At 67.0% G+C, this 57,671-nt stretch carries 51 protein-coding genes (2 of these 51 cut by a window edge); 24 read left to right on the top strand and 27 right to left on the bottom strand.

The features are described 5' to 3' along the window. Positions 1 to 179, bottom strand: partial view of an ABC transporter ATP-binding protein gene (locus tag AC1KAT_RS12245; RefSeq protein ID WP_480326221.1) — the start only. The gene continues 655 nt to the left of window position 1, outside the view; only the first 179 of its 834 coding nucleotides appear in the window; the start codon lies at positions 177 to 179; its stop codon lies off the left edge, out of view. Between the two features lie 179 nt (positions 180 to 358). Here AC1KAT_RS12245 and AC1KAT_RS12250 point away from each other — a divergent pair, with 179 nt between their 5' ends. From AC1KAT_RS12250 to AC1KAT_RS12280, 7 genes are all read left to right on the top strand, one after another. Next, a complete protein-coding gene (locus AC1KAT_RS12250; protein ID WP_480326223.1) occupies positions 359 to 814 on the top strand; it encodes a type IV pilin protein in 456 nt (151 codons plus the stop codon). Then, positions 811 to 1,410, top strand: coding sequence for a GspH/FimT family pseudopilin (locus AC1KAT_RS12255; protein WP_480326225.1), 600 nt, complete (start codon positions 811 to 813; stop codon positions 1,408 to 1,410). Before AC1KAT_RS12250 ends, AC1KAT_RS12255 begins: the two co-directional genes overlap by 4 nt. Continuing rightward, a complete protein-coding gene (gene pilV, locus AC1KAT_RS12260; RefSeq protein ID WP_480326226.1) occupies positions 1,407 to 1,841 on the top strand; it encodes a type IV pilus modification protein PilV in 435 nt (144 codons plus the stop codon). The genes AC1KAT_RS12255 and pilV overlap by 4 nt, the downstream gene beginning before the upstream one ends. Positions 1,842 to 1,919: 78 nt before the next feature. Next, positions 1,920 to 2,960, top strand: coding sequence for a PilW family protein (locus AC1KAT_RS12265; RefSeq protein ID WP_480326228.1), 1,041 nt, complete (start codon positions 1,920 to 1,922; stop codon positions 2,958 to 2,960). A gap of 36 nt (positions 2,961 to 2,996) precedes the next feature. Next, positions 2,997 to 3,578, top strand: coding sequence for a pilus assembly PilX family protein (locus AC1KAT_RS12270; RefSeq protein ID WP_480326230.1), 582 nt, complete (start codon positions 2,997 to 2,999; stop codon positions 3,576 to 3,578). An 86-nt stretch (positions 3,579 to 3,664) separates the two neighbouring features. After that, on the top strand, positions 3,665 to 7,543 hold the full coding sequence (locus AC1KAT_RS12275) for a pilus assembly protein (protein ID WP_480326232.1): 3,879 nt from the start codon (positions 3,665 to 3,667) through the stop codon (positions 7,541 to 7,543). A gap of 7 nt (positions 7,544 to 7,550) precedes the next feature. Then, entirely contained in the window at positions 7,551 to 8,195 is a 645-nt protein-coding gene (locus AC1KAT_RS12280) for an energy transducer TonB (protein WP_480326234.1), read from the top strand. A gap of 135 nt (positions 8,196 to 8,330) precedes the next feature. Here AC1KAT_RS12280 and AC1KAT_RS12285 read toward each other — a convergent pair whose 3' ends face one another. From AC1KAT_RS12285 to AC1KAT_RS12340, 12 genes are all read right to left on the bottom strand, one after another. Beyond that, entirely contained in the window at positions 8,331 to 9,809 is a 1,479-nt protein-coding gene (locus AC1KAT_RS12285; RefSeq protein ID WP_480326236.1) for a glutamate synthase subunit beta, read from the bottom strand. 114 nt (positions 9,810 to 9,923) lie between these two features. Beyond that, a complete protein-coding gene (locus tag AC1KAT_RS12290) occupies positions 9,924 to 14,684 on the bottom strand; it encodes a glutamate synthase-related protein (protein WP_480326238.1) in 4,761 nt (1,586 codons plus the stop codon). A 115-nt stretch (positions 14,685 to 14,799) separates the two neighbouring features. Further along, positions 14,800 to 15,423, bottom strand: coding sequence for a transposase (locus tag AC1KAT_RS12295; protein WP_480326240.1), 624 nt, complete (start codon positions 15,421 to 15,423; stop codon positions 14,800 to 14,802). A gap of 84 nt (positions 15,424 to 15,507) precedes the next feature. Beyond that, the gene (locus AC1KAT_RS12300; protein WP_480326242.1) at positions 15,508 to 16,650 is read right to left on the bottom strand and encodes a deoxyguanosinetriphosphate triphosphohydrolase; all 1,143 of its coding nucleotides are present in this window, start codon (positions 16,648 to 16,650) and stop codon (positions 15,508 to 15,510) included. A 14-nt stretch (positions 16,651 to 16,664) separates the two neighbouring features. Then, on the bottom strand, positions 16,665 to 17,789 hold the full coding sequence (aroB, locus tag AC1KAT_RS12305; RefSeq protein ID WP_480326244.1) for a 3-dehydroquinate synthase: 1,125 nt from the start codon (positions 17,787 to 17,789) through the stop codon (positions 16,665 to 16,667). Further along, a complete protein-coding gene (locus tag AC1KAT_RS12310; RefSeq protein ID WP_480326246.1) occupies positions 17,764 to 19,482 on the bottom strand; it encodes a YfaP family protein in 1,719 nt (572 codons plus the stop codon). The genes aroB and AC1KAT_RS12310 overlap by 26 nt, the downstream gene beginning before the upstream one ends. Then, positions 19,445 to 20,008, bottom strand: a complete 564-nt coding sequence (locus AC1KAT_RS12315) for a shikimate kinase (RefSeq protein WP_480326248.1) — start codon at positions 20,006 to 20,008, stop codon at positions 19,445 to 19,447. Before AC1KAT_RS12315 ends, AC1KAT_RS12310 begins: the two co-directional genes overlap by 38 nt. A gap of 37 nt (positions 20,009 to 20,045) precedes the next feature. Next, entirely contained in the window at positions 20,046 to 22,217 is a 2,172-nt protein-coding gene (locus AC1KAT_RS12320; protein ID WP_480326250.1) for a type IV pilus secretin PilQ, read from the bottom strand. Continuing rightward, a complete protein-coding gene (locus tag AC1KAT_RS12325) occupies positions 22,214 to 22,762 on the bottom strand; it encodes a pilus assembly protein PilP (RefSeq protein ID WP_480326252.1) in 549 nt (182 codons plus the stop codon). The genes AC1KAT_RS12320 and AC1KAT_RS12325 overlap by 4 nt, the downstream gene beginning before the upstream one ends. Beyond that, positions 22,759 to 23,460, bottom strand: a complete 702-nt coding sequence (locus AC1KAT_RS12330) for a type IV pilus inner membrane component PilO (protein WP_480326254.1) — start codon at positions 23,458 to 23,460, stop codon at positions 22,759 to 22,761. The genes AC1KAT_RS12325 and AC1KAT_RS12330 overlap by 4 nt, the downstream gene beginning before the upstream one ends. Positions 23,461 to 23,473: 13 nt before the next feature. Next, the gene (locus AC1KAT_RS12335; protein WP_480326256.1) at positions 23,474 to 24,118 is read right to left on the bottom strand and encodes a PilN domain-containing protein; all 645 of its coding nucleotides are present in this window, start codon (positions 24,116 to 24,118) and stop codon (positions 23,474 to 23,476) included. Then, positions 24,115 to 25,152, bottom strand: a complete 1,038-nt coding sequence (locus tag AC1KAT_RS12340; RefSeq protein WP_480326258.1) for a pilus assembly protein PilM — start codon at positions 25,150 to 25,152, stop codon at positions 24,115 to 24,117. The genes AC1KAT_RS12335 and AC1KAT_RS12340 overlap by 4 nt, the downstream gene beginning before the upstream one ends. 303 nt (positions 25,153 to 25,455) lie before the next feature. Between AC1KAT_RS12340 and AC1KAT_RS12345 the strand changes: the two genes are divergently transcribed. Beyond that, a complete protein-coding gene (locus AC1KAT_RS12345; RefSeq protein WP_480326260.1) occupies positions 25,456 to 27,819 on the top strand; it encodes a penicillin-binding protein 1A in 2,364 nt (787 codons plus the stop codon). Between the two features lie 164 nt (positions 27,820 to 27,983). On the opposite strand, the gene cyaY is transcribed toward AC1KAT_RS12345, so the two are convergent. Further along, positions 27,984 to 28,346, bottom strand: a complete 363-nt coding sequence (gene cyaY / locus AC1KAT_RS12350) for an iron donor protein CyaY (protein WP_480326262.1) — start codon at positions 28,344 to 28,346, stop codon at positions 27,984 to 27,986. A 19-nt stretch (positions 28,347 to 28,365) separates the two neighbouring features. On the opposite strand from cyaY, the gene lptM reads away from it, so the two are divergent. Together lptM and lysA are read left to right on the top strand one after the other, a co-directional pair. Beyond that, entirely contained in the window at positions 28,366 to 28,608 is a 243-nt protein-coding gene (gene lptM / locus AC1KAT_RS12355) for an LPS translocon maturation chaperone LptM (protein WP_480326264.1), read from the top strand. Between the two features lie 3 nt (positions 28,609 to 28,611). Continuing rightward, positions 28,612 to 29,883 (top strand): diaminopimelate decarboxylase, encoded by a 1,272-nt coding sequence (gene lysA, locus AC1KAT_RS12360; RefSeq protein ID WP_480326266.1) that lies wholly within the window; start codon positions 28,612 to 28,614, stop codon positions 29,881 to 29,883. A 47-nt stretch (positions 29,884 to 29,930) separates the two neighbouring features. Here lysA and AC1KAT_RS12365 read toward each other — a convergent pair whose 3' ends face one another. From AC1KAT_RS12365 to AC1KAT_RS12390, 6 genes are all read right to left on the bottom strand, one after another. Further along, entirely contained in the window at positions 29,931 to 30,965 is a 1,035-nt protein-coding gene (locus tag AC1KAT_RS12365; RefSeq protein ID WP_480326268.1) for an ABC transporter ATP-binding protein, read from the bottom strand. Further along, complete coding sequence (locus tag AC1KAT_RS12370) at positions 30,952 to 31,944, bottom strand: ABC transporter ATP-binding protein (protein ID WP_480326270.1); 993 nt, start codon at positions 31,942 to 31,944, stop codon at positions 30,952 to 30,954. Before AC1KAT_RS12370 ends, AC1KAT_RS12365 begins: the two co-directional genes overlap by 14 nt. A gap of 15 nt (positions 31,945 to 31,959) precedes the next feature. Then, positions 31,960 to 32,868 carry an ABC transporter permease gene (locus AC1KAT_RS12375; protein ID WP_480326272.1) on the bottom strand — a complete coding sequence of 303 codons (909 nt, stop codon included), beginning with the start codon at positions 32,866 to 32,868 and terminating at the stop codon, positions 31,960 to 31,962. After that, the gene (locus tag AC1KAT_RS12380) at positions 32,865 to 33,836 is read right to left on the bottom strand and encodes an ABC transporter permease (protein ID WP_480326274.1); all 972 of its coding nucleotides are present in this window, start codon (positions 33,834 to 33,836) and stop codon (positions 32,865 to 32,867) included. The genes AC1KAT_RS12375 and AC1KAT_RS12380 overlap by 4 nt, the downstream gene beginning before the upstream one ends. Before the next feature lie 37 nt (positions 33,837 to 33,873). After that, on the bottom strand, positions 33,874 to 34,584 hold the full coding sequence (locus AC1KAT_RS12385; protein ID WP_480326276.1) for a DUF3047 domain-containing protein: 711 nt from the start codon (positions 34,582 to 34,584) through the stop codon (positions 33,874 to 33,876). Between the two features lie 111 nt (positions 34,585 to 34,695). Continuing rightward, entirely contained in the window at positions 34,696 to 35,646 is a 951-nt protein-coding gene (locus AC1KAT_RS12390; protein ID WP_480326278.1) for a porin, read from the bottom strand. 277 nt (positions 35,647 to 35,923) lie between these two features. Here AC1KAT_RS12390 and coq7 point away from each other — a divergent pair, with 277 nt between their 5' ends. Next, positions 35,924 to 36,580 (top strand): 2-polyprenyl-3-methyl-6-methoxy-1,4-benzoquinone monooxygenase, encoded by a 657-nt coding sequence (gene coq7 / locus AC1KAT_RS12395; protein WP_480326280.1) that lies wholly within the window; start codon positions 35,924 to 35,926, stop codon positions 36,578 to 36,580. A gap of 9 nt (positions 36,581 to 36,589) precedes the next feature. Here the strand turns inward: coq7 and AC1KAT_RS12400 are convergent, their stop codons facing one another. After that, positions 36,590 to 37,012 (bottom strand): OsmC family protein, encoded by a 423-nt coding sequence (locus tag AC1KAT_RS12400; protein WP_480326282.1) that lies wholly within the window; start codon positions 37,010 to 37,012, stop codon positions 36,590 to 36,592. Between the two features lie 326 nt (positions 37,013 to 37,338). Between AC1KAT_RS12400 and ilvA the strand changes: the two genes are divergently transcribed. Together ilvA and AC1KAT_RS12410 are read left to right on the top strand one after the other, a co-directional pair. Further along, a complete protein-coding gene (ilvA, locus tag AC1KAT_RS12405) occupies positions 37,339 to 38,898 on the top strand; it encodes a threonine ammonia-lyase, biosynthetic (protein WP_480326284.1) in 1,560 nt (519 codons plus the stop codon). A gap of 83 nt (positions 38,899 to 38,981) precedes the next feature. Further along, positions 38,982 to 40,067: a nicotinate-nucleotide--dimethylbenzimidazole phosphoribosyltransferase gene (locus tag AC1KAT_RS12410; RefSeq protein WP_480326286.1), complete on the top strand. Its 1,086-nt coding sequence runs from the start codon at positions 38,982 to 38,984 to the stop codon at positions 40,065 to 40,067. Positions 40,068 to 40,089: 22 nt separating this feature from the next. On the opposite strand, the gene AC1KAT_RS12415 is transcribed toward AC1KAT_RS12410, so the two are convergent. Further along, entirely contained in the window at positions 40,090 to 40,680 is a 591-nt protein-coding gene (locus tag AC1KAT_RS12415) for a type II secretion system protein N (RefSeq protein WP_480326288.1), read from the bottom strand. 128 nt (positions 40,681 to 40,808) lie between these two features. Between AC1KAT_RS12415 and gspG the strand changes: the two genes are divergently transcribed. The 11 genes from gspG to gspF all read left to right on the top strand — a co-directional run bounded on the left by gspG (position 40,809) and on the right by gspF (position 51,815). Further along, a complete protein-coding gene (gspG, locus tag AC1KAT_RS12420) occupies positions 40,809 to 41,252 on the top strand; it encodes a type II secretion system major pseudopilin GspG (protein WP_480326290.1) in 444 nt (147 codons plus the stop codon). 16 nt (positions 41,253 to 41,268) lie between these two features. Beyond that, positions 41,269 to 41,724: a prepilin-type N-terminal cleavage/methylation domain-containing protein gene (locus tag AC1KAT_RS12425; RefSeq protein ID WP_480326292.1), complete on the top strand. Its 456-nt coding sequence runs from the start codon at positions 41,269 to 41,271 to the stop codon at positions 41,722 to 41,724. Continuing rightward, complete coding sequence (gspI, locus tag AC1KAT_RS12430; protein ID WP_480326294.1) at positions 41,721 to 42,095, top strand: type II secretion system minor pseudopilin GspI; 375 nt, start codon at positions 41,721 to 41,723, stop codon at positions 42,093 to 42,095. Before AC1KAT_RS12425 ends, gspI begins: the two co-directional genes overlap by 4 nt. Further along, entirely contained in the window at positions 42,092 to 42,706 is a 615-nt protein-coding gene (locus AC1KAT_RS12435) for a PulJ/GspJ family protein (protein WP_480326296.1), read from the top strand. The genes gspI and AC1KAT_RS12435 overlap by 4 nt, the downstream gene beginning before the upstream one ends. Beyond that, the gene (gene gspK / locus AC1KAT_RS12440) at positions 42,703 to 43,734 is read left to right on the top strand and encodes a type II secretion system minor pseudopilin GspK (protein ID WP_480326298.1); all 1,032 of its coding nucleotides are present in this window, start codon (positions 42,703 to 42,705) and stop codon (positions 43,732 to 43,734) included. The genes AC1KAT_RS12435 and gspK overlap by 4 nt, the downstream gene beginning before the upstream one ends. A gap of 108 nt (positions 43,735 to 43,842) precedes the next feature. After that, positions 43,843 to 45,105 (top strand): type II secretion system protein GspL, encoded by a 1,263-nt coding sequence (gspL, locus tag AC1KAT_RS12445; RefSeq protein ID WP_480326300.1) that lies wholly within the window; start codon positions 43,843 to 43,845, stop codon positions 45,103 to 45,105. Further along, a complete protein-coding gene (gspM, locus tag AC1KAT_RS12450) occupies positions 45,102 to 45,623 on the top strand; it encodes a type II secretion system protein GspM (RefSeq protein WP_480326302.1) in 522 nt (173 codons plus the stop codon). The genes gspL and gspM overlap by 4 nt, the downstream gene beginning before the upstream one ends. Next, a complete protein-coding gene (gene gspN, locus AC1KAT_RS12455; RefSeq protein WP_480326304.1) occupies positions 45,623 to 46,531 on the top strand; it encodes a type II secretion system protein N in 909 nt (302 codons plus the stop codon). Before gspM ends, gspN begins: the two co-directional genes overlap by 1 nt. After that, complete coding sequence (gspD, locus tag AC1KAT_RS12460) at positions 46,528 to 48,852, top strand: type II secretion system secretin GspD (RefSeq protein WP_480326306.1); 2,325 nt, start codon at positions 46,528 to 46,530, stop codon at positions 48,850 to 48,852. Before gspN ends, gspD begins: the two co-directional genes overlap by 4 nt. A gap of 103 nt (positions 48,853 to 48,955) precedes the next feature. Beyond that, on the top strand, positions 48,956 to 50,443 hold the full coding sequence (gspE, locus tag AC1KAT_RS12465; protein ID WP_480326308.1) for a type II secretion system ATPase GspE: 1,488 nt from the start codon (positions 48,956 to 48,958) through the stop codon (positions 50,441 to 50,443). Between the two features lie 157 nt (positions 50,444 to 50,600). Next, a complete protein-coding gene (gene gspF, locus AC1KAT_RS12470) occupies positions 50,601 to 51,815 on the top strand; it encodes a type II secretion system inner membrane protein GspF (protein ID WP_480326310.1) in 1,215 nt (404 codons plus the stop codon). Between the two features lie 166 nt (positions 51,816 to 51,981). Here gspF and fahA read toward each other — a convergent pair whose 3' ends face one another. From fahA to AC1KAT_RS12495, 5 genes are all read right to left on the bottom strand, one after another. Continuing rightward, positions 51,982 to 53,301 (bottom strand): fumarylacetoacetase, encoded by a 1,320-nt coding sequence (fahA, locus tag AC1KAT_RS12475; RefSeq protein WP_480326312.1) that lies wholly within the window; start codon positions 53,299 to 53,301, stop codon positions 51,982 to 51,984. Positions 53,302 to 53,305: 4 nt separating this feature from the next. Then, complete coding sequence (gene hmgA, locus AC1KAT_RS12480; RefSeq protein WP_480326314.1) at positions 53,306 to 54,643, bottom strand: homogentisate 1,2-dioxygenase; 1,338 nt, start codon at positions 54,641 to 54,643, stop codon at positions 53,306 to 53,308. Positions 54,644 to 54,706: 63 nt separating this feature from the next. After that, entirely contained in the window at positions 54,707 to 55,351 is a 645-nt protein-coding gene (locus tag AC1KAT_RS12485) for a MarR family winged helix-turn-helix transcriptional regulator (protein ID WP_480326316.1), read from the bottom strand. Then, on the bottom strand, positions 55,348 to 56,109 hold the full coding sequence (locus tag AC1KAT_RS12490; protein ID WP_480326318.1) for an ABC transporter ATP-binding protein: 762 nt from the start codon (positions 56,107 to 56,109) through the stop codon (positions 55,348 to 55,350). The genes AC1KAT_RS12485 and AC1KAT_RS12490 overlap by 4 nt, the downstream gene beginning before the upstream one ends. Further along, positions 56,106 to 57,671, bottom strand: the 3' portion of a protein-coding gene (locus tag AC1KAT_RS12495) for a branched-chain amino acid ABC transporter ATP-binding protein/permease (RefSeq protein ID WP_480326320.1). Its footprint extends 297 nt past the window's final position; only the last 1,566 of its 1,863 coding nucleotides appear in the window; its start codon lies beyond the right edge, outside the window; the stop codon is at positions 56,106 to 56,108. Before AC1KAT_RS12495 ends, AC1KAT_RS12490 begins: the two co-directional genes overlap by 4 nt.

Raw genomic sequence — 57,671 nt, forward strand, 5'->3', positions numbered from 1 at the left:
ATCAGGCGCAGCACCGTCGTCTTGCCGCCGCCCGAGGTGCCCATCAAGGCCATCACCTTGCCGCGAGGAACGACCAGATCGATGTTTTCGAGGATCACACGGTCACCGTAACCGCACGTGACTTGGCGCAGTTCGATGAGATTCTCTGGCGTGGCGGGGGAAGGGGTGGGGACGGACATGGGTGCGGGAGCCGGGCGCCGCAAAGGGGTAACCCGAAATCATAAGGGCTGGCACAAGCCCCTGCGCCGCCCCACCGACACCCCCGATGGGGCGACGGGCGGCGACCCACCCCGGACGAGCGGCGGCGAATTCCAACCGGGCTTCACGAAAATTCCCCCCAACGGAAAAGGAACCGCCCATGAACCGACTGCCCACCCCCTGGAAGTTCACGCCCCGGCCCAAGAGCGCCGCCGGCTTCACGCTGATCGAAGTGATGATCACGGTGGCGATCGTGGGCATTCTTGCGGCGGTGGCGATACCGGCGTACAGCGACTACGTCATTCGGGGAAACATTCCGCAGGCCACGAGTCGGCTGGCGACGATACAGGTGCGGATGGAGCAGTTTTTCCTGGACAACCGCACCTACGTCGGGGGCCCCGCGTGCGCCGCCGACACCACCAACCGGTACTTCGATTTTGCGTGCGTGACCACCGCAACGGCTTTCACTGCAACGGCAACGGGCAAAGGCTCGATGACGGGATTCGGGTACACCATCACCCAGGCCAACGCAAAAGCGACTAGTGCGGTGCCATCAGGTTGGACCGCCCCCAGCCCGAACAACTGCTGGGTGATCAAAAAGGGAGGTGTATGTTGAACACGCCTCACGCGCGCGGGTTCAACATCATCGAATTGATGGTGGCGCTGGTGATTCTGTCCGTCCTGCTGATGGTGGGTGCCCCCAACCTGGGAACGTGGATCCAGAACACCCGCGTCAGAAACGCCGCCGAAGCCGTGCAGAACGGCTTGCAGATCGCCCGGGCAGAAGCCGTTCGGCGCAACACAACCGTGCGGTTCCAATTGGTGACCAGTTTGGCCAGCGGCTGCACGCTGTCCACCAGCGGCACGAACTGGGTCGTCAGCCTCGACGACGCCACCGGGAGTTGCGGCGCCACGCCTGGCGCCCAGGCCTCGGACCCTGCACCTCGCATCATCCAGGCCCGTGCCGGCGCCGATGGCTCCTCCGGTGTTCAGGTCACCGCCGGACAAAGCGCCATCACGTTCAACAGCCTCGGCGCGGCCACCCCCGCCCCGACCAACATCGCCATCAGCAACTCGACCGGCACCTGCGTGGCCGATGGCGGCGAAATTCGCTGCCTGCGCATCGAGGTCACCCCTGCCGGCCAGGTCCGCATGTGCGACCCGCGCATTGCCGTGACCGATCCGCCCGATCCCCAAGGATGCATGCAATGAACCCCACCCGTCTTCGCACGCGCCCGGCACGGCTGCGCGGCTTCACCATCCTGGAGGCCCTCGTCGCATTGCTGATCTTTTCGATCGGCGTGCTGGCCCTCGTCGGCTTGCAGGCGGCGTCGATTCAACAGACCAGCGTCTCGAAGTACCGGTCCGAAGCCAGCCTGTTCGCAGAAGAACTCATCGGTCAAATGTGGGCCAGCGAGCGCGTGGTCACGACCTTGCAGACCAACTTCAACACCGGTGGGGCGAACTACAACACCTGGGCTGCCCGGGTGCAGGCGGCGCTGCCCGGGGCCACGGCCGCCAACGCGCCCACGGTCGTGGTCGGCGCAGACTCGCTCGTCACGATCACCCTCTTCTGGAAGGCCCCCAGCGAGCCTGCGGCCGAACCGGCCCACCGCTACACGGTCGTCACCCAGATTCGCTGAGCAGCACAGGAGCACAGCTTGAATTCGAACCGAGTCACAAGAGCCCGACGAGGCGCAGGCTTCAGCCTGGTCGAGGTCATGATCGGCCTCCTGATCGGCATGATCGCCGTCGTCGTGATGATGCAGGTCTTCTCGACCTCAGAGGGGTTCAAACGCACCACGACCGGCGGCGCCGACGCGCAAACCGCCGGCGCCATCGCCCTGTACGGCCTTCAGCGCGACTTGCGACAAAGCGGCCACGGCATGAATGCACTGCCCATCATTGGTTGCAATCTGCAGTTGCGTGGTGGCGTGACGCTGAACCAGATGGCGCCCGTCACCATCAACCACGCCGACATCCCCCCGGGCGACGCCAACACCGACACGTTGTTGATCACGTACAGCAACACCAACGGTGCGCCCGAAGGCGATCGGGTGTCTGCCCAGCCCGCCGCCAACGTCTTCACGATGACCACGCCGGGGGCATTCCGCGTCAATGACCATGTGGTGGTCATCCCTACCCCTCGGCCGGCGACTTGCACCCTCACCCTGACCACAGTCTCCGCAATCACCGGCCTCAACGTACAGGTCGTGAGCGGCACCGCTGGCGTCGTCGGCGGCCAGTTGTACAGCCTGGGCACGCAGCCCCGCGTGATTGCCTACGCCATTCGCAACGGAGACCTCACCCGTTGCGATTTCATGGCGCAGGACTGCCGTGCGACCGCCAGCGTGGCCGATCGCGCCATCTGGGTGCCTGTCTCCAGCAACATCGTCAGCCTCCGAGCCCAGTACGGCCACGACCAGACGCCCACGGTGAATGGCTCGGCAGACTACTTCGACACCGCCACACCCACGAATCGCTGCGGTTGGGCGCGCGTGAATTCGCTGCGGTTGGCCCTTACGGCGCGCAGCAGCCAGTTCGAGAAAGAGGCAGTTACCACCGCGGCGCCTCAGTGGGCCAGTTCGGCGAGTGCCGCCAATGCCGACTTGCGAACCATCGACGTGTCCGGCGACGCGAACTGGCAGAGGTACCGCTACCGGGTGTTCGAGACCACATCGCCGCTCAAGAACATGTCGTGGCTCAACACGTCCAGTGATGTGCAGTCGACGTGCACGTCCTGGCCGGCCGCAGCGGTTTAACGGAGTCGGCTCATGCATCTGAGAAAAAAATCCGTCATGCACGCCCGCGACAACCGACACCAGCGCGGTGTGGTGCTGCTGCTGGCCCTCATTCTTCTCGTGGTGCTGACCCTGGCCGGGTTGGCCCTCGTCCGCTCGGTCTCTACCAACACGATGATTGCGGGCAACCTGTCCTTCAAACAATCGGCCACCCACGCGGGAGACGTTGGCATTGAAGACGCCATCACCTGGCTGATGTCGGTTGACCCGACGGTGCTCAACGACAACGTGACATCAGGGACGCGCAAGTACCTGGCAACCCGCTCTGACCCGGCATCGAACCAAAGCTGGGCTGCGTACTGGGACACGCTGCCTGCCACCGCCATCAACGCCCTCCCGCAAAACGCCTCGACCGGCAACACCGTGTCATACGTGATCCAGCGGCTGTGTGCGTCGGCGGGTGAGCCGGCCAGCTCCGGTTGCTCGGTCTCGCCCGTCGAAGCCGAGAACGTCGGTAACAGCAAGGGTGGCGGCACTCCAAAAATCACACCCGACCCGCAGGTGTACTACCGCATCACCGCACGCATCACAGGCCCGAGAGACACGATCAGCTTCGTTCAAGCGGTGATCTCACTGTAGTCGGCAACGCATCCAGCCACGTCACCCCGGACATCTTCTACACGTCACGCGTGCAACAGCGCGTGGCTTCATACCGAGAGGTAGCCATGACTTCCTATACCAGTCGCCACCTTGTGTTGGCCCTGACGCTGCTGGGGATCGTCATCCCGAGCGGCCGCGCGGCAGAAACCGAACTGGCGCCATCGCCCTTGGTGACCTCGGCGCCGCTGTCGGTGTTGCCCAATCTGATGTTCATCCTGGACGACTCCGGGTCCATGGCGTGGTCGCACATGCCCGACACGGTCACCAACTTTGCCGGCAGTTCCTCTTCGCCTCGCTATGGCTACAGAAGCTCGCAGTGCAACGGCGTCTACTACAACCCTCAGATCACTTACTTGCCACCGCTGAATGCCAGCGGGGTCGCCTATCCCGATTCGAGCTTCACCGCGGCCTGGAAGAACGGCTACAACCAGAGCGCCGGAACGGTCAATCTGAGCACCAGTTTCTACGCCTATGGCAACGGCGAGGATGGCACGGACGACACCACGCAGTACAGCGGCCTGAACGGCAACCGCGACACCCTGCAAGCGGCCTACTACTTCACATACTCGGGTTCCCAGACGACGTCGCGCCAGCAGAACTACCTCAGCTCTTCGAGCACGTTCTACCAAGAGTGCGCCAGCACCATCGGCTCCGCGCCTGGATCTGCGGTCTTCACGCGAGTCACCGTGAACGGCACCAGCGGGCCCAGCACCCGTCCTGACGAGCGAACAAACTTCGCCAACTGGTTCAGCTACTACCGCACGCGTATGCTGATGATGAAGACGGCCACCGGCCGGGCCTTCAGCACGGTGGGCGACCGCTACCGCGTCGGCTTCATGTCCCTGCACAGCAATGTCACGGGCAGCGGCATTCCCCAGGCCATTTCGGTCAGTGACTTCGGGTCTACGCAGAAGACGACCTGGTACAGCCGGCTCTATGCTTCGTACCCGAGCGGCGGCACGCCGATCCGGTATGCGCTGTCACGCGCGGGACGGATGTACGCCGGCACGTCGATTGCGTCCGGCAACGTCACCCTGAGTGACCCCGTTCAGTACTCGTGCCAGAAGAACTTCACCCTGCTGTCCACCGACGGCTACTGGAACGGATCGGGCGGCGAGCGCATCGACGGCACAGCCATCGGCAACGAGGACGCCGACGACCCTCGCCCCTTCTACGACGGCGGCACGGTGACGCCGTACTACCGCGCCACGGTGCAAATCTCGGGCAACAACACCACGAGCATCACCGGCATCACGGTGGACGGTCGGCAGATCATGTCGGGCCCCACCAGCAACTCGAACAACCGCGACACGGTGGCAAACCGCGTCACCGCCGCCATCAACAACTGCACGACCACGCAGCAGGGCAACTGCACGATCACGGGTTATTCCGCGGTGCGCTCGGGCAGCACGGTGACCATCACAGCGCCCAGCGCCAGCTCGGCAACGCCATCTGTCACGCGAACGGGCAGCATGACGACCACCGTCACCGCGTTCACCTACGTGCCCATCTCCGCCGGGGGCGCGACGGGATCTCTGGCAGACGTGGCGGCCTATTACTACGAGACGGACCTGAGAACCGGCACGTCGAACGCCTTGGCTCCGAACAACGTCCTGCCCAGCGGGGATGACGACGCCACTTGGCAGCACATGACGACTTTCACCCTCGGCCTGGGTGCTCGCGGGCGCATGGTCTTCTCGCCCACGTACAAGACCGACACCACCGGAGATTTCGTGGCGGTCAAGGAAGGGCTGACGGCCAGCAGCACGCAGTGCACCTGGGAAACCAGTGGCAACCTCTGCAATTGGCCGGTGCCGACCGAAGACAACCCCGAAACCATCGACGACCTGTGGCACGCCGCGGTCAACGGGCGCGGCTCGTTCTTCAGCGCCACCGACCCAGCCTCGCTCACCACGGGCCTGCAAGCCGCACTGCAAGGCATCAACGCGATGACCAGCGACTCGGCAGCTGCCACGACCAGCAACCCGAACATCACCGCGAACGACAACTACATGTTCAGCTCCACGTTCCGCTCGGAAGAGTGGTCCGGACAGCTCGAACGCCGCCAAATCGACCCGGTCACCGGGGAAGAGGCCGCCACCCATGACTGGTTGGCCCGCGAGTTGTTGGATGCCCGTCCCTACACCGGCCGGCGCATCGTGACCTTCAGTGCGGCGGCGGCCAACAAGCTGCGCGACTTCACTTGGGGCAACCTGACGACCGCCGAGCAGGCCTACTTCACCACGCCCTACATCTCTTCGACGGCCAGCCCACCCCTGGCCCAGTTCTGTGCCGCCGGTGAGATTTGCCTCACCGCTGCGAACCAGACCGCGGCCAGCGGCGAACCGCTGGTTAACTTCGTGCGCGGCGACCGCACGAACGAAGGCTCTACCGCCCAGTTGAGCCGGTACTTCCGGGCTCGGGCCCACGTGCTGGGGGACATCGTCAATTCGGAAGCCGTCTACGTGAAGGCCCCGCGCTTTGACTACACCGACACCGGCTACGCCGACTACAAGGCCGACGAAGCCGATCGCACCGCCATGGTCTATGTGGGCGGCAACGACGGCATGCTGCATGCGTTCGATGCAACCACGGGCGCAGAGGCCTGGGCCTACATCCCGTCGATGCTGATTCCCAACCTGTACAAGCTGGCCGACAAGTACTACTCGACACGTCACCAGTTCTTCGTCGATGGCTCGCCGACCCAGGGTGACATCTACGCCGGTGGGGCTTGGCGCACCATCCTCGTCGGGGGCTTGAACAAGGGTGGCCGCGGCTACTACGCTCTCGACGTGACCGACCCGGCCAATCCCGCGGCCCTGTGGGAGTTCACCAACGACAACCTCGGCTTCTCGTTCGGCCGCCCAGAAATCACCAAGCTCAAGGACGGCACCTGGGTGGTGCTCGTGACCTCGGGCTACAACAACGTGAACCCGGGTGACGGCGCCGGCCGCCTCTTCGTGCTCGACGCTTACACCGGCGCCTTGATCCGTTCCATCAGCACCGGCGTCGGCAGCCACGACACCGCGATCACGGGTGTGTGCGCCACGGCGCCATGCCCGAGTGGTCTGGGCCAGATCCGCACCTGGGTGGACAACACGCGCTTCGACAACACGGTGCAACGCGTCTACGGCGGCGACCTGTACGGCAACCTCTGGCGTTTTGACGTCAACAACGACATCGGCGCTTCGGGTTACGAGGCCACGCTGCTCGCCACACTGCAAGATGTCGACGGCAACCGCCAGCCCATGATGGCCAAGCCCGAGCTGGGCGAGGTGGGCGCGCACGCCGTGGTCTATGTCGGCACCGGCCGTTACCTGGGCGCCGCCGACCTGTCGAACACGAGCGCCCAGTCGCTGTACGCGATCAAAGACTCGCTGACCAGCACCGGCGTAGGCAACCCCCGCGCCAGCTCGACCTTCGTGCGTCAGACCCTCGCCACCGGCACCTGCGGTGCGAACCAACTCAGCTGCGCGGCCGGAGAGACCATTCGGACTTCGTCGAGCAATCCGGTCAACTTCGCCCTCGACAACGGCTGGTACGTGGACCTGCCCGGCATCCCCGCCGCGGGCTCCACACCGGCCCGCCTCGGCGAGCGCGCAACCACCGACCCGCAACTGGCCCTTGGCACGCTGGTCTTCACCACCAACGTGCTCGACCCCTCAGCCTGCACGGTGGGCGGCAGCAGCTTCATCAATTTCTTCGACTACCGCACCGGCTCTGCCGTGTCTTCTGCCAACGGCATGGTCAGCGTGTCCTTGGGCAACGCCTTGGCCACGCGCCCCGAGGTGATCCGCACCCAACGCGGGGCCAGCGGTGCGGGCGGCAACATGCGAAGCCTGATCCGCATGTCCAACAACACCTGGGAAAACCGAATCACCCCACGGGGTGCCAGCCCGGCCGGGGTTCGACGGACCGCTTGGCGCGAGCTTGTCACTGACTGAGGACGCGGTGGGGCCTCGCCTCACCCCGCCCCAGGCCACCTGGCCGCTCGTGGCCAGCATGGTCCTGGCGGGCGGCCTGCACCTCAGCCTGGTGACCCTGATGTCCTCGGCGCTGGCGCCCTCACCGGTGCATGCGTCGCCCGCCCGGTCGGTGCTGGTGCGAACGATCAGCCCAGACAACCCGGGTGCCGCCAACCTCAGGGTCAAGCCACCCACGCCTGCGGTGGATGAAGTCGATCCGTCCACCAGCAGCGCCGAGCTTGGCGCCCTGCCCCCCGATTCGGCGGCTTCCGCCTTGACCGGCCCGATGCCACTGCGTCTGGGCGCCCCGGTCGAATACATCCCTGCCTCTCAGCTGACGGACCGCCCCCAGCCGCTGGAGGACATCGTCGTGCCCTACCCCGGCGACGTCCCTTCGGTGAACCCGGTGGTCGAGGTGCTGGTCACGCTGCAGCTCGACGAACAGGGGCGTGTCGAAGCGGTGCTGGTGGAAGACGCCGACATCCCCGTGGCTTTCGCCGCCGCGGCGCGTGCCGCGTTTGCCCAGGCCCGGTTCACCCCGGGGCTGCTGAACGGCCAGCCCGTGAAGACACGGCTTCGGGTGGCCGTCGAGTTTCAGGCCGAAGAAGAACGGCTCGAACTGCGCCGCTGACGCAAGGCCTCAACCCTCGCCAAAAACGATTCGGCCGCGTGGAACAGGGCGTTCCACGCGGCCGAACTTTCAACAGAACTGCGAGGCCGAGGCTTCACAGGCCCGGCACAACGGGCACCCGGCCGGCCTCGGTGATCAGCGCGGCAGGTCGCTCACGCCCATCAGGAACTCATCGACCGCCCGCGCGGCCTGGCGGCCTTCGCGGATGGCCCAGACCACGAGCGACTGGCCACGGCGGATGTCGCCGGCGGCGAACACCTTGGGCACGTTGGTCGCGTAGCCGCCGGTGAAATCGGTGGTGGCGACGGCGTTGCCGCGGTTGTCTTTCTCGACACCGAAGGCTTCGATCACGGTGGCCACCGGGCTCACGAAGCCCATCGCCAGCAGCACGAGGTCGGCCGGGATGGTTTGCTCGCTGCCGGCCACTTCGACCATCTTGCCGCCCTGCCATTCGACGCGAACGGACTTGAGCGCCTTGACCTTGCCCTTGTCCTTGCCTTCGCCGCCGATGAACTCTTTCGTGGCGATGGCGAACTCGCGGGTGCAGCCTTCTTCGTGGCTCGAACTCGTGCGCAGCTTGATGGGCCAATAGGGCCACACCAGCGGCTTGTTCTCTTCTTCGGGCGGCATGGGCATCAGCTCGAACTGCGTGACGCTGGCGGCGCCGTGGCGGTTGCTGGTGCCCACGCAGTCGCTGCCGGTGTCGCCGCCGCCGATCACGACGACGTGCTTGCCATCGGCGCGCAGTTGGTCTTTCAGCTTGTCGCCGGCGTTGACCTTGTTCTGCTGCGGCAGGAACTCCATCGCGAAGTGCACGCCATCGAGCTCACGGCCGGGCACGGGCAGGTCGCGCGACTGCTCGGCGCCGCCGGCCAGCACGACGGCATCGAAGTCTTTGTTCAGCTGCTCGGCCGAGATCGTCTCTTTGGCCCAGTTGGTGACCTTGCTGCCTTCGGGCAGCTTGCCGATCAACACGCCGGTCCGGAAGGTCACGCCTTCCTTCTTCATCTGTTCGACGCGGCGATCGATGTGCGTCTTCTCCATCTTGAAGTCGGGGATGCCGTAGCGCAGCAGGCCGCCCACGCGATCGTTCTTCTCGAAGACAGTGACGTCGTGGCCGGCACGGGCCAGTTGCTGTGCCGCAGCCAGGCCGGCGGGGCCAGAGCCAACGACGGCAACCTTCTTGCCGGTCTTGACCTTGGCCACGCGCGGCGTGACCCAGCCTTCGGCCCAGGCGCGGTCGATGATCGCGTGCTCGATGCTCTTGATGCCGACGGCGTCGTCGTTCACGTTCAGCGTGCAGGCCGCCTCGCAGGGGGCGGGGCAGATGCGGCCGGTGAACTCGGGGAAGTTGTTGGTCGAGTCGAGCGTGGCCCAGGCGTTCTTCCAGTCGCCCCGGTACACGAGGTCGTTGAAGTCCGGGATGATGTTGTTGACCGGGCAACCGCTGTTGCAGAAGGGCGTGCCGCAGTCCATGCAACGCGCGCTCTGCACCTTGGCTTCGTCATCCTTCAGGCCGATGACGAATTCCTTGTAGTTCTTCAGGCGGGTCGGAACGGGCTCGTAGCCCTCTTCCAGACGCTCGTATTCCATGAAGCCGGTGACTTTTCCCATGATGGTGCTTCCTTCTTTCTTGGCACCTTCCCCTCACCGGGGAAGATCGAGGCGAGGGCCGCAGCCCTCACCCCTGCCCTCTCGCTGACGAGAGGTGGACGTCGTGTGTGAACCTCAGGCCTTCGCGCGGCTTTTGCCGCCCGCGGGCTTGTCGGTTGCCTTGGCCTTGGCGATGGTGTCACCGGCCTGCTTGGCGGCGTTCATCTCGCTCAGCGCGCGCTTGTATTCGTTCGGGAAGACCTTCACGAACTTGGCGCGGGCTTCGGCCCAGTGGTCGAGGATCTCGCGGGCGCGCAGGCTGCCGGTCCAGCGGTGGTGGTCGTCGAGCATCTTCTTGAGCAGCCCTTCGTCGGACTGGCCCAGGTGCCAGCTCGACTTGTCGCTGTTCGCTTCTTGCTCGGCGGTGGTCAGCACCTTGTCGAGCGACACCATCGCGGTGTTGCAGCGCTTGGCGAACTGGCCATCCTCGTCGTACACGTAGGCAATGCCACCGCTCATGCCGGCGGCGAAGTTGCGGCCGGTCTTACCGAGAACGACCACCGTGCCGCCGGTCATGTATTCGCAACCGTGGTCGCCCGTGCCTTCAACGACCGCGCTCGCACCCGACAGGCGCACCGCGAAGCGTTCGCCGCCCACGCCGCGGAAGAAGGCCTCGCCACTGGTCGCGCCGTACAGCACCGTGTTGCCGACGATGATGTTGCGCGTGGCGTCACCGCGGAAGTCGATGCTCGGGCGCACGACCACGCGGCCACCCGACAGGCCCTTGCCGGTGTAGTCGTTGGCGTCCCCGATCAGGTACAGCGTGATGCCCTTGGCCAGGAACGCACCAAACGACTGGCCACCCGTGCCTTCGAGCTGCATGAAGATCGTGTGGTCGGGGAGTCCCTCGGGATGACGACGCACCAACTCGCCCGACAACATCGCGCCGACCGTGCGGTTGACGTTGCGCGTCTCGGCGATGAACTGCACCTTCTCGCCGCGCTCGAGCGCGGGCATGCACTTCTCGATCAACTTCATGTCCAGGGCCTTGTCCAGGCCGTGGTCTTGCGTGTCGACCTGGCGGCGGGCCACGTCGGCCGGCACGTTGGGCAGGTGGAAGATGCGGCTGAAGTCGAGGCCGCGCGCCTTCCAGTGCTCGATGCCCTTCTTGGTGTCGAGCAGGTCGGCGCGGCCGACCAGGTCGTCGAACTTGCGGATGCCCAGCTGCGCCATGATCTGACGCGCCTCTTCGGCGACGAAGAAGAAGTAGTTCACCACGTGCTCGGGGCGGCCCTGGAATTTCTTGCGCAGCACCGGGTCTTGCGTGGCCACGCCCACCGGGCAGGTGTTGAGGTGGCACTTGCGCATCATGATGCAGCCCTCGACCACCAGCGGCGCGGTGGCGAAGCCGAACTCGTCAGCGCCCAGCAGCGCGCCGATGACCACGTCGCGGCCGGTCTTCATCTGGCCGTCCGCCTGCAGGCGGATGCGGCCGCGCAGGCGGTTCAGCACCAGGGTCTGCTGCGTCTCGGCGAGACCCAACTCCCACGGCGTGCCCGCGTGCTTGATGGACGACCAGGGCGAGGCGCCCGTGCCGCCATCGTGGCCGGCGATCACGATGTGGTCGGCCTTGGCCTTGGCCACGCCGGTGGCGATGGTGCCCACGCCCACTTCAGAGACCAGCTTCACGCTGATGTCGGCGCGCTTGTTCGCGTTCTTCAGGTCGTGAATGAGCTGCGCCAGGTCTTCGATCGAGTAGATGTCGTGGTGCGGCGGCGGGCTGATGAGGCCCACGCCCGGCACCGAGTAGCGCAGGAAGCCGATGTAGTCGGACACCTTGCCGCCCGGCAGCTGGCCGCCCTCGCCCGGCTTCGCGCCCTGGGCCATCTTGATCTGGATCTGGTCGGCCGACGACAGGTACTCGGCCGTGACGCCGAAGCGGCCCGACGCGACCTGCTTGATCTTCGAGCGCAGCGAGTCGCCGCCCTTGAGTTCGTAGTCGGCTTCGACAACCTTGGTGCCCACCACGTCCGACAGCTTGGTGCCGTCGGTGATGGGGATGCCCTTCAGCTCGTTGCGGTATCGCGCCGGGTCTTCGCCGCCTTCGCCGGTGTTCGACTTGCCGCCGATGCGGTTCATCGCGACGGCCAGCGTGGCGTGGGCTTCGGTCGAGATCGAGCCCAGCGACATCGCGCCGGTGGCGAAGCGCTTGACGATCTCGGCCGCCGGTTCGACTTCATCGAGCGGAATGGCCTTGGCCGGGTCGACCTTGAACTCGAACAGTCCGCGCAGCGTCAGGTGGCGACGCGACTGGTCGTTGATGATCTGCGCGTATTCCTTGTAGGTGTCAAACTTGTTCGCGCGGGTGCTGTGCTGCAGCTTGGCGATCGCGTCGGGCGTCCACATGTGCTCTTCGCCACGGGCGCGCCAGGCGTACTCGCCGCCAGCGTCGAGCATGTTGGCGAGCACCGGGTCGTCACCGAACGCGGCCTTGTGCATGCGGATGGCTTCTTGCGCCACCTCGAACACGCCGATGCCGCCGACCTGCGTGGCCGTGCCGCGGAAGTACTTGTCGATCAGCCCCTTGTTGAGGCCGATGGCCTCGAAGAGCTGCGCACCGCAGTACGACATGTACGTGGACACGCCCATCTTCGACATGATCTTCGAGAGACCCTTGCCGATGGCCTTGATGTAGTTGTAGATCGCCTTCTCGGCCGACAGGTCGCCCGGCAGGTCGCGCGCCATGTCGGTCAGGGTTTCGAGCGCGAGGTACGGGTGCACCGCCTCGGCGCCATAGCCCGCGAGCACGGCGAAGTGGTGCACCTCGCGCGCCGAGCCGGTCTCGACCACCAGGCCGGCCGTCGTGCGCAGGCCTTCACGCACCAGGTGCTGGTGGATGGCCGACAGCGCCAGCGCGGCGGGAATCGCCACGTTGTTGCGGTCCATCAGGCGGTCGCTGATGACGAGGATGTTGTGACCGCCCTTGATCGCGTCCACGCTCTCGGCACACAGCGAGGCCAGCTTGGCTTCGACGCCTTCGTCACCCCACGCGAACGGGTAGGTGATGTTCAGTTCGTAGCTCTTGAACTTGCCGTTCGAGTGCTTCTCGATCTGACGCAGGCGCGCCATGTCGGCGAAGTCGAGCACGGGCTGGCTCACTTCGAGGCGCATCGGCGGGTTGACCGCGTTGATGTCGAGCAGGTTGGGCTTCGGGCCGATGAACGACACCAGCGACATCACCACCGCTTCGCGGATCGGGTCGATCGGCGGGTTGGTGACCTGCGCGAACAACTGCTTGAAGTAGTTGTAGAGCGGCTTGTTTTTGTCCGACAGCACGGCGAGGGGCGAGTCGTTGCCCATCGAGCCGGTGCCTTCTTCGCCGGCCTGCGCCATCGGGCTCATCAGGAATTTGATGTCTTCCTGCGTGAAGCCGAAGGCCTGCTGGCGGTCGAGCAGCGATTCGCTGAACTTGGCCGGCGCGGGCGCTTCGCCTTCGATCGAGTCGAGCTTGATGCGCACGTTCTCGATCCACTGGCGGTAGGGCTTGGCGAGCGCGAACTGGTTCTTCAGTTCTTCGTCGTCGATGATGCGGCCCTGCTCGAAGTCGATCAGGAACATCTTGCCCGGCTGCAGGCGCCACTTCCGAACGATCTTGTTCTCGGGGATCATCGGCAGCACGCCTGACTCGGACGCCATCACCACCAGGTCGTCGTCGGTGACGATGTAGCGCGAGGGGCGCAGGCCGTTGCGGTCGAGCGTCGCACCGATCTGGCGGCCGTCGGTGAACACCATCGACGCGGGGCCGTCCCACGGCTCCAGCATGGCGGCGTGGTACTCGTAGAACGCGCGGCGGCGCTCGTCCATCGTCGCGTGCTGTTCCCAGGCTTCCGGGATCATCATCATCGCGGCATGCGCGAGCGAGTAGCCGCTCATCGTCAGCAGCTCGAGCGCGTTGTCGAAGGTGGCCGTGTCGGACTGGCCTTCGAAGCTGATCGGGTAGAGCTTTTGCAGGTCGTCGCCCAGCACGGGCGACTTCATCACGCCTTCGCGGGCGCGCATCCAGTTGAAGTTGCCCTTGACGGTGTTGATTTCGCCGTTGTGCGCGACCATGCGGTACGGGTGCGCCAGCGGCCATTCGGGGAAGGTGTTGGTCGAGAAGCGCTGGTGCACGAGCGCGAGCGCCGAGGTGCACAGCGGGTCTTGCAGGTCGAGGTAGTACTTGCCCACCTGGTCGGCCAGCAGCAGGCCTTTGTAGATGACGGTGCGGCAGCTCATGCTGGGCACGTAGTACTCGGCGCTGTGCGTGAGCTTCAGGCGCTGGATGGCGCTGGAGGCCGTCTTGCGGATCACGTACAGCTTGCGCTCCAGCGCGTCGGGCACGATCACGTCGGGGCCGCGGCCGATGAACACTTGGCGGATCACCGGCTCTTTTTCGCGCACGGTGGGCGACATGGGCATGTCGCGGTCCACCGGCACGTCGCGCCAGCCAAGCAACACCTGGCCTTCGGCCTTGATCGCGCGCTCCATCTCTTGCTCGCAGGCGAGGCGCGAGGCGTGCTCTTTGGGCAGGAAGATCATGCCCATGCCGTACTCGCCCGGCGGAGGCAGCTCGACGCCTTGCTTGGCCATTTCGGCCCGGTAGAACTCGTCGGGGATCTGGATCAGGATGCCCGCGCCGTCGCCCATCAACGGGTCGGCACCGACCGCGCCCCGGTGGTCGAGGTTTTCGAGGATCTTCAGACCCTGCTCGACGATGCTGTGCGCCTTGTGGCCTTTGATGTGCGCCACGAAACCGACGCCGCACGCATCGTGCTCATTGGCCGGGTTGTACAAGCCGTGTTCGACAGCGTCTTGGATTTCTGCGGGGGCAGCAACGCCCTGGGCGGCCTGGTTCATGGCGCACTCCGATCAAAAACTGGGGATGGCGAAGAATACTTCGTAGAACCCCTGGGTTCAACGAAAAAAAATGGGGTCAGACACCTATATAGAGCAAACCCAATTTCTGCCGGAATTAATTGGGGACAGTCTTCTTTGTGGCTTTGGGCGGTCGGCCGCGCGGACGCGGCACGAGGGGACGGTCGGTACGGTCTTGCAATGCACCGAGCATGGGCTGCCCCCCGAGGGGCCAACCCCTCAGCGTCGCCTCTTCGAGGGCTCGCTGCAGCGGTGCCGCCAGCGGGCGCTCACACAAGCGCCGATAGGCAATCTCTCGGTCGAAGGGCGTGTTGCCAAGAGACCAGTATAGAGAGTGATCGCTCACAATCGCATCTTGCGACTGACCGAGGTGGTGGGCGGTGCTGGACGATTCGGCTCCTGCCCCGGCCTCGTCACCGGGCGGCCGAGCCACCGATTCGACGAATCGCATGCTGTCAAGCAAGTGCTGTTCCGGGTCGATGACCGTTGCGCGGAATCGGCCTTCCCACAATCCGCCGGTGCGCGCATGGCGCCGGTTGAAGTAAGCACCGTAGCGCCGGCCAAGCGCTTGCATCAGGCGACTGAGGCTGTCGTGCGACACCGGCGTTGCAAGCAGGCGCAGTTCGTTGTCACCCAACCCATAGGCATGGATGGCGACGCCGTGTGCCCGGGCCGCCTCGCCGAGCATGTCGCGAAAAGTCCGCCGGTCGGCGTCGTCCAAGAAGACCGCCTGCCGGTTGTGCCCGCGGTGGATGAGCACATGCGGCCACCCGGCCACGCTGAGTCGCGGGAGACGCGCCATGGCTCAGCTGGCGAACAGTCGGCGTCCGGTGAGGCGCTCGTGTTCGCGCAACGCGAAGCGGTCGGTCATGCCGGCGATGTAGTCGGCCACGGCGCGCAGGCTGAAGGCCTCGTCCGCCGAGGGCGGCCAGGCCAACGGGTCGGCGGTGTAGGCGGCGAACAACTCGCGCACGACATCCTTGGCGCGCGAGGTGGTCTCCATCACTTGCGGATGGCGGTAGAGGTTGTCGCGCAGAAAGCGTTTGAGTTCGCGGCTTTCCTGCGCCATGCCCTCGCTGAAGCAGATCAGCGGCGGCGCCGCGCGCACCTCGTCCACGTCGCGGGGTGCGTGTTCGCGCAGGCGACGGGCCGACGCGTCGAGCACGTCGTAGACCTGCGCCGAGAGCATCCGGCGGATGCTCTCGAACAGCAGGCGACGGCCCTGCAACTGCGGGTGGGCCTCGAGCGCTTCGCGCCGGTAGCGCGCGAAGAGTGGCACGTCACCGATCTGGTCAAGGCTCAAGAGGCCCGAGCGCACCCCATCGTCCACGTCGTGCGCGTTGTAGGCAATCTCGTCGGCGAGGTTGCACAGCTGCGCTTCCAGCGACGGCTGGCCGCGTGTGATGAAACGGTTGGCCACGCCACCGGGCTCCTGGGCCTCCAGGCGCTGCGCGCGGGCGAGCGAACAATGCTTCAGCACCCCCTCGCGCGTTTCGTAGGTGAGGTTGAGGCCGTCGAAGTCGGGGTAACGCTGCTCCAAGGCATCGACAACCCGCAAGCTCTGCAGGTTGTGCTCGAAGCCACCGCTGTTCGGGTCGGCGGCTCGCAGGCATTCGTTGAGCGCGTCTTGTCCGGCGTGCCCGAAGGGGGTGTGCCCGAGGTCATGCGCCAATGCAATCGCCTCGACGAGGTCCTCGTTCAGCGCCAGCGTCCGGGCGATCGAACGGCCGAGTTGGGCGACCTCGAGCGAATGCGTCAAGCGCGTGCGAAAGAGATCGCCCTCGTGGTTGAGAAAGACCTGCGTCTTGTAGACCAGCCGCCGAAAGGCTGTGCTATGGACGATGCGGTCGCGGTCGCGTTGGTGGTCGTTGCGCGTGGGCGCGCCTGGTTCTGCGTGCCGCCGGCCGCGACTTCGCTGCGGGTGGCTGGCATGGACCGCCAGTTGCATCACGGCCTCACGGGTCAGGCCACGTGGGCGGCGATCACCTCGCGCACCAAGGCGTCGGGTGCTCCCCGCACGGCGGCCTTGCCCGGCGATTCGATGACAACGAAGCGGATGTCACCCGCTTCTGACTTCTTGTCTAAGCGCATCAGCTCGACATAGCGCTCGACACCCAGGGCAGGCCCATGTGTCGGCAGGCCGGCGCGTTCAACCAGGTGACGGATACGGTCCGCATATGCAGGCGTGATCAGCCCCAGCCGTTCGGACAAGGTGCTGGCCATCACCATGCCGCAGCCCACCGCCTCACCGTGCAGCCACTCGCCGTAGCCCAGGCCCGCCTCGATGGCGTGGCCGAAGGTGTGACCGAAGTTCAAGATGGCCCGCAGGCCAGACTCGCGCTCATCGGCCCCCACCACGCGCGCCTTGATCTCGCAGCTGCGCTGCACCGCATGGGCCAGCGCCTGCCTGTCACGGGCCAGCAGCTTTGAGAGATTTTCTTCAAGCCACGCAAGAAAGTCGTCGTCAGCGATGGGTCCGTACTTGATGACCTCGGCGATGCCGGCAATCAGCTCACGCTGCGGCAGGGTGTCCAGCACGTCGAGGTCGATCAGGACCAGCTCGGGCTGGTAGAACGCGCCGACCATGTTCTTGCCGAGTGGGTGGTTGACGGCGGTCTTGCCACCGACCGATGAATCCACCTGAGACAGCAAGGTCGTCGGCACCTGCACGAAGGGCACGCCACGCATGTAGGTCGCTGCCGCGAACCCAGTGATGTCCCCCACCACGCCCCCGCCCAGCGCATAGAGCGTGGTGCGTCGATCACAGCCACCCGACAGCAGGTGGTTGAAGATCAGGTTCAGCGTGTCGAGCGTCTTGTACTGCTCGCCATCGGGCAAGGCGAGCACCGAGACCTTGCGGTGCAGCCCCGCCAGCGAGGCGGCCAAGCGCTCTGCGTACAGCGGCCCCACGGTCGAGTTGGTGACGATCACCGCATCGGCTGTGGGCTTCGGCGCCCGCCACCGGGGCATCTGGTCGATCAGACCAATGCCGATGTGAATGTCATAGCTTCGTTCACCCAGATGCACCGGCACCGAGCGCTCGGTGCCGGGTTGGGCCTCATCAGTTCGGTACGCAGGCCTGTCCATTGGCTCCATTCTGATTGGCATCGGCCGGCTGATCAATGCGCCAACGGTTGTAGCGGTAGAGCGTCATCGCGCAGTTCGAACCGATCTGCAGGTCGAAGAGGTGCCAATAGCGAGCCGAACCTTCGCCGGCAGGCGGCGTGAACACCACGGTGCGCCCACCGTAGTTGAGTTCGACTCGCGTCGGCGAGCCCGTCATCCCGGGGTTGAACGTGCCACTGAAGTTGTGCAGATAGAACCGGTACACCCCTGCCTTCGGACGGCGGATGGTGGTGACCTCTGGTCCGTTTCCGCTGGTGTCGTCGACATCGAGGCTGGCATACGGTTCGGCCGAGAGTGAGCCCGACCCGCCGTAGTACACGTGCGTTCCGCCCGGCACCCGCAGGTGCGAGTCGATGTCGAAGGGCGTCGGGCCCCAGGTCAGGCGCATCGTGATGCCGTTGCCGCTGGGCACCGACAGGCAGGTCGGGAGAGTCATGTTGCTCGAACCCACGACCGTGCTGATCGCGTTGCTGAGGAACACCCCGCGCTGTCCTTGAATGATCACCGTGGACCCCGGCTTCGCCGACACGACGAAACGCCCGTTCGAATCCGTCGTTGCGTAGTTGACGCCGCTGTAGTCGATGCCTTCGATGGCGACACGCGTGCTGGCCGCCGGGTTCTGGGCTTCGTCGACGACGCAGCCAGTCACCTGGACGGGACTGACCAAGGGCGCACCCACCATCCATAGGCCGAAGGCGTCGATCACGCCCTGGTAGTAGGTGCCATCGCCCGACAGCGTTGCGGCACCCGCATCGGCCCAATAGCCGGTGCCAGTGTCCAGTCGGTACATACGCGCCGATGCCGGCGGCGAATCGTTGCGCGAACTGACCGGAATGCGCGCCGTGACCGTGCTGCCCACCGCCATCCGGATGTCTTGCGTCGCAATGATGTTGGCACCGCCAAAGCTTTCGAGGGGCACGCCCGCCCCGGCCGCGTAGTCACCGGACAGCAGGTAGGGGTCGGCCCCGGGCGAAATCGGTGTGACCCGCGCGTCGAAGTTCGTTGTCAGCACGGCATTGCTCTGGTCGGTGACAGAAGATGCAGGGAAAGTCACCTGCGCCGGCGTTCCAGCCGCAACCACCGAGCCGCCCGCAGCGGGGTCCACCGAGGAGGGGGTGCCCTGAGGCACCAGCTTGAAGAGATGGCTCGACGGCGGGTCGCCGAGGATCTCGATCGGCCGGTAGAGAGATTCATAGCCCGCAGCTGCTGCGCGAATCACGGTGCGGCTGGTCGCTGCGTACGTCTCGGTTGAGAAGAAGCCGCTGCTGTCGGCCGTCATCACGAGACTGCCAAGGGTCCCGGTCGACCCACCCAGCGGGGTACCGGTCTGGGCATTCACGACAGTGCCCTGCACGTCGGCGGTGCTGACCTGGATGGTGGCGTCCGGGGTGGGCAGCGGACCATCACCACTCGAACCGCTTCCGCCACCCGAACCGCCGCCGAAGCCTGGCGCGCCCGATCCTGGACCAAACGCGGGTGCCCCTGCGCCATCCGACTGGAACGGTGCGGTGCCGCTTTCGCTGCCGCCGCCGCCGCAGGAAACCACCAGCAACGCAGCTGAAATCCATGCCGCAAGACGCCCGGGCCGCACGTGTTTCCCTCGCATCGCCATCCCCTCAAAGTTCTCGCTGGTGGTCGCCCTGGCGACCGGCATTTGTTGACTGGCCGTGAATGGCCGCTAGATCGACTTGCATCGCCACCATGTTGACAGTGTGCTGGACGCTCGCGTGCCCCGTTTCAACCACAAAGTGCGCAACCGATTCATAAATCGGACCGCGAACGGCGGCCAGTTCCTGCAGCCGTTGGCGCGCGTCCCCTCCTTGCAGTAAGGGACGACGGGTGTCGTTCTTGAGCCGTCGCCACAGCACTTCGATCTCGGACTTCAGGTAGACGACGGTGCACTGGTTGCGCAGTACTTCGCGGGTGTCGGGGCGAAGAACCGCCCCCCCGCCCGTGGACAGCACAAAGGCACGCTGGTCGCAGAGTTCTGCGATGACCTGCGCCTCGAGGTCACGAAAGACCGCCTCGCCCTGCTGCTCAAACATGTGCCGGACGCTCATGCCCGCCCGCTTCTCGATTTCTTCATCAGAGTCGAGAAAGGGCACGCCCATGCGCTTGGCCAGGTGCTTGCCGACGGTGCTTTTGCCCGACCCGGGCAACCCGACCAACGCAAGCTTCATCTCTGACCGACACTCAGCCGGAGCACTGCCCGTCAACTCAGCGAGCGGCAGATCGGTCGCTGATCACCTTCGGCGTGATGAACACCAGCAGTTCGGTCTTGCTCGATGTCTTCGAGCGGGTTTTGAACAGATTGCCCAGCACCGGGATGTCACCCAGGTACGGCACCTTGGTCACGTCTTCACGCTCACTTTGCGTGTAGATGCCGCCGATGACGACGGTGCCGCCGTTCTCGACGAGCACCACGGTACGCACATGCTTGGTGTCGATGGCGAAACCCGCCGAGGTGCTACGCCCAACGCTGTCCTTGTTGACATCGACGTCGAGGATGATGTTGCCCTCAGGCGTGATCTGCGGTGTGACTTCCAGCTTGAGGTTGGCCTTGCGGAATTGCAGCGCGGTGGCGCCACTCGAGGTCGCCGTCTGATAGGGCAATTCTTCACCCTGCTCGATCAAGGCCTTGACCTGGTCGGCCGTCACCACCCGCGGGCTGGAGATGATCTTGCCCTTGCCGTCGGCTTCCAGGGCCGACAGTTCCAGATTCAGGAACCGGTTGGCCGAGGCACTGAACAGCGACAGCGCGAACGTGGCCGCGTTGTAGTTGTTCTGCGACTGAGCTGGCAAGTTGACGAACTGGCTGTCATTGAACGGGAGGCTGGTCGTCGTTGTTTGCAGAGTCTGCGCCCCGATCGCGTTCATATTGCCGCCGATGGCCACGCGGCTGTCACCGGTCGTGCCGTAGCCCGGCAGCCCACCGCGCAAGCCTCGCAAATCGGTGGCACCGATCTTCGCGCCCAGCGAGCGACCAAAGGTGTCGCCCGCCTCGACGATGCGCGCCTCGATCAACACCTGCCGCACCGGCACGTCGATCTTCGCAATGAGCGCCTGAATTTCCTCGAGCTTCGATGGAATGTCAGTCACAAACAACTGATTTGTGCGGGTCTCGTAGATCACGCTGCCGCGGTCTGTGAGGATGCGGTTCGACTTGTTGCTCCCGGAGCCGCCACCGCCGCCACTCTGCCCCTCACCCGTCAGGCCCTTGGCGACCGAGTCCACCCGGGTGTAGTTCAGCTGGAACGATTGCGTGCGCACTGGCTCCAGATTCGCAATGGCGGCCCGCTGCTCGAACTCGACCTTCTCGCGTGCCGTGATCTCGTCTTTCGGCGCAATCCAGATGACGTTCCCGGCCTTGCGCATGCCCAGACCCTTGGCCTGGAGAATGACGTCGAGCGCCTGGTCCCAAGGAACGTCCTTGAGTCGCAGCGTCACGTTGCCGGTGACGGTATCGCTCGTCACGATGTTGAAGTTCGTGAAATCGGCAATCACCTGCAGCAAGGCGCGAACTTCGATGTTCTGGAAGTTCAGCGAGAGCTTCTCGCCGGCATAGCCCGGCCCTTGCACCAGCTTGTTCGGATCGATTTTTTGCGTGCGCACCTCCAGCACGAACTGCGTGTCGGTCTGGTAGGCACTGTGTTCCCAGTTGCCCCGTGGTTCCACGACCATGCGGACCCGGTCGCCACTCTGGAAGGTGGCCACGGATTGAACCGGTGTGCCGAAGTCGGTCACGTCGAGCCGGCGCCGCATGCTTTCTGGCAACGTGGAACGCAGAAACTCGACCACCAGGCTCTGGCCTTGCTGGCGGATGTCCACCCCGACTTGCGTGCTGGGCAGGTCCACCACGACGCGGCCCGCGCCATCGGGGCCGCGACGGAAGTCGATGCCACGCAACGACTGCGGCGCGCTGTTGAGGCTGTCCGCAAAGTGCGTCGGCTCGGTCGATGCCGAACTGGTCGAAGCCGCCACGGCGCCGTCCAAGATCACCAGCAGCACCTTGCCTTGCAACTGTGCCTTGTAATTGACCGCCTGCTTGAGGTTGAGGACGACACGGGTGCGTTCACCGGCCTGCGCCACGGTGACAGATCGCACGTTGCCCTGGTTCAACTCCTGCGTCGAACGTCCCATCGCGTTGCCGACACCCGGCAGGTCAAGCGCAATGCGCGGAGGCGCCTGGATGGTGAACCCCGCGGGCAACGCGGTGAGCGGCTCGGACAGTTCGATGCGCACGATGTCCGAACCGGACTGCTGCGTCGCGTTGATCGACTGGATGGCGTTCTGTGCCTGAGCCGACACGCTGGCCCCGATGAACAACGCGAGAGCCAGGACACGAGCCGGCCACTTACCCATCATGTTTTTCTCCTGCATTCCGTTCATCGCGCAGCCTCCTGAAGCTGAAGAGAGCTGGTGCGCTCCGTCCATTCACCCGCCGCGTCCTGAACGACCTCCCGAAGGGAGACTTCAGTCTCGGTGATCTTTGTGATCCGTCCGTAGTTCTGGCCAAGATAGTCACCCGTCTTGACTTGGTAGAGCAGCTTGTCGACTCGCAGCAAGGCGTACTGCCGCCCTTGCTTCACGACGCTGCCGACCATGCCCATGCTGTCCAGCGGATAGGCTTCAAGCGGTTCCTTGCGGCGGTTGATTTCAGCCGCCAACAGGGAGTTCGGCTGACGGGCCTCTTGCTTGAGGGCCACCGTCAGCTTGCGGTCACTGAAAGGTTCGACACCGTTCGCGGCGATATACGGCTGGGGGTCGAATTTTTTCGGCGGCGACAGCGGAGAGACGTTCGGCTTGGCCTCACGCTTTTCCTGCTCGATCCACTGCTGGAGCTCTTCTTCTCCGCTGGTGCACGCGCTCAAACCCAGCGATGCACCGACGATCAGAAAAAGCGCTCCTCGACAGGACATGTGTCGAAGCTTCATTTCTTGGCCCCTGCGTTCTTGGCCTTGGCCTTCGCGGCCTGCTGCTCGCTGAGCTCCGCAGAGTCCAGGTAGCGGTATGTACGCGCCATGGCCTCCATCGAGAGCACGCCGGACACATCCTTGCTGTCCTTGCTGGCCGTGATGTTCAGGTTGTGCAAGGTCACGATGCGCGACAGGTTGGCCACGTCGGCCGCGAAAGAGCCGATGTCGTGGTACCGGCCCGAAACCTTGATCGAGATTGGCAACTCAGCGTAGTAGTCCTTCACCACCCCCTGCCCCGGGCGGAACAACTCGAACTGCAGCCCGCGCCCCAACCCGGCCTGGTTGATGTCCGACAGCAAGGCATCCATCTCGGCCTTGCCCGGCAACTGCTTCTCAAGCTGGGTCACGTACTCTTCAACCTGGGTCTTCTGCTTTCGCAGCTCTTCGAGGTTGACCGCCTGCGCCAGCTTGCCGCGATAGTCCTGCTTGAGGCTAGGCTCCTTGGCGCGCTCGGCCTCCAGTTCGTCGTTAACCCCGGACAGGAGAAGAAACCACCCCAGGAGCACGGCGCCCGCCGCCACGGCCACCCAGGTGGCCAACTTGGGCAGCAGGGGCCATTGGCCCGGCTCGTTCGGATTGAGCCCGCGAAACTGCCCTGCGGCAGCTTCGAAGACCGAGTTCAGGTCGATGTTGACGGATTTCGATTGCGTCGCCATGGCGGGTCCAGATTCAAGAAGCCTTCACGGCGGCCTTGGCCGGCACTTTGCCCGGCGCACTTGCGGCCGACGCGGCCTCGGCTGCAGCAGGCAGCTTGATGCTGACCCGTACCGAGAAGTCCGACAAACGCCTTTGATCACTGCGAGCGGCGGCACCTTGGCCCTGAGGCGTCGCCACCTTGATCTCGACCAACTCCGGCTTGGTCAACCACTCGGAGTTGTTGGCGGTGTTGCGCAGCAACTCGGACACCCGTTCGTTGGTTTGAGCCAAACCGGCAAGGGTCAAGATCTGGCCATCCTGCTTGATGCTGGTGTAGTAGACGCCCTCGGGCGTTTGCTTCACGAGTTCATTGAGCACGTGCACCGGGACGTTGCGATCGACCTGCAGGTCTTCGACCGCTTTCTGGCGCGCCTTGAGGGCGTCGATTTCAGCGCGAAGGGTGGCGATGTCCTTGATCTGCGTTTCGAGCTTGCGAATTTCGGACTTGAGGAACTCGTTGCGCCCTTGTTGCGTCGACGTCATCTGCTGCAACACGAGGAACCACATCGCCACGACCAGCGCACCGCTGGCGGCGGCGAGACCCAGACCCAGGAAGAAGGCCGCGCGGCGGCGCTTGCGCTTTTCTTCCCGATGGGGGAGCAGGTTGATCAAGATCACTGCAGGAACCTCCGCATGGCCAGCCCGCAAGCGGTGAGGTACGAGGGCGCTTCACGGCGCAGCTTGCTTTCTCGCACCGCAGAGCCGAGCTTCATGTTTTCGAACGGATTCACGACCATCGAGGCGAAGCCGGTGAGTTCGGTGACGCGGTCCTTCAGACCCGGCAAGGTCGCGGTGCCCCCGGCCAGCATCACATAGTGCACCTTGTGGTGCGGCGTGCTGGTGAAGAAATACTGCAGGGCCCGGCCGATCTCTTGCGAGAGGCTGTCCACGAAGGGCACGAGGATGGAGCTCTCGTAGTCTTCGGGCAGGTCGGCGGCGAGCTTCTTCTGCTCGGCCTCTTCGAACGAAAACCCGTACTGCCGCGAAATGAGTTGCGTGAGCTGCGAGCCCCCGAAGGCCTGGTCGCGGTCGTACAACATCTCTTCGTCGCGCAGCACCTTGAGGCTGGTAGTGTCCGCGCCGATTTCAAACAGCGCCACCAAGGCGTCTTTGCCCTCGTTGGGCAGCGAACTGATGATGCGCCCCATGGCCAGACGAGACGCGTGCGACTCGATGTCGAGCACCACAGGCTTCAGACCGGCCGCTTCAGCCAAACCCTGGCGGTCTTGCACACGGTCTTTACGCGACGCAGCGATCAGCACCTCGACGTCACCCACCGAAGTGGGGCTGGGGCCGATCACCGAGAAGTCGAGGCTGACTTCGTCGAGCGAGAAGGGGATGTACTGGTTGGCTTCGGTCTCGACCTGCATTTCGAGTTCTTCCTCGCGCAGGCCGGCCGGCAGCATGATCTTCTTGGTGATGACCGCCGACTGCGGCATCGCCATCACGACCTGCTTGGTCTTGGTGCCGCTTTTTGTGACCACACGACGGACTGCGTCGGCCACTTCGTCGAATTTCTCGATTTGGCCGTCGGCGATCCAGCCTTTTTCGAAACCTTCGGAGGCAAACCGCTCCAGCACATATTCACCGGTGGCTGTTTGTCGCAATTCGACCAGCTTGACGCTGGAAGAGCTGATGTCCAAGCCGATCATCGGTGGATGCTTGCGACCCAACAACATGTCTAAGAGGCTCACGACGGCTTTCCCCCAACGCGCGACAGCAGGCGCCGGACTGTTAAGAAGTTACTTCAATGCTAGCAGTAAAGCCTTTGTGCAAAAAAGATTTTTCCCTTTTTAACATCCGTCTCCCGTTGCAAAACCAAGACGTAAACGGACGTGATAAACCGCCGTCCAGGGTTCTCCCTGAGATGTTGGTAAGTATTTGCCAACCAGTTCACACTTCGGCGAGCCCCGAGGGTCGATTCCTATAATCGCCGCCACTTCAACGGGAATGTCATGAGCGAAAACGAGCGTCCGTCCTCTTCCGAATCGCGACGGACGACGGCCTTGCCGACCTGGGCGCGCGGGCCGATGCGGGTGTTGGGCTGGGTCGTGGGCCTGGGCGCCGCCGCGGCACTGGCGGGGCTGCTGCTGATCGCGCTGGCGCTGGCGGTGGCCTACCCGGGCCTGCCTGAAATCAGCGGCTTGGCCGACTACCGCCCCAAGCTGCCGATGCGCGTGTACTCGGCCGATGGCGTGCTGCTGGCCGAGTTCGGCGAAGAGCGCCGCAACTTCGTGCCGATCCAAGAAATCCCGAAGGTCATGCGTGACGCCGTGCTGGCGATCGAGGATTCACGGTTCTACCAGCACAGCGGGGTCGACTACGTCGGCGTGCTGCGCGCGGGCATCGCGCAGTTGAACGAGTCGCGCAGCCAGGGCGCCTCGACCATCACGATGCAGGTGGCGCGCAATTTCTACCTGTCGAGCGAGAAGACCTTCACCCGCAAGATCTACGAGATCCTGCTGGCACTCAAGATCGAGAGCCTGCTGAGCAAGGACCAGATCCTCGAGGTCTACATGAACCAGATCTTCCTCGGCCAGCGCGCGCACGGGTTCGCGGCGGCGAGCGAGATCTACTTCGGCAAGCCGCTGAAAGACATCTCGATCGCCGAGGCGGCGATGCTGGCCGGCCTGCCGAAGGCGCCCTCGGCCTACAACCCCATCGTCAACCCGAAGCGGGCGACGGTGCGGCAGCAGTACATCATCGACCGCATGCGCGACAACGGCTTCATCAGCGCCGAAGAGCAAGAAGCCGCGAAGGCCCAGGTGCTGAAGTACCGCACGCCCACCCAGGCAGCGGTGCACGCCGAGTTCGCGGCCGAGACCGCGCGGCAGATGATCTTCACGCAGTACGGCGAAGACGCCTACAGCCGCGGCCTCAACGTCCACCTGACGTTGCAGTCGGGCGAGCAGACCGCCGCCTACCGCGCGCTGCGCAAGGGCATCATGGATTACGAGCGCCGGCAGGTGTACCGCGGCCCCGAGGCCTACATCGACTTGCCCAAAGACGCCAAGGACCTGGACGCACGCATCGCCGAAGCCCTGGTCGATCACCCCGACAACGACGAGTTGCGCGCCGGCGTGGTGCTGCAGGCCGACCCGCGCCAGGTGGTCGCGGTGCTGCAGAGCGGCGAGTCGATCACCGTCAAGGGCGAGGGCCTGAAGCCGGCCGCCTCGGGCCTGTCGGCCAAGGCGAGCCCGAAGGTGCAGGTCCGCCCGGGCGCGGTCATCCGGCTGATCAAGAACGCCAAGGGCGACTGGTTCATCACCCAGCTGCCCGAGGTCGAGGGCGCGTTCGTGTCGCTCGACCCGCGCACCGGCGCCCTGCGCGCGATGGTCGGCGGCTTCGACTACGCCAAGAACAAGTTCAACCACGCCACGCAGGCTTGGCGGCAGCCCGGGTCGAGCTTCAAGCCTTTCATCTACTCGGCGTCGCTCGAAAAGGGCTTCACGCCGGCGACGGTGATCAACGACGCGCCGCTGTTCTTCGATGCCGGCACCACCGGCAGCCAGCCCTGGGAGCCGAAGAACTACGACGGCACCTTCGACGGCCCGATGTCGATGCGGCGCGCACTGGCCAAGTCGAAGAACATGGTGTCGATCCGCATCCTGCAGGCCGTCGGGCCGCAAGAAGCCCAGGCCTGGGTCTCGCGCTTCGGTTTCGACGCCGAGAAGCACCCGCCGTATCTGACGATGGCGCTCGGTGCCGGCTCGGTGACCCCCCTGCAGATGGCCTCGGCTTATGGCGTGTTCGCCAACGGCGGGCACCGGCTGAACCCGTACCTCATCAGCCGCGTGACCGACAGCAAAGGCAGGCTTCTGAGCGAAGCCAAGCCGCAGGGCCTGGACGAAGGCAACCGCGTGATCGACGCACGCAATGCCTTCGTCACCAACAGCCTGCTGCAAGAGGTGACGCGCTCGGGCACGGCCGCCCGCGCGCCGGGGGCGCTCAAGCGCAGCGACATCGCCGGCAAGACCGGCACGACCAACGACGCGAAAGACACCTGGTTCGCCGGCTACCAGCGCAGCCTGGTGGCGGTGGTGTGGATCGGCTACGACAACCCGCGCAAGCTGGGCGACCGCGAAACCGGCGGCGGCCTGTCGCTGCCGGTGTGGATCGACTACATGGGCTATGCGCTCAAGGGCGTGCCGCCCGACGAGCCCAGCCCGCCGGACGGCCTGCTGAACCTGGGCGGCGAGTGGTACTACGAGGAGTACGCCCACGGCCAGGGCGTCAGCGCGGTCGGCCTGGACGACAAGCTGCCGGCAGCGCCGACCGAAGAAGAGAAAAAGGGCATCCTCGACCTCTTCACGCGCTGAGACGGCGGGCGCGCCTCCTGCCGCGCGGGCACATCTGGCGCCTGCCGATCTTTGAAGACGCGTCGCCGTACACCCGTACTGCAGCGCTTCTCAGCGCAAGCCGAGCCCGCTCGCGACGAAATCCCCCACCCTCTCGGCCACCGCGGGTGGCCGGCCGGCGCGCATCAGGCGGGTGGGACGAACTTCAGCGGCTTGCCCGCCTGTTCGCTGGCGCAGGCCGACACCGCCTCGAAGAACTCGCGCCCGTCGCGGGTGTCAAGCCAGCGGCCGTTCACGTGCTTGTAGTGGAAGCCCCCCGAGCGTGCCGCGAGCCACAGCTCGTGCAGCGGCGGCTGGGTGTTGAGGATCAGCTTGCTGCCATTCGGAAAGCTCAGTTCCAGCAGGCCACCGGTGCGGTGCGTGTCGATGTCGATCACGTCGTCTTGCAGCCACTGATCGACCGTCGCCTCGATGCAGCCGAGCACCGCGCTGGTGATTGCGTCGTACTGGGCGTCGGTGAGGGGCGTGGCGGCAAGGTCAGCGGTCATGGCCGGTAAACTTCGAGGGATGAGGCAACAGCGTTCGAGTGTAGCGGCCCCCCTTTCCATCACACGCCTCGCGGGCGCTGCGCTGGTGCTCGCGGCCTTGGCCGCCTGCGGGCAAAAAGGGCCGCTGCGCCTGCCGGGGACCGAAGCGCCGAAGAAAGCTTCGTCGGTCGCCGCGCCATCGTCACCACCGGCATCCCCCTCGGCCACGAACGCCCCGCCCAACCCCTCTTCACCTGCATCTGCGGCCTCGGCGCCGCGCTGACCCATGACGCTCCCCGGTTCTCCTCACGTGGCCCGTCGTGGCCGCGAACTCTTCGTCGAAGGCTGTGCCGTGAATGCGCTGGCCGACCGCTTCGGCTCGCCGCTGTACGTGTATTCGAAGGCCTCGATGCTGGAGGCGCTGGCCTCGTACCAGCGGGCGCTCGCCGGGCGCGATCACCTGATCTGCTACGCCATGAAGGCGAACTCGAACCTCGCCGTGCTGCAGCTGTTCGCGCAGGCCGGTTGCGGCTTCGACATCGTTTCGGCCGGTGAGCTCGAACGTGTGCTCGCCGCCGGCGGCGACCCGGCCAAGGCGGTGTTCTCGGGCGTTGGCAAGACGCGCACCGAGATGCGCCAGGCGCTCGAAGCCGGCGTGATGTGCTTCAACGTCGAGAGCGAGGCCGAGCTGGAGCAGCTCTCGCAGGTCGCCCAGCAAACCGGCCGCACCGCCCACGTCAGCCTGCGCGTGAACCCCGACGTGGATGCCGGCACGCACCCGTACATCTCGACCGGCCTGAAGGGCAACAAGTTCGGCGTGGCGCACGAGCGCGCGGTGGCGAGCTACCAGCGTGCGGCCCGCCTGCCGGGGCTGAAGGTGGTCGGCATCGACTGCCACATCGGCTCGCAGATCACCGAGGCCACGCCCTACCTCGACGCACTCGACCGCGTGCTCGACCTGGTCGAGGCGATCGAAGCACAAGGCATTCCCATCCACCACCTCGACTTGGGCGGAGGCCTGGGCATCACCTACACCGACGAGGTGCCGCCGACGGCCGAGGCGCTGGTGCGTGCCCTGCTGGCGCGCATCGACGCGCGTGGCCACGGGCACCGCAAGATCGTCTTCGAGCCGGGCCGTTCGCTGGTCGGCAACGCCGGCGTGCTGGTCACCGAGGTACTGTACCTGAAGCCGGGCGAGGCCAAGAACTTCTGCATCGTCGATGCGGCGATGAACGACCTGATGCGCCCCGCGATGTACGAAGCCTGGATGGGCATCGTGCCCTGCGCCGAGCGCGACACGCCGGCGCAGACCTGGGACGTGGTCGGCCCGGTGTGCGAGTCGGGCGACTGGCTGGGCCGCGACCGCAGCTTCGCCGTGCAGGCCGGCGACCGGCTGGCGGTGCTGTCGGCCGGCGCCTACGGCATGAGCATGGCCAGCAACTACAACACGCGCGGCCGCGCCGCCGAGGTGCTGGTGTCGGGCGAGCAGGCCTTCCTGATCCGCGACCGCGAGACGCCGCGCCAGCTGTTTGCCGGCGAGCACCTGCTGCCGGGTTGATCGCGCCGGGGTGGCGCGCTTCGAGCGCCGCCGCCTCGCAAGGGCAACTACAAGCGCCCTTCTTCCACCGCGTGGCACGCGACGCGGATCGCCCCCGCCGGCAACAGCGCGGGCCGCTCGCGGCGGCAGCGCGCGTTGGCGTGCGGGCAGCGCGGGTGAAAAGCGCAGCCGGGGGGCGGCGCCATCGGGTCGGGCGCCTCGCCGGCCACGCCCTCGCGCACGGTGCCGACGCGCGACACATCGGGCACGGCATCGAGCAGCAAGCGCGTGTAGGGGTGACGCGGCTGGGCATACACCTCGGCCGTCGGGCCTTGCTCGACGATGCGCCCGAGGTACATCACCGCCACCGCGTGGCTGACCTGGCGCACCACGGCCAGGTTGTGCGAGATGAAGAGGTAGCTGAGGCCACGTGCGGCCTGCAGGTCGCGCATGAGGTTCAGCACCTGCGCCTGCACCGAGACATCGAGCGCCGAGGTCGGCTCGTCGCAGACGATGAAGTCGGGCGACGCGGCCAGCGCCCGCGCGATGGCGATGCGCTGCCTTTGCCCGCCCGAGAACTGGTGCGCGTGGCGGGTGCGGTCGCTGGCGGCCAGGCCGACGTCTTCGAGCAGGGCTGCCACGCGCGCGTCGGTCTCGGCACGGGTCTGCACCAGCCCGTGTTCGAGCAAGGGTTCGGCGACGATGTCGCGCACCGACCAGCGTGGGTTGAGGCTCGCGTACGGGTCTTGGAAGACCATCTGCAAACGTCGGCGCAGCGCGCGTGCCTGCGGGCCGTGCAGCGCCGTGCCGAGGTCGTGGCCGTCGAGCCGCACATGGCCGGCGTCGGGTCGGTACAGGCCGACCAGCAAGCGCGCGACCGTGCTCTTGCCGCAACCCGATTCGCCGACCAGGCCCAGCGTGCGGCCCCGTTCGATGTCGAAGCTGACGCCCTCGACCGCCTGCACGCGGCGCCGCGGCTGGCGCGCCAGCACACGCTGCAGCCAGGGGATGCGCACATCGAAGTGCTTGGCGAGGTCGCGCACCTCGACCAGCACCTCACGCGGTGTGCTGGCATCTGGCAGCGGATGTTCAGGCTGGCTCATGTCGCCCCGCTGTCGAGCCATCGTGCAACCAGCAGGCGGCCTGCGATGCACCAGCGGCCAGCAGCGCCGGGCGCTCTTGCCGGCAGCGCTCGAAGGCCTGCGGGCAGCGCGGGTGAAAGGCGCAGCCGGTGGGCAAGGCATCGAGGCGCGGCATGCTGCCGTCGATCTGCCGCAGGCGACCGATGGGCGCGTCGAGTCTCGGTATCGAGGCCATCAGGCCCACCGTGTACGGGTGCGCCGGCGCGTGCACGATGGCCTGCACCGGGCCGATCTCGACGATGCGGCCGGCGTACATCACCGCCACGCGGTCGCAGGTTTCGGCGATCACGCCCATGTCGTGCGTGATGAGCATCACCGCCGTGCCACGTTCGCGGCACAGGCGCTTGAGCAGCGCCATCACCTGCGCCTGCACCGACACGTCGAGCGCCGTGGTCGGCTCGTCGGCGATCAGCAGGCGCGGCTCGCCGGCCAGCGCCAACGCAATCACCACCCGCTGGCGCATGCCGCCCGAGAACTGGTGCGGGTACTGGTCGATGCGCTCGGCGGCGCCGGCGATGCCGGTGTCTTGCAGCAGCGCGATGGCCCGCGCACGGGCCTGGGCCGAGTCCAGCGGCAGGTGCGTGCGCAGCGTCTCGACCAGTTGCTGACCGATGGTGCGCAAGGGGTTGAGCGCGGTCATCGGGTCCTGGAACACCGCGCCGATCTGCCGCCCGCGCAGCCGGCGCAGGGCCTCGGGTGACAGGTCGTCGATGCGTTGGCCGTCGAACACGACCTCGCCGCCGACCACGCGGCCGGGGGGCGGCAGCAGGCCGATGATCGCCGCGCCCGTCAGCGACTTGCCGGCCCCCGATTCGCCGACCACGCCCAGCACCTCGCCGGGTGCGATGTCGAACGACACCGCATCGAGCGCGCGCAGCGCCCCGCCGCGCGCCGGAAACTCGACGCTCAGTTGGCGGACGTGCAGCAGCGGGTACGGCATGGGCGCTCGCATCGGTCAGCGCAGGCGCGGGTCGAGCGCATCGCGCAAGGCATCACCCAGCAGGTTGACGCTGACCGCAATGAGCACCAGCGCGAGCCCCGGCCACAGGGCGATCCACCACTCGCCCGAGAACAGAAAGTCGTTGCCGATGCGCACCAGCGTGCCCAGCGACGGCGAGGTGACCGGCATGCCCACACCCAGGAAAGACAACGTCGCCTCGATGAGGATGGCCGCCGCGAGTTGCAGCGTGGCCAGCACCCACACCGGGCCCATCACGTTGGGCAGCACGTGCCGCCGCATGATGCGCAGGGCGGGCACGCCGATCACGCGGGCGGCCTGCACGTAGTCTTTGCCGCGCTCGACCATCGCGCCACCGCGCACGGTGCGCGCATAGGGCACCCAGCCGCTGAGCGAGATGGCGGCGATCAGCACCAGCGGGGCCAGTTCGGCGTGCGCGCGCGGCAAGAGCGCACGGCCGATGCCGTCGATCAACAGCGCCAGCAAGATCGCCGGGAAGGACAGCATCACGTCGCAAATGCGCATCAGCACCGCATCGACCCGCCCGCCCACATAACCCGCGACCAGCCCCAGCGGCACGCCGATGGCCAGCGACAGCAGCACCGACGCGGCCCCCACCATCACCGACAGGCGCGCGCCATGCAGGATGGCCGACCACAGGTCACGGCCCTGGTCGTCGGTGCCCAACCAGTGCGCACGGCTGCCCTCGGCCATCCACGCAGGCGGCAGGCGGGCATCCATCAGGTTCAACGCGGCCAGATCGAAGGGGTCTTGCGTCGCCAGCCAGGGCGCGAAGGCCGCGCCGAGCACGCAGGCGAGCGCAACGCAGGCGGCCGCCGTCACGGCCGGTGATGCGAACACGGCCTGCGTCAGCGCGGCCCGGAGCGACCCGCTGGTCTCGCTCATGCCGCCGCCGCCCGCAGGCGTGGGTCCACCACCCAGTACAGCAGATCAACCACCAGGTTGATCGACACGAAGATCAGCGACACGAGGCACAGGTAGGCCGCCATCACCGGCACGTCCGCATGCGTCACCGCCTGGATGAACAGCAGCCCGAGGCCCGGCCACTGGAACACCGTCTCGGTGATGATCGAAAACGCGATCAGCGAGCCGAGCTGCAAGCCGGCCACCGTGAGCACCGGCACCCAGGTGTTGCGCAGCGCATGGCCGAAGTGCACGGCCCGGTCCGACAGCCCCCGCGCCCGCGCGAAGCGGATGAAATCGGCGCGCATCACGTCGAGCATCTCGGCACGCACGAGGCGCACGATCAGCGCGATTTGAAACACCGCCAGCGTGACGGCCGGGAGCAGCAAGTGCCGCCAGCCATCCAGCGACAGCAGGCCGGTCGTCCACGCGCCCAGCGCGACCACCTCGCCGCGCCCGAAGCTCGGCAGCCAGGCCAGGTGCACCGAAAACACCAGGATGAGCCCGATGCCGACAAGGAAGGTCGGCATCGACACGCCGAGCAGCGAAGTCGCCATCAAGGCGCGGGCGAACCACCCGTGGCGGCGCAGTGCGGCATAGACGCCGACCGGCACGCCGATCGCCAGCGAGAGCAGCGCGGCGACCGCGGCCAGCTCCAGCGTGGCCGGCAGGCGCTCCGCCATCAGTTCGGACACCTTGCGGCCCTGCCGCAGGCTGACGCCGAACTCGCCTTGCGCGGCCTGCCCGATGAACTGCGCGAACTGCACCGCCGCGGGTCGGTCCAGCCCCAGCTCGGCACGCAATTGCTCGCGTAGTTGCGGGGTGGCTTCCTGCCCGACCAGGTTCGCCACCGGGTCGCCGACGTGCTGGAACAGCAGAAAGGCGATGAACGCCACCGTCAGCAGAACGGCCGCAGCTTGAAGAAGACGTCGAAGGACGAAGGCCAGCATCGCGCGCGATTGTCGGCGATGCCTTGCGGCGAAGCGCTCAGAGTGGCTTGCCGTCGGCGCGGGTCAGCACGATGTCGCCGTAGTAGGCGCGCACCCGCGTCTGCGTGTTGTCGCTGTCGGTCATGACCGCCACACCGACCAGGGCGCCTGGGTCCTCACCGAAGGCCTGGCGAAAGTCGGCGGTGATCGACCGCGTGTGGCTGCGCCAACGCTTCACGTGCATCGGCCCCGAATCGAGCACGATCTTGCGGATGCGCGACGAGCGGTTGCCGTGGATCACTGTGCCCGGCTCGGCCTTGGTGTCCCACACGTACATCAGGGTGGCATAGGGCGGCGCTTCGCCCGAGAGCGTGTGCGCCAGGTCGAACAGCAAGCGGTCCTTGGCCGACAGCCGCGAGCGGTCCCCCTCGAAGGCCAGCAGCACCCGCACCGGCGAGTCGGCCGCATCACCATCACTCAAATTCGCCGACTCGATCAACTGCGGCACCAGCCACGAAAACGACACCGCGCCGATGTCACCCGGCGGCAGGTGCACCGGCCGCCGCCACATGCTGGCCGAACGGTCGGCATCCGCCCGGATCACGGACTTCCCGTCGATCCACGCGGCGGCATAGCGGGTCTTGCGCTTGCCCGGAAAGGCGAAGTCACTCCAGGCGGCCGCAGCCGGGGCGGTGATGGCTTGCGCATCCGCCTGGGTCGCCGGAACGCCATCCCCGGACGCGCACGCCACCAGCGATGCACTCGCCACGATCCATGTCCATCGCCTCACCATCACCCCGCGCTGCTACCGCCCCCATGAAAAGAAAAAAGCCACCCGGAGGTGGCTTTTGGTTGAACGAAGCTGCGAAGCAGCGTTCGATCAGAAGTTGTGCTGAATGCCGAAGTCGTAGCCGGTCTTCTGCACGTCGCCAACCGGCGTCGTGACCTTGCTGTCGCGTGCGAAGTCAGCGTAGAGCTTCGTGCGCTTCGACAGGTTGTGGTGGTAGCCGAGGCCCATGCGGCTGTTCACCGTGGTCGAGCCAACCTTCAGGGTGGCGTAGCCCACCTTGATGTCGCCGGCGCCGACGGTGATGTTGGCACCGATCAGCGAACCCTTGACCTTGGCGTTCGTGTTGGTGGTGCCGTTCGAAACCATGCCGCTCAGCAGCACAGGGCCGAACTTGTAGCGCGCACCGATGTTGGTGATGTCGTCGTTGACGCCCGTGGGATCATCATGACCGATACCAACGAACAGAGGACCAGCCGTGTACGTGGCCGACAGCGAGAGCGGGCGGTCAGCGCCAGTGGCTTCAGCAACCGTGGCCGACACGGCGAAACCCGACAGCAGGGGGCTGCTGTACTGCACGGAGTTGTTGTGGCGAACCGGGGGCACACCAGCGTTGATGCCAGCGCCGATGTTGCGCAGAGCAGCGACGGTCTCACCAGCGAACGGATCGATCACAGACTGCACGTTCGCGAACGCCGAGGTGTAGTGGCGGCCGAGGGTCACGGTGCCCAGCGAGGCGCTGCGCAGACCCACGAAAGAGAAGCCATTCCAGAACGGGGTCGACAGCGTGCCGTCGTCCACGTTGAAGCGGTGTTCGATCGCGAACACGGCACCCAGGCCACCGCCCAGGTCTTCGTAGCCACGGAAGCCAATGCGGCTGCCGTTCGGGCCACCGGCGTTGTCCAGAACTTCCTTGTTGTTGCTGGCGATTTGCTTGCCGACGGCGGCATCGATCTTGCCGAAGATCGTCACCGACGAAGCTTGGGCGAAAGCAGAACCTGCGAAAGCGCCCAGAACGGCGAGAGCGAGAAGAGATTTTTTCATTGCGACTATCTCCTAAGTTGAACACGAGGTCCTGATCGAGAGTGGCGCTCTTGCGCCCATCAGGCCGAAACTCCTCATCGGAAGTTGGCGTATTCCACCAGAGGCATCGAGCGATTGCCAAGGATGGCAGTCCGAATCGTGCAAGGCCTGTTGCCCAGGAACAACGTGACCGGCCGGCGACACAGGCGCAAATTCGCGCGCCATGCCCGGGGGTGGCGCCTTCGATGTCGGCTTTCGGGATACGCTGCAGCCCCGCCCCATGCATCCTCGTATTGACATGACCGCCGCACCGCGTAGAGCGTCGATTTCCCCCTTTGACCGCTGGATCTCGGCCGCAGACGGGGTCTTGAAGACCCTGTCGGGTTCGCATGGCAGTGCCCGCCCGCTGCCCGCCCAGCACATCGTCGCCAGCGAAGACCTGACGGAAAGCGACAAGCAACTTTCCGGCCGCTTGATGCGGGTCAACCACGTCGGCGAAGTGTGCGCGCAGGCGCTCTACACCTCGCAGATGCTCGCGGCCCGCGACCCGGCGTTGCGCGAATCGTTGGAACAAGCCGCGCGGGACGAACTGGACCATCTGGCCTGGACACAACAGCGCTTGCGCGAACTGAACGCCCATGCCAGCTGGTTGAACCCGCTCTGGTACGCAGGCGCCTTCGGCATCGGCTGGGTGGCGGGGCGGCTCGGAGACCGCGTGAGCCTCGGGTTCGTGTCGGAAACCGAGCGCCAAGTCGAGCACCACCTCACCAGCCACCTCGACCGCCTGCCCGTCAACGACCACGCCTCACGCGCCATCGTTCAGCAGATGCGCGAGGACGAAGCACGCCACGCGCAAGAGGCCGAGGAGGCTGGCGGCATGCCCTTGCCCGCCCCCGTGCGTCTCGCGATGCGTTTGGCGGCAAAGGTCATGACCTCCACGGCCCACCACATCTGAACGCCGCCGTCAGACTTCGACTACCTCGTGACTGGTCGTGATTTCGGCGGTTTTGCCCAGCATGATGCTGGCCGAACAATACTTTTCGTGCGACATCTGGATGGCACGCTGCACCGCCGCTTCGGGCAGCGACTTGCCGCTCACGATGAAGTGCATGTGGATGCGCGTGAAGACTTTCGGATCGGTCGGCGCACGTTCGGATGTCATCTTGAGCTGGCAACCTCGCACGTCATGCCGGCCGCGCTTGAGGATCAGGACCACGTCGTAGGCGGTGCAGCCGCCGGTGCCGGCGAGCACGGTTTCCATCGGGCGAGGCGCGAGGTTGCGGCCGCCACCATCGGGGGCGCCGTCCATCATCAACACATGCCCGCTGCCGGTTTCAGCGACAAATCCCATTCCGCTCGCGGCCAGCCAATTGATCGTGCATTCCATTTTTTGCCCCAGAAACCGTCGAATTTCATGAAAAGAGGCGCATTGTGCCCGGCACCCCCGAGCGGGTGGGCCACGGGATGTTGCGACCCCAGAATGCAGCCGCTACACTTCTTTTGCTGACGTCGCCCATCAACTCGCTGTGTGACGTCTACCGTTTGTCTCCTCCACCTCCTCCATTGGTGGATTCAGCCCAAGGCAGCAATGTCTTGGGCTCTTTTCTTTGTGCGTCGGTTGCGCGATCTCCTTGAAGCGCTTGCCAGCGGACGGCGTCGGGCCCTGACATATCATCCGACGCCCTTTGATCCGACACGCCGAGAGGAGACCGCATGGCCGGCCGCGCCACCGACCACACCCCGCGCAAGCGCACAAAAACCGGTGTGGCGGACTACCTGCAGCGCATCCTCAACGCACGCGTCTACGACGTGGCGATCGAGACCTCTCTCGACCCTGCCAAGAACCTGTCCGCGCGGCTGAACAACCGCGTGCTGCTCAAGCGTGAAGACACGCAGCCCGTGTTCAGCTTCAAGCTGCGCGGCGCCTACAACAAGATGGCGCACCTGACGCCGCTGCAGCTCAAGCGCGGCGTCATCTGCGCTTCGGCCGGCAACCATGCGCAGGGCGTGGCGCTGAGTGCGCAGCGCATGGGCTGCCGGGCGGTCATCGTGATGCCGGTGACGACCCCCCAGCTCAAGATCGACGCGGTGCGCGCCCTCGGCGGCGAGGTGGTGCTCGAAGGTGAAAGCTACTCGGACGCCTACCAGCACGCGCTCCAGCTCGAACGCAGCGGCGGCCTCACCTTCGTGCACCCGTTCGATGACCCCGACGTGATCGCCGGCCAAGGCACGATTGCGATGGAGATCCTGCGCCAGCACCAGGGCCCGATCGACGCCGTGTTCGTCGCCATCGGCGGCGGCGGGTTGATCTCGGGTGTTGCGGCCTACATCAAGGCGGTGCGGCCCGAGATCAAGGTGATCGGCGTGCAAACCACGGACTCCGACGCCATGGTGCGCTCCGTGAAGGCCGGCAAGCGCGTGCAGCTGCACGATGTCGGCCTCTTTTCAGACGGCACGGCGGTGAAGCTTGTGGGCGAAGAAACCTTCCGGATCACGCGCGAGTTGGTGGACGATTTCATCGTGGTGGACACCGACGCCGTCTGCGCCGCGATCAAAGACGTCTTCCAGGACACCCGCAGCGTGCTGGAGCCCGCCGGTGCGCTGGGTGTCGCTGCGATCAAGCAGTACGTCGAACGCGAAAAGGCCAAGGGCCAGACGCTCGTGGCCATCACCTGCGGCGCGAACATGAACTTCGACCGCCTGCGTTTCGTGGCCGAGCGCGCCGAGGTCGGTGAAGAGCGCGAGGCGCTGTTCGCGGTGACGATTCCCGAAGAGCGCGGCAGCTTCAAGCGCTTCTGTGAGCTGATCGGACCACGCAGCGTCACCGAATTCAACTACCGCATCTCGGACGACCGCCAGGCCCATGTCTTTGTCGGCCTCTCGACCAGCAACCGCGGCGAGCCGGACAAGATCGCGCGCAGCTTCGTCAAGCACGGCTTTGCGACCGTGAACCTGACCGACGACGAACTCGCCAAGGAGCACGTGCGCCACATGGTGGGCGGGCGCAGCGAGCTGGCGCGCGACGAGCGCCTGTACCGATTCACCTTCCCCGAGCGGCCCGGGGCGCTGATGCGCTTCTTGTCGAGCATGCACCCGAGCTGGAACATCAGCCTCTTCCACTACCGCAACCAGGGCGCCGACTACGGGCGCATCCTGGTGGGCATCCAGGTGCCCAAGGGCGACAAAAAGGCGTTCAAGCAGTTCCTCGACGGGCTGGCCTACCCCTGCGTCGATGAAACCGACAATCCCGTGTATCGACTGTTTCTTCGTTGAACCTGGCGTTGCCCGGGGCCGATTGGGCCCCGACAATCGGGTGTCATTCTTGCTGATCGGCCCTTGCCCGACCTTCGCCCGACATGCCCGTCAACCGTTCGCTCATTTCACCCACGGCCAACCCGGTTCTCGAACAGGCCATCCGGGACAAGCTCGCCCGGCGCAGTGAAGTCACGGGCAACCTGGGCGAACTCGAGCCGCTGGCCGTGCGCCTGGGCCTGATTCAGAACACTCTGAAGCCGCGCTTCAAGTCGCCGCAGATCGTGATGTTCGCAGCCGACCACGGCCTCGCGGTCGATGGCATCAGCCCGGCGGGGCAGCCTTCCACCGCCCGGCTGGTGAACAACCTGCTCACGTCGCGACTGCCGGTGTCGGTGTTCGCGCACATCCAGGGCATGCACCTGAGCGTGGTCGATTGCGGCGTGGCCGAACTCGTCACGCCGCATGCGCGGCTGATGGCCCGCAAGATCGCCCATGGCACCCGCAACGCACGCGTCAACGTCGCGATGACGCTGGACCAGGCGCACGCAGCCATCCGCGCCGGCATGGAAATCGGCGACGCGCTGCCCGGCAACGTGGTCGCCTGCGCCGGCATCGGCGTCGGCGCGCACGAGAGCGCGGCGCTGGTGCTGTCGGGCCTGACCGGCGAACCGGTGCGCGAGTTGGTGTCGCCCCACACCGAGCCGCGGGCCGAGGGTGACTCCGAGCAGCACAACCACCTGCTGATGGTCTTGCAGGCCGCGAAGAACCGGCACCGGGAGTTGAACGACCCGGTTGAGGTGCTGGCGGCCTACGGCGGTTTCGAGATCGCGATGATGGTCGGCATGATGCTGGTCGCGGCCAGCAAGCGGCACCTGATCATGGTCGATGGCATGTCGGCCTGCGCCGCCTTGATGGTGGCCGCGCGCATTGCCCCGACCGTCACCGACTACTGCATCTTCTGCCGCAGCCATGGCCACGGCGGGCTCACCCGGGCGCTGTCGCTCTTTCACGCCGCGGCACTGCTCGAACTGGGCATGGAAAGCACCGACGGTACCGGCGCGACGCTGGCCTTCCCTCTGGCCCGCAGCGCGGCGGCCTTGTTGACCGAGGTGGCCGAAGGTGAAGACCCGGGCCCGTCTCAGCCGGCAGAAATGATGCCGCCGCTGTCGGCCGCCACGCCGCTCTGAGCCTGCGGATCGGATCGCCGCGTCAGCGTGGCGCGCCCGGGTTGGGCGGCGGCGCGAATTGCTGCATTTGCTCGGGCGGAATGTTCACCCGCAGTTCCCCCGGATCCAGGGCCGGCACAGCGGGGGCATTCACGCTGGGCATCTCGATGCCCGGCGCCGTGGGCAAGGTGCCCGTCGCAGGCATGGGCAGGGCCGGCACCTCGAGCACGATGGTCGCCGGCCCTTCCAGCGGCCCGATCGAGGCACTGCGCTGGCTCACGGTCTTCAGGTACAACTGATCTTCAATGCGCGAGCCGGCAATGAAGGGACGTGCGGGCTTGTCGTCGATGGCAATGAGCGCGACCCCGGGCGCCGTGCCTTCGGCGGTGGTGCGACCGGCCATCACACCGATGAGTTTGAAGCGGTTGTTGACGGGGGCGGCGGCGACCGTGTCCGTGGCCACCGGCGCCGCCCCGAAAAGTCGCGTCAGGTCGCTGCCGAGGCTGACCGACTCATCGACGGCCAAGGCGCCCGCAGGGGCCGCGACGGGGCTCACCACGAGGCGCAAACCCCAGAAAACGGCTGCTGCCGCCACCAGGGCCCAGATCACGAAAGCTGACAATCGAGAAGGCATGGAGGAATTATGATTGATGATCCCCCTCATAGAAGGCTGGGCACACCCTAGTGGATTCGGCCGCAGCAAAGCGGCAAGCTAGAGGCAGACACACCTCCGGGCCCTCATTCCAAACATCCCGAGACAAGATGAACGCTCCCCTTTCCCTGCTTGCTCAGCGCCGCCGCTCGCGCGGTTTCACCCTCATCGAACTGATGGTGGTGCTGGTGATCATCGGCGTGCTGGCCGCGCTGATCGTGCCCAACGTGCTCGACCGCGCCGGTGACGCCCGCGTCACGGCCGCCCGCACCGACGTGAACAACGTCGTTCAAGCGCTCAAGCTGTACAAGCTCGACAACCAGCGCTACCCCTCCACCGAACAAGGCTTGAAGGCCCTGGTGGCCAAGCCCACGGTCGGTGTGATTCCTCCCAACTGGAAGCCTTACCTCGACAAGCTGCCGAACGACCCCTGGGGCCGTCCGTACCAGTACGCCAACCCGGGCGTGAAAGGCGAGATCGATGTCTACAGTCTGGGCGCCGACGGACAGGTCGGCGGCGAAGGCAACGACGCCGAAGTCGGCTCCTGGCAGTAAGCCGTCGAGCCCCGCCGTGCGCCGCAGCGCCGGCTTCACGATGATCGAACTGCTGCTGGTGGTGGCGCTGATCGCCATCGCCAGCGGCTTGGCCACGTTCGCCTTGCGCGACCCGTCGAGCACGCAGCTCGAACATGAAGCGGCCCGCCTGGCCGCGCTGTTGGAGTCGGCCCGCGCCGAGTCGCGCGCCTCGGGCCTGGCCGTGCGCTGGGAAGCCCAGGGCAGCGAACGCGAAGGCGGCAACTTCCGCTTCGTCGGCCTGTCGGGCGTGAACCCGCTGCCCACCAAGTGGCTCAGCGAAGGCGTGTCGGCCGAGATCATGGGCGCGCGCGCCGTGGTGCTCGGCCCCGAGCCCTTGATTGGCGAGCAACGCATCGTGTTGCGCCTGAACGAAAAAAGTCTGATGCTCGCCACCGATGGCCTGGGCCCCTTTGTCGTGTCGAGCGACGGCAGCACCGAGGTCGTCAAGTGAGCCGCCCCTTGCGCAGGCTGCGCGCCAGCGGCTTCACGCTCATTGAGGTGCTGGTGGCGATGGTGATCGTTGCCGTCACCTTGAGCGCCGGCATCAAGGCCGCTGGCGCCCTGACCAACAACGCCCAGCGCATGGTCGAGGTGACCGCCGCCCAGTGGTGCGCCGAAAACCAGTTGGTCGGCTTCAAGCTCGCGGCCTACTTTCCGGACGTGGGCGATGCCGATTTCGGCTGCGAACAGCTGGGTACCGTCTACCGGGGCAAGCTGATCGTGCGGCCGACGCCGAACCCGAACTTCCGCCGCGTCGATGCCGAGGTCATGACCGAATCGGGCCAGCACATCCTCACGCTCTCCACGGTGCGGCCGCGATGAACACCGCACGCCGCTTCTGGCCACGACGCGCAGCAGCGCGCGGCTTCACGCTGGTTGAAGTGCTGGTGGCGATGATGATCATGTCCATCATCGCGATGATGTCGTGGCAGGGCGTCGATGGCATCGTGCGCACGCGCACCGCCAGCGAAGAACGGCTCGAAAAGACGCTGCGCATCAGCACCGTGCTGGCGCAGTGGGAACAAGACCTGCTCGCCGTGCAAGACGTGGGCGTGGTGCCACCGATCCTCTTCACCGGCGTGGCCACCTTGATGACGCGCCATGCGCCGGACGGCCTGCAGGTCGTGGTCTGGTCGATGCGCGACGGCCATGTGCTGCGGTGGGCGAGCCCTGCGACCACCAACACCATGGCGCTGAAGAACGCCTGGTCGCAGGCCGAACAATTGCTCGGCCAGGACAGCGGGCAACTGCGCGCACTCACCGGCGTGTCGGATTGGCAGCAGTACTGTTTTCGCAGCAACGCCTGGAGCAACTGCCAATCGACCGGCAACGCGGGGCAACCGGTGCCCGACGGCGTGCGCCTGGTGCTGGCCTTCACCGAAGGCAGCGGCTTTTCGGGCACCGTGACGCGCGACGTCGCGCTGACGCCATGAGCACCACCGCCCGCCTGGCGCACCGCCATCGACAACGTGGCGCTGCGTTGCTGATGGCGATGATCATCGTGGCGCTGGTCGCCACGCTGTCGGTGTCGATGGTCTGGCAGCAGTGGCGCGCGGTGCAGGTCGAAAGCGCCGAGCGGGCGCGGGCCCAGTCGGCCTGGGTGCTGGCCGGGGCGCTCGACTGGTCGCGCATCATCTTGAAAGAAGACTTCCGCACCGGCGGGCCCGACCACCTGGGCGAGCCGTGGGCGGTGCCGCTGGCCGAGGCGCGGCTGTCCACCTTCCTCGCGGCCGACAAGAACAACACCGACGGCGGCCCCGAGGCGTTCCTCTCGGGCGCGATCACCGATGCGCAGGCCCGCTACAACCTGCGCAACCTGCTGTCCAACGGCGCCATCGAGCCAGACCAGCTCAAGGTGCTGCAGCGTCTGTGCAACCTGGTGGGGGTGACGCCCGATGCCGCGATGACCATCGCCACGGGCATGCGCGACGCCTCAGCGACGGTCACGCCGCCGCAACCGGGCGGCAGTGCCCCGACCCCTCCCCCTCAAGCCGGGGTGTCGGCCGGCAATGGCGAGTTGCCCGACGGCCCGCTGATGCCGCAGCGCGTCAATCAGCTGTCCTGGCTGGGCGTCTCGCCCGAGGTCGTGCGCCGTCTCGAACCCTACGTCACGATTCTGCCGAATCCCACCGCAGTGAACGCCAACACCGCGCCGCGCGAAGTGCTTGCCGCGGTGGTCCCCGGGCTGGACATTGCCGGTGCGGAACGGCTGCTGCAGATCCGCCAGCGGTCGCCGTTCAAGGCCATGAGCGACCTCGAAAGCCAGCTCCCCGGGCTGACCCTGAACCAGGCCAACATCGATTTCAAGTCCAATTTCTTTGTCGTGCGCGGTCGCCTGAGGGTCGGCGAGGCCGCGCTCGAGCAGCGGTCCTTGGTCGAACGGCGGGGCCCGCGAAGCAGCGACATCGTTCCGCTGACGCGCGAATGGATCACCACGCGCGACGAATCGAACGCGAAATAGCGACAAACCCTTGTGCAACCAACACGACACAAAACCGCTGTAAGTCATTGATTTTCGAAGGTTTGTTTTGCTTCGACCACCCAATTGCGGTAGCCTACGCACCCTCTCATGAACATGCTCGTCGTCTTTTTGCCGCAACGGCCGCGGCTGCGCGCCGCCCCGCCGGAAGGCCCGGGGGCTGACGAAGCGGCCGCCGAGTACGCCTACGTGCTCAGCCCCGACGGCATGGCCATCACCTCGCAAGGCCGCGCGAGTGCTGCGCAGTTGCCCAAGGCCGACACCGTCACCGCCATCGTCTCCGAGGCGGACCTCAGCTGGCACCGCATCACCCTGCCCAAGTCCCCGGCCAACCGCTTGCGGGCGGCGCTGGGCGGCATCCTGGAAGAGGCCCTGCTCGAAGACGCCGACAACCTGCACCTGGCCGTGGCGCCGCAGGCGTCGGCCGGCGAGCTGACCTGGGTCGCCGCCTGTGACCGCGCATGGCTCGCCACCGAACTGGCGCTGCTCGAAAAGGCCAACGTCTTCGTCGATCGCGTCGTGCCGCTGGCTTGGCCTGATGAGCCGCCGAGCGGCCATTTCTCCGAAGGCCCGAGCGGCGACGCCAGCCTGCAGAACGCCACCGTGTGCTGGTCCCATGCCGACGGCCTGGCGCTGGTCCGGCTGAACGGCAGCCTGGCCCGCGCGCTGCTGCCCTCGCCCCCGCCGCCCGGTGTGCGCTGGAGCGCCACCCCCGGCGTCGCCGTCGAAGCCGAGCAGTGGCTGGGCTTTCCGGTGCAGGTGCTGACGCCCGCCCAGCGCGCGCTGCAGGCGTCGCGCTCGCTGTGGAACCTGCGGCAGTTCTCGCTCGCGCGCAAGAACCGCGGCCTGCGCGCCCTGCGCGACACGTGGCGGCAGTTTCTCTCGCCCACGTGGCGGCCGGTGCGCATCGGCCTGGCCACGCTGGCCGTGGTCCAACTGGTCGGACTCAACGTCTGGGCCTGGCAGCAGCGCAGCGCCTTGCAGAACAAGCAGCAGGCCATCGTGAAGCTGCTGCAGACCACCCACCCGCATGTCACGGCCGTGCTCGATGCACCGGCCCAGATGCAGCGCGAAACGGATTCGCTGCGCGCCGCCGCCGGCAAGCCGGGCGACAGCGACCTCGAACCCATGCTGCAGGTGGCCGCCTCGGCCTGGCCGGCCGACCGGCCGCCGGTCGATGACATCCGCTACGAACAACCCGGCAAGCTGTCGCTCGCCACGCCGGGCTGGGCGCCCGAACAGATCGAGCAGTTCCGCAGCCAGGTGGCCCCCGCTGGCTGGCAGGTCGAGGTGCAAGACAACCGGCTCGTGCTGAGCCGCCGCCCGACCGGCGGCCTGGGAGGCTCGCTGTGAACGCCGACGAAGAAAAAGTCCTGCCGCTGCCCGACAACAGCCTGCGCGGCAAGTTGGCCCGCCGCTGGGAGGCCATGGCCCCGAACGAGCGCCGGGGCGTGGCCATCGCGGCCGGCGTCGTCGGCCTGCTGCTGCTCTGGATGGTCGCGGTGCAACCCGCGCTGCGCACGCTGCGCGAAGCCCCGAAGAAGATGGACGCGCTCGACGCGCAGTGGCAGCGCATGCAGCGCATGGCCAGCGAAGCGCGCGAGCTGCGCGCCACGCCGCCGGTGGTGGCCTCGCAGATGACGCAGGCGCTGCAGTCAGCCACCGAACGACTCGACAACCGCGCGCAGCTGTCGCTGCAGGGCGACCGCGCCACGCTCACGATCAACGGCGGGCTGACCGGCGAACAGTTGCGCGGCTGGCTGGCCGAAGCCCGCAGCGCGGCCCGCGCCCGCCCGGTCGAGATGCGCCTGACCCGCAGCCCCGAGGGCTACACCGGCCTCATCATCGTCTCGCTTGGGGGAGGCGTCTGATGGCCCGCAACTTTCTTCGCCGCGGCCGCAAGAGCCGCTTCGCCGGCAGCGTGGTGCCCAGCCAGTGGCAGGAATCAACCTTCGCCGAACTGGCCTGGGAGCAGTCACGCAAGGCCGCGTCGCGCTGGGCGATCGGTGGCGCGGTGCTGGGCGGCGTGGTCGCGCTGGTGGCGTTTGCGCCGGCCGCCTGGGTGGCCAACGCGGTGAGCAAGGCGACCGAACAGCGCCTGCAACTGGCCGACGCGCGCGGCACGGTGTGGTCGGGCAGCGCGGTGGTCGTGCTGACCGGCGGGCCGGACAGCCGCGATGCGAGCGCGCTGCCGGGGCGCCTGAGCTGGTCGCTGGGCCTGTCGGGCCGCAGCCTCGCGCTGAGCGCCGAGCACGCCTGCTGCCTGAACGGCAAGGTCCGCATGCAGGTGACGCCGGGCTTCGGCCAGGTCGGCTTGAAGCTCACGCCGCAGCCGGGCTGGGTGGGCCAGTGGCCGGCGGCCTTCCTTGGCGGCCTGGGCACGCCATGGAACACGCTGCAACTGGGCGGTGCGCTGCGCCTGAACTCGCCGACCGGCCTGAACGTCCAACTGGTGCAAGGCCGCTGGACGATGGAAGGCCAGGCCGACCTGGAGTTGATCGGCGTCTCCTCGCGCCTGTCCACGCTCGACACGCTGGGCACGTACCGGCTCTCGGTGCTGGGGGGCGGGCTTGCGAGTGGCCAGCCCTCGCAGCTGTCGCTGAGCACACTGAACGGGCCCTTGCAACTGTCGGGCGATGGCACGCTGTCGGGCACCGGCGTGCGCTTCCGCGGCGAGGCACGTGCCGCCGACGCCGACGCCTCGGCACTGACCAATTTGCTGAACATCATCGGACGGCGCGACGGTGCCCGATCCGTCATTTCGATCGGACAAGCATGAAGAACCGACCCACCCTCCCGCAGCCGCCGCGCCCGCTGGTTTCCGCCGTGGCGGCATCCCTGCTGTGCCTGTCGCTCGCCCCGGTGCCAATGGTCGCCCAGGCGCAGACGCCGCCCGCCAACGCGCAAGCCGCCGCCAACGCGAAACGCTTCAAGGGCGAGCCGGTCACGCTGAACTTCGTCAACGCCGACATCGAAGGCGTGTCGCGCGCGATGGGGGCCATCCTCAAGCAGCAGTTCATCGTCGATCCGCGTGTGAAGGGCACAGTCACGCTGTACAGCGACGAGCCGCTCTCGCCGCGCGAGGCCTACCTCAACTACCTGGCCGCGCTGCGCGGCCTGGGCTTCACGGTGGTCGAGTCGGGCGGCCTGTTCAAGGTGGTGCCCGAGGCCGACGCGAAGCTGCAGTCCGACACCGTCTCGACCGGTGCCGTCACGCGCCGGGGCGACCAGATCGTCACGCAGATCTTCAAGATCAACCACGAGAACGCGAACAACCTCGTGCCAGTGCTGCGCCCGCTGATCAGCCCCAACAACACGATCAACGCGAACCCAGGCAACAACACCCTGGTCATCACCGACTACGCCGACAACCTGGTGCGCATCGGCAAGATCATCTCGGCGATGGACACCCCCGGCGTCAGCGACGTCGAGGTCATCCCGCTCAAGCACGCGGTCGCGGCCGACGTGGCAGCGATGGTGCAGCGACTGTCCGACGGCGCGGGCGCCGTGCCGGGCGCGCCGGCCATGCCGGGCGGGGCGGGTGGGCCCTCGGTGATCGTCGATCCGCGCGCGAACGCGCTGATCGTGCGTGCGCCGAACGCCGCGCGCATGCAGCACATCCGCTCACTGGTCGAAAAGCTCGACCGGCCGATGGAAGGCAGCGCCGCCACCGGCAACATCTACGTCGTCTACCTCAAGAACTCTGACGCGGTGCGCCTGGCCACCGTGCTGCGCGCGGCCTACACGGCCGGCAACACCAGCCAGGCCGGCGCCCTGGGGGGCGGTGGGGCCCAGCAATCGCAAGGCGGCCTGGGCGGCACCTCGGCGATGAACTCGGGCGCAGCCGGCGGCAACGCCTCGGGTGCGAGCCCGCAGGCCACGGCCCCGGTGAGCCAGGCGGCCGCGCCTTCGACCGGCGGCATGATCCAGGCCGACCCGGCGACCAACTCGCTGATCATCACGGCGCCCGAACCGGTGTATCGCCAGCTGCGCGCCGTGATCGACAAGCTCGACTCGCGCCGCGCGCAGGTCTACATCGAAAGCATGATCGTCGAGATCCAGGGCGACAACGCGGCCGACTTCGGCCTGCAGTGGCAAGGGCTCGTGGGCCGCGATGGCGACAAGAACATCGGCGTGATCGGCACCAACTTCGGGTCGGGCACCAGCAACATCCTCGGCCTGAGCGCGGCCGCGGCCGGCGGTGCGGCCGGTCTGGCGGCCATCGCCCAGAACCCGCCCAACGGCATGAACATCGGGCTGATCCGCGACTTCAACGGCGTCTATGGCCTGGCGGCCATCGCCAAGCTGATGCAGTCGCAGTCGAACACCAACATCGTCTCGACGCCAAACCTGATCACGCTCGACAACGAAGAAGCCAAGATCGTTGTCGGCACCAACGTGCCCTTCATCACCGGCAGCTTCACGAGCACGGGCACCGCGGCGCAAAACCCCTTCCAGACCATCGAACGAAAAGACGTCGGCCTCACGCTGCGCATCAAGCCGCAGATCGGCGAGAACGGCACGGTGCGCATGGTGATCTACCAAGAATCGTCGGACGTCATCAACCAGGTGGCCGGCACCGCCAACACCGGCCCTTCGACCACCAAGCGCTCGATCGAATCGACCGTGATGGTGGACGACGGCCAGATCATCGTGCTCGGTGGCTTGGTGCAAGACCGCTTCGTCGATGAGAAGTCGAAGGTGCCGCTGCTGGGCGACATCCCCATCTTGGGCGCGCTGTTCCGCAGCGAGTCGCGCACGAAGCGGCGCTCGAACCTGATGGTCTTCCTGCGGCCCATCGTCATGCGCGACGCCGCGAGCGTCAACAACTTCTCGCTCGACCGCTACGACATGATCCGCGCGCAGCAGAAGGACTCGCAGCCCCCGCGCAACTTCCTGCTTCCGATCAACGAATCGCCGGTGGTGCCGCCCCTGCGCACGCCTGAAGAAACCGAACGCTCGCTGCGCCTGCGCCAGTCGGCCCCGTTGACACTGCCGCCGCAACCCGAGGCGCAACCCGTGCCGGCGCCGCTGTCGGCACCGCCTGCGGGCTCGACGCCGCCTGCCGCCGCGCCCGCACCAACCCCGTCGTCGAACTAAGAAGGCGTGAACGGATCCGCCATGACCGCTCGACCCGCCCAAAGCCCGCGACTCTGCGTTGCAAATGCGCGCCGTAGCGCAAGCTACGGCTGTGCGTGGCGCCTTGATTCACGACCTTTCGGCAGGCCGCTCGGCCACGCCGGATTCATTCACACCTTCTGAGGTCGCCGCGATGGCCCGCCACCCGCTGCCCTACGCCTACGCCAAGGCGAACACGCTGCTGCTCGAAGACGACGGCGAGCGCCTGACGCTGTGGGCGCCCGAGACGGTGTCGCTGCCCGCGCTGAGCGAAGTGCTGCGGCTGTTCGAAGTCGATCAGCTGGAGCGCGAGCCTTCGTCCACGCTCATCAACCGCATCGCCGCGGCCTATGCCGGCGGTGAGTCGAGCGCCGCCACCGTGATCGGCGAGGTCGAGAGCAAGGTCGATCTGTCGCGCATGATGCAAGACCTGCCGGCGGTCGAAGACCTGCTCGAAGCGGCCAACGACGCGCCCATCATCCGCATGCTCAACGCGCTGCTGACGCAGGCCGCGAAAGACGGCGCGAGCGACATCCACATCGAACCGTATGAGCGCAGCTCGTCGGTGCGCTTCCGCGTCGATGGCACCTTGCGCGAGGTGGTGCAGCCCAACAAGGCACTGCACGCCGCGCTGATCTCGCGCCTGAAGATCATGGCCGAGCTCGACATCTCTGAGAAACGCCTGCCGCAGGACGGCCGCATCTCGCTGCGCATCGGCGGTCGCGCGGTGGACGTGCGCGTCTCGACCCTGCCCTCGGCTCACGGCGAACGCGCGGTGCTGCGGATCCTGGACAAGGGCGACGCGAAGTTCTCGCTCGAAGGCTTGGGCATGGGCGGCGACACGCTCGAACGCTTCGAGAACTTGCTGCAGCAGCCGCACGGCATCGTGCTCGTCACCGGCCCCACCGGCTCGGGCAAGACGACCACGCTGTACGCCGGCCTCGCGCAGGTCGATGCCTCGACCACCAACGTGCTGACCGTCGAAGACCCGGTCGAATACGAGTTGCCCGGCATCGGCCAGACGCAGGTCAACCCGAAGATCGACCTCACCTTCGCCAAGGCGCTGCGCGCCATCCTGCGGCAAGACCCGGACGTCATCATGATTGGTGAAATCCGCGACTTCGAAACCGCGCAGATCGCCGTGCAGGCCTCGCTGACGGGCCACTTGGTGCTGGCCACGCTGCACACCAACGACGCGCCCTCGGCCGTCACGCGCTTGACCGACATGGGCATCGAGCCCTTCCTGCTGTCGTCGTCGCTGCTGGGCGTGCTGGCCCAGCGCCTCGTGCGCAAGCTGTGCGTGCATTGCAAGAAGCAAGACGCCAAGGGCCGCTGGCACCCGGTGGGTTGCCCCGAGTGCGGCAACTCGGGCTACAAGGGCCGTCGCGGGGTGTACGAGCTGATGGTGGCCGACGACACGGTGCGCGGGCTGATCCACAGCCGCGCGGCCGAGTCCGAACTCATCGCCGCGGCCGAAGCCGGCGGCATGCGCTCGATGCGCGAAGACGGCGAGCGCCTGGTGAACGAAGGTGTCACCTCGGCTGAAGAAGTGATGCGGGTGACCCGTGAATAGTCTGGCTCTGCGTGCCGCGTATCGCGGCCATGGCGCAATGCCCGCGCTGACCTCTTGTTGGCCCGTTCGGGCTGAGGCATCGAAGCCCGGCGTCGGTTCGCGCCGGCCCTTCGGTACCTCAGGGCGAACAGGCATTTGCTGACTGGCTGAGGGTTCCATGCCCGCCTTCAAGTTCGAAGCCCTCAACGCATCCGGCAAGGCCAGCTCGGGCCTGCTGGAAGCCGACAACCTCAAGGCCGCGCGCGCCCAGTTGCGTGCGCAGTCGCTGGTGCCGCTGCAGGTCACGCAGGTCGCGGCGCAGCCCGAATACGCGGGCGGCATCAGCCTCAAGCGCAAGGTGTTCAGCTCGACCGCATTGGCGGTGTGGACACGCCAGCTGTCGGGCCTGGTGGTCTCGGGCCTGCCCCTCGAACGGGCGCTCACCGCGCTGAGCGACGAAGCCGAAGACCCGCGCCAGCGCGAGCTGGTCGCCAGCCTGCGGGCCGAGGTCAACGCCGGTTCGTCGTTCGCCCGCGCCTTGAGCAGCGCCCCACGCGAGTTCGACGACGTGTACCGCGGCGTGATCGCCGCCGGCGAGGCCAGCGGTGCGCTCGGGCAGGTGCTCGAACGGCTGGCCGACGACCTCGAAGAACGCCAGGCGCTGAAGGCCAAGCTGGTCGGCGCGACGCTGTACCCGGTGATCGTGTCGATCATCGCGGTGGTAATCGTGATCTTTCTCGTCACCTACGTGGTGCCGCAGGTCGCCTCGGTGTTCGCCAGCTCGAAGCGCGCACTGCCGACGCTGACGGTCGTGATGCTGGCCATCAGCGCCTTCATGCGCAACTACGGCTGGCTGCTGCTGCTGGCCCTGGTGGGCGGCGGCGTGACGCTGTCGTTCATGCTGAAGAACGAACCTTTCCGCGAGCGCTTCGACGCCGCGTGGCTCAACCTGCCGCTGATCGGCAAGCTCTCGCGCGGCTACAACGCGGCGCGCTTCGCCGGCACGCTGGCGATGCTGGCAGGTGCGGGCGTGCCCATCCTCAAGGCCTTGCAGGCGGGCGCCGAGACGCTGTCGAACCGCGCCATGCGCGCCGACGCGCTCGACGTGCTGGTGCAGGTGCGCGAAGGCGCGCCGCTCGCGTCGGCGCTGGCGGGCAAGAAGCGCTTCCCGGGGCTGCTGTCGATGTTCTCGCGCCTGGGCGAGCAGACGGGCGAACTGCCCCGCATGCTCGACCGCGCCGCCAAGCAGCTGTCGGCCGAAGTGCAGCGCCGTGCGATGCAGATGGCGACCATCCTCGAACCGCTGCTGATCGTCGCCATGGGCGGCGTGGTGATGCTGATCGTGCTGGCGGTGCTGCTGCCGATCATTCAGCTCAATACCTGGGTGAAGTAGAGCCCCCACGTCGCTGTCGCTCCTGCCCCCCGAGGGGGCGCTGCCTGGCGGCCCGGCAAAGCCGGTTCCGCGGGCTTGCTGGATGGGGCAGTCGCTTCGCTTCTGCTTCCCGACGGTGGAGCCAGTTCCTGCCTCGCGCCTGTCACCGACGTGGCTCTCGCCAGGCTCAACGCGCCGGCAGCACCGTGCCCACCACGGTGCCGAAGCCGATGCGTGCCGCGCCTTCGCGTTCGCACCAGGCCGCGAACTCGACCGTGTCGCCGTCTTCGAGGAAGCTGCGGGTCTCGCGTGCACCGCCCTCGCCTTCGCCGACCGCCAGCGGCTGCTGGCCGCCTTCGGTCAGCTCCAGCAGCGAGCCGGACTCTTCGCGTGCCGGGCCCGATTGGGTGCCGGTGCCGAGCAGGTCGCCGGCTTGCAGATTGCAGCCGTTCACCGTGTGGTGCGCGACCATCTGCGCGACGCTCCAGTAGGCGTGGCGGAAGTTGCTGCGCGACAGCCGCTGGGCGGCCTGCCCGCGCGCGCGCATCGCGGCGGTCTGCAGGCGCGCTTCGAGGTGGATGTCGAGGGTGCCTCGCGCACGGTGGGCCGCGCTGTCGAGGTAAGGCAGCGGCTGCGGGTCGGCGGGGTCGCGCGTGAAGGCGAGACGGTAGGGTTCGAGCGCTTCCATCGTCACGACCCACGGTGAGATCGTGGTGGCGAAGTTCTTGGCGAGGAAGGGGCCGAGCGGCTGGTATTCCCAGCCCTGCAGGTCGCGTGCGGACCAGTCGTTGAGCAGGCACAGGCCGAACACGTGGCGCTCGGCGTCGTCGAGCGCGATGGGCTCGCCGCGCGCGTTGCCGGCGCCGATGAACACGCCGAGTTCGAGCTCGTAGTCGAGCCGCGCGCTCGGGCCGACCACGGGTGCGGTGGCGTCGGGCGGCATGCGCTGGCCACGTGGGCGGTGAAACGTCTGCCCCGAGACGCCGAGGGACGAGCTGCGCCCGTGGTAGCCGATGGGCACCCACTTGTAGTTCGGCAGCAGCGGCGCGTCGGGCCGGAACAGCGCGCCCACGCGCGTGGCGTGGTGCACCGAGGTGTAGAAGTCGGTGTAGTCGCCGACCTGCGCGGGCAGCGCGTACTCGGCCTCGGCCTGGGCGACGAACGCCGGGCGCAGCGCCTCGGGGGCGCCGGTGCTCAGGGCCTGCGACAAGGCGAGGCGCAGGGCGCTCCACACCGCAGGGCCCATCGCCATGAAGCGGTTGAGCGTGGGCTCGTTGCACGCGGCCACGGCTTCGGAGGCGAGCCCCTGGAAGGCGTTCATGGCGTGGACCACGGCCAAGTCCACGATGCGGTCACCGATGGCAACACCGCCGCGCCAGGCTTCGTTCGCACCCCGGCGGCGAAACACGGCGAACGGCAGGTTCTGGACCGGGAAGTCGGCACCGGCGGCGTTGGCAGATTCGATCCAGCTGCGCAGCGAGGGGTCGTGCGTGGGGTTCACGGCCATCGCTTCAACCCGGCATCACAAAGTGCTTCTTCAAGCCCTGCCAGCACTGCCAGTAGTCGCGCTGCAACTGCGGCGACTGCAGCGCATGCACCGTGGGCCGCAGCAGGCAGCGGGTCTCGAACATGAAGGCCATCGTGTCTTCGATGACGTGCGGCACGCTCGTGTCGGCCACGCTGGCCTTGGCGAAGGTCTCGGCGTCGGGGCCGTGGCCGCTCATGCAGTTGTGCAGGCTCGCGCCGCCTGGCACGAAGCCCTGGGCCTTGGCGTCGTACTGGCCGTGGATCAGGCCCATGAACTCGCTGGCGATGTTGCGGTGGAACCAGGGCGGGCGGAAGGTGTCGCGCATCGCGAGGATGCGCGGCGGGAAGACGACGAAGTCGATCGTGTCCACGCCGGGCGTGTCGCTCAGCGACTGCAGCACCAGGAAGATCGACGGGTCGGGGTGGTCGAAGCTGATCGAGCCGATGGCGTTGAAGCGCCGCAGGTCGTACTTGCACGGCGCGAGGTTGCCGTGCCACGCGACCACGTCGAGCGGCGAATGGCCCATGGCCGCGCGCCACAGGTGGCCACCGAACTTGGCGACGAGTTCGAACGCGCCCTCCACGTCTTCGTACGCCGCGACCGGCGTCAGAAAGTCGCGCGGCTGCGCGAGGCCATTCGAGCCGATGGGGCCGAGGTCGGGCAGGCGCAACGGCGCGCCGAAGTTCTCGCAGACGTAGCCGCGCGCGGCGCCATCGGGCAGCTCGACGCGAAAGCGCAGCCCGCGTGGGATGAGCACGATCTCTTGCGGCTCGGCCTCGATCACCCCCAGCTCGGTGGGCACGCGCAGGCGGCCTTGCTGCGGCACGATGAGCAGCTCGCCGTCGGCGCTGTAGAAGTGCCGCGTCGTCATCGAGCGGTTGGCCGCGTACAGGTGGATGGCGCAGCCCGTCTGCGCGTCGGCCGAGCCGGTGCCGGCCATCGTGACGAGGCCGTCGATGAAGTCGGCGGGCGCCGTGGGCAGCGGCAGCGGGTCCCAGCGCAGCGGGTTGGGCGGCGCGGCGATGGCGCTGAAGTCGCTGACCAGCCGGCCGTCGTCGAGGCGTTCGAAGGGCTGGTGCACCGCCGCCGGGCGGATGCGGTACAGCCACGAGCGGCGGTTGCTGTGGCGCGGTGCCGTGAAGGCCGTGCCCGACAGCTGCTCGGCGTACAGGCCGTGCGCGCAACGCTGCGGCGAGTTGCGGCCCACGGGCAAGGCGCCGGCCACGGCCTCGGTGGCGAAGCTGTTGCCAAAGCCACTTTGGTAGCCGCTGTGGTCGCCGCTGGGGTCGCCGGCAGGATCGTTGAGGTTCGACGTGGTCATGGGCTCAGCTCCAGAACGGGTGCGATGCAGGGCTTCGACAGGCTCAGCGCAACCGGCGTCGGCTCAAACACCCGCCGCATCGAAGCCCGCGATGCGGTTCAGCGCATGCATCAGCACCTTCACCTCGTCGCCATCGAGCCGCTTGGCGATGCGCGCATCGTGCGCGCGCACGGCCTTCGTGATCTCGGCGAGGTCTTTCTCGCCCTTGGCCGTCAGTGCGAGGCCATAGGCACGCTTGTCGTCGGGCGAGGGGTGGCGCTCCACATAGCCCATCTCGGCCAGCGCATCGACCAGGATCACCGCACCCGAGCGCGCGATGCCCAGCACGTCGGCCAGCTCGGTGAGCTTGAGGCGCGGGTTCAGCGACACGATGGTCAGCGCCGAAAAGCGCTGCGGCGTGATGTTCCAGGGCGCGAGCGAGGCGACGAAGTCTTCGTAGATGGCGATCTGCGCGCGGCGCACCGCGTAGCCCACCAGTTCATCGAGCGTGCCGTAGCGAATGCCCGGCACGTGCGGGTCGAAGTGGTCGCCCTGCCCCACCTCGCCGACCACGGGGCGGGCCTTGTCGGTGGGCTTGTCGCCCGGCTTGTCGCCGGCCTTGTCGGCGCCGCTCTTGGCCTGCGTGCGCGCGTTCGTCTTGTCGTTCATCTTCGTGCCTGCCTTGCCCTTGGGCTTGTCGATGACTCGTTCCATCACCTTGTCGCTCATGCTGCACCTTCTGCGACCGACGCACCGGCCAGGCCCAGGTAAGTTTCGATGACACGCGGGTTGTCGCGCAGTTGCTCGGCCGGCCCGTGCAGGCTGATGCGCCCGTTTTCGAGCACGTAGCCATGGTGGGCCACGCGCAGCGCGGCACGCGCGTTCTGCTCGACCAGCAGCACCGCGATGCCCTCGCTCGGCAGCTTTTGGATGACGGCGAACATTTCCCCCACGATGCGCGGCGCGAGCCCCAGGCTCGGCTCGTCGAGCATCAAGAGGCGGGGCCGGCCCATCAGCGCGCGGCCCAGCGCCAGCATCTGGCGCTCGCCGCCCGAGAGCGTGCGCGCCTCTTGCGTGCGGCGTTCTTTGAGGCGCGGAAAGAGCGCGTAGACGCGCTCGAGGTCGGCCGCGCTGCGCCCGTCGCGCCGGTGGCGGTGCAGGTAGGCGCCGAGCACGAGGTTGTCTTCGACCGGCAGCGTGCCGAACAGCTCGCGCGTCTCGGGCACCAGCAACAGGCCGCGGCGGCAGCGTTCGGTGACGGGCAGCGCCGAGATGTCTTCGCCGTCAAACACCACCGGCCCGCTGCTGCGCCCGGGCTTGAGCAGCGCACCCATCAAGGCGTTGAGCAGCGTGGACTTGCCCGCGCCATTGGGGCCGATCAGCGTGGCGATCTGGTTGGGCGCGACGGCGAGGTCGGCCGAGGGGATGGCCTCGACCTTGCCGTAGCGCACGTTCAAACCCTTCGCCTCCAACAGCACGGCGCTCATTCGACACCCCCGAGATAGGCTTCGAGCACCTTCGGGTCGCGCTGCACCTCGGCCGGTGTGCCGTGCGAGATGCGCGTGCCGAAGTCCATCACCACCAGGCGGTCGGTCAGGTTCATCACGAAGTCCATGTCGTGCTCGACCAGCAGCACGCCCATGCCGTCGGCGCGCAGTTCGCGCAGCAGGTCGGCGAGTTGCCGCTTTTCTTGCAGGCGCAGGCCGGCGGCCGGTTCGTCGAGCAGCAGCAGCGCCGGCTGGCAGCACAGCGCGCGGGCGATCTCGACCAGCCGCTGCTGGCCCAGTGCCAGCGTGCCGGCGTCGCGGTGCAGGTCGTGGCCCAGGCCCACGCGGCGTAACTGGCGCTCGGCCGCGTCGAGCAGGCGGCGCTCTTCGCGGCCGTTGAGCCGCAGCACGCTGCGCAGCACCCCGCCATCGGGCCGGCCATCGCCGTGCAGGTGCGCGCCGATGGCAACGTTGTCGAGCACACTCATGCCCGGCACCAGCTGCACGTGCTGGAAGGTGCGCGCAATGCCACGCGCGACGATGCGGCGCGGCGGCAGCCCGCCCAGTGCCGTGCCGCGGAAGCTGACGCTGCCGCGCGTGAGCGGCAACACGCCGGTGATGAGGTTGAAGGTGGTGGACTTGCCCGCGCCGTTGGGGCCGATCAGGCCAACGATCTCGCCGGCGTGCACGTCGAGGTGGATGTCGTCCACGGCGACGAGGCCGCCGAACTGCTTGCGGGCGGCTTGGACTTGCAGGAGCACAGGGCCCGCTGCCAGCGCTTTCGCTACGGGCACCGCACCCGGCTCCGTTCGTGCTGAGCCGGTCGAAGCCCCGCCTGGGGCCTCGCGCTGCCCTTCCACAGGCTCAGGGCGAACGGGTGGGGGCTCGGCCGCCGCGAGCACCGCGCCGCCCTTGGGCCCAAACCACTTCGCCACCCACGCCCACAACCCTTCGGGCGCGCGCTGCAGCACCAGCACCAAGAGCACGCCGAAGACGATCAGCTCGATGCTGCCGCCGGTGTTCCAGCTGGCCGGCAGCGCGTGCTGCGCGACTTCTTTCAAGCCGATCACCAGCGCCGATCCGACGATGGCGCCCATCACGTGGCCGATGCCGCCCAGCACCGCCATGAACAGGTACTCGATGCCGTGGTTCAACCCGAAGGGCGACGGGCTCACCGCGCGCTGCACGAAGGCGTACAGCCAGCCCGACAGCCCGGCCAGCAGCGCGGCGTAGACAAAGATCACCAGCTTGGCGCGCGCGGTGTTGACCCCCATGGCCTCGGCCATGCCGGCCGCGCCATTGAGCGCGCGAATGGCCCGCCCCGGCCGCGAGTTCAGCAGGTTGCCGATCGACCACGCGGCGAGCGCCACCACGGCCCACACCAGCAGGCACATCGAACGCTGGTCGCCGAACGAGATGCCGAAGGCCGCCAGCACCGGCAGGCCGCTCAGGCCGTCGTACTTGCCGAGGAATTCGAGGTTGCCGAACAGGAAGTACAACGACAGCCCCCAGGCGATCGTCGCCAGCGGCAGAAAGTGCCCCGACATGCGCACGGTGATCGC

Source organism: Piscinibacter sp. PDB5-1 (assembly GCF_056676035.1).

Bases quoted from the DNA above. Each gene is read 5' to 3' on its own strand.
- AC1KAT_RS12250 (WP_480326223.1), top strand. From the start codon at position 359: ATGAACCGACTGCCCACCCCCTGGAAGTTCACGCCCCGGCCCAAGAGC.
- pilV (WP_480326226.1), top strand. From the start codon at position 1,407: ATGAACCCCACCCGTCTTCGCACGCGCCCGGCACGGCTGCGCGGCTTC.
- AC1KAT_RS12265 (WP_480326228.1), top strand. From the start codon at position 1,920: ATGATCGGCCTCCTGATCGGCATGATCGCCGTCGTCGTGATGATGCAG.
- AC1KAT_RS12270 (WP_480326230.1), top strand. From the start codon at position 2,997: ATGCACGCCCGCGACAACCGACACCAGCGCGGTGTGGTGCTGCTGCTG.
- AC1KAT_RS12275 (WP_480326232.1), top strand. From the start codon at position 3,665: ATGACTTCCTATACCAGTCGCCACCTTGTGTTGGCCCTGACGCTGCTG.
- AC1KAT_RS12285 (WP_480326236.1), bottom strand. From the start codon at position 9,809: ATGGGAAAAGTCACCGGCTTCATGGAATACGAGCGTCTGGAAGAGGGC.
- AC1KAT_RS12290 (WP_480326238.1), bottom strand. From the start codon at position 14,684: ATGAACCAGGCCGCCCAGGGCGTTGCTGCCCCCGCAGAAATCCAAGAC.
- AC1KAT_RS12300 (WP_480326242.1), bottom strand. From the start codon at position 16,650: ATGCAACTGGCGGTCCATGCCAGCCACCCGCAGCGAAGTCGCGGCCGG.
- aroB (WP_480326244.1), bottom strand. From the start codon at position 17,789: ATGGACAGGCCTGCGTACCGAACTGATGAGGCCCAACCCGGCACCGAG.
- AC1KAT_RS12310 (WP_480326246.1), bottom strand. From the start codon at position 19,482: ATGCCGGTCGCCAGGGCGACCACCAGCGAGAACTTTGAGGGGATGGCG.
- AC1KAT_RS12315 (WP_480326248.1), bottom strand. From the start codon at position 20,008: ATGAAGCTTGCGTTGGTCGGGTTGCCCGGGTCGGGCAAAAGCACCGTC.
- AC1KAT_RS12320 (WP_480326250.1), bottom strand. From the start codon at position 22,217: ATGAACGGAATGCAGGAGAAAAACATGATGGGTAAGTGGCCGGCTCGT.
- AC1KAT_RS12325 (WP_480326252.1), bottom strand. From the start codon at position 22,762: ATGAAGCTTCGACACATGTCCTGTCGAGGAGCGCTTTTTCTGATCGTC.
- AC1KAT_RS12330 (WP_480326254.1), bottom strand. From the start codon at position 23,460: ATGGCGACGCAATCGAAATCCGTCAACATCGACCTGAACTCGGTCTTC.
- AC1KAT_RS12340 (WP_480326258.1), bottom strand. From the start codon at position 25,152: ATGATCGGCTTGGACATCAGCTCTTCCAGCGTCAAGCTGGTCGAATTG.
- AC1KAT_RS12345 (WP_480326260.1), top strand. From the start codon at position 25,456: ATGAGCGAAAACGAGCGTCCGTCCTCTTCCGAATCGCGACGGACGACG.
- cyaY (WP_480326262.1), bottom strand. From the start codon at position 28,346: ATGACCGCTGACCTTGCCGCCACGCCCCTCACCGACGCCCAGTACGAC.
- lptM (WP_480326264.1), top strand. From the start codon at position 28,366: ATGAGGCAACAGCGTTCGAGTGTAGCGGCCCCCCTTTCCATCACACGC.
- lysA (WP_480326266.1), top strand. From the start codon at position 28,612: ATGACGCTCCCCGGTTCTCCTCACGTGGCCCGTCGTGGCCGCGAACTC.
- AC1KAT_RS12365 (WP_480326268.1), bottom strand. From the start codon at position 30,965: ATGAGCCAGCCTGAACATCCGCTGCCAGATGCCAGCACACCGCGTGAG.
- AC1KAT_RS12370 (WP_480326270.1), bottom strand. From the start codon at position 31,944: ATGCCGTACCCGCTGCTGCACGTCCGCCAACTGAGCGTCGAGTTTCCG.
- AC1KAT_RS12375 (WP_480326272.1), bottom strand. From the start codon at position 32,868: ATGAGCGAGACCAGCGGGTCGCTCCGGGCCGCGCTGACGCAGGCCGTG.
- AC1KAT_RS12380 (WP_480326274.1), bottom strand. From the start codon at position 33,836: ATGCTGGCCTTCGTCCTTCGACGTCTTCTTCAAGCTGCGGCCGTTCTG.
- AC1KAT_RS12390 (WP_480326278.1), bottom strand. From the start codon at position 35,646: ATGAAAAAATCTCTTCTCGCTCTCGCCGTTCTGGGCGCTTTCGCAGGT.
- coq7 (WP_480326280.1), top strand. From the start codon at position 35,924: ATGACCGCCGCACCGCGTAGAGCGTCGATTTCCCCCTTTGACCGCTGG.
- AC1KAT_RS12400 (WP_480326282.1), bottom strand. From the start codon at position 37,012: ATGGAATGCACGATCAATTGGCTGGCCGCGAGCGGAATGGGATTTGTC.
- ilvA (WP_480326284.1), top strand. From the start codon at position 37,339: ATGGCCGGCCGCGCCACCGACCACACCCCGCGCAAGCGCACAAAAACC.
- AC1KAT_RS12410 (WP_480326286.1), top strand. From the start codon at position 38,982: ATGCCCGTCAACCGTTCGCTCATTTCACCCACGGCCAACCCGGTTCTC.
- AC1KAT_RS12415 (WP_480326288.1), bottom strand. From the start codon at position 40,680: ATGCCTTCTCGATTGTCAGCTTTCGTGATCTGGGCCCTGGTGGCGGCA.
- gspG (WP_480326290.1), top strand. From the start codon at position 40,809: ATGAACGCTCCCCTTTCCCTGCTTGCTCAGCGCCGCCGCTCGCGCGGT.
- AC1KAT_RS12435 (WP_480326296.1), top strand. From the start codon at position 42,092: ATGAACACCGCACGCCGCTTCTGGCCACGACGCGCAGCAGCGCGCGGC.
- gspK (WP_480326298.1), top strand. From the start codon at position 42,703: ATGAGCACCACCGCCCGCCTGGCGCACCGCCATCGACAACGTGGCGCT.
- gspL (WP_480326300.1), top strand. From the start codon at position 43,843: ATGAACATGCTCGTCGTCTTTTTGCCGCAACGGCCGCGGCTGCGCGCC.
- gspN (WP_480326304.1), top strand. From the start codon at position 45,623: ATGGCCCGCAACTTTCTTCGCCGCGGCCGCAAGAGCCGCTTCGCCGGC.
- gspD (WP_480326306.1), top strand. From the start codon at position 46,528: ATGAAGAACCGACCCACCCTCCCGCAGCCGCCGCGCCCGCTGGTTTCC.
- gspF (WP_480326310.1), top strand. From the start codon at position 50,601: ATGCCCGCCTTCAAGTTCGAAGCCCTCAACGCATCCGGCAAGGCCAGC.
- fahA (WP_480326312.1), bottom strand. From the start codon at position 53,301: ATGGCCGTGAACCCCACGCACGACCCCTCGCTGCGCAGCTGGATCGAA.
- hmgA (WP_480326314.1), bottom strand. From the start codon at position 54,643: ATGACCACGTCGAACCTCAACGATCCTGCCGGCGACCCCAGCGGCGAC.
- AC1KAT_RS12485 (WP_480326316.1), bottom strand. From the start codon at position 55,351: ATGAGCGACAAGGTGATGGAACGAGTCATCGACAAGCCCAAGGGCAAG.
- AC1KAT_RS12490 (WP_480326318.1), bottom strand. From the start codon at position 56,109: ATGAGCGCCGTGCTGTTGGAGGCGAAGGGTTTGAACGTGCGCTACGGC.